Genomic DNA, 57,671 nt, shown 5'->3' on the forward strand with positions numbered 1-57,671 from the left:
CGGCGTCAGACTGAAAACCGGCCTCGACCAGGCACCAGGCGGACTCGACGTCGGCGGGCAACCACCCCCGATTTTCATGCCCGCAGGGCGTGCGCGCAGCCACATCAAAGACTGAAAAGAAGATCGCCGCCGTAGGGAAGACCGAAGATCATCGGCAGGCCGAGAATTGGGAGCGCCATGCACGCGGCCCCCGACCATACGGTGGCCCTCCCCCAGCGACCGTCCCCGGCCTGGGCGACAAGGGTCAGCAGCATCCAGACCGCCCAGGTCAGCCCATTCAGCTGGACGAGTTCGAAAAGGGTCTCGACCGGCCGGAGACCGAACTCCTCGGACACCCCTTCCCCGATCAAACCCGCCACGCCGAGTGTCCCGACCATGAGCGCGGTGAGTCGCAGGACACGGGAAGCGCCGTCCAGCACCCGGTAGAACAACACCACGAGAGCGAGCTGGCCGACCTCGACGATGACGTACGCCCACCAGGGCAGATCGGGCTCGAACGCGAAGATCAGATTGGCGGCCAGGTTGGCGTAGAGCACCACGCGCAGCCGGCGGACGTGTTTCCCCGGTTCGCCCGTCTCTCCGGCCACCCGCCCGCGCAGGATCTGCCACAGGGCCCAGCCCTGCGCCCCGCCGGCCAGGACCAGGAAGAACAGGTACCACCCCGGGGGCGGCTCCTCCAACCGCGGCTCCTCCCAGTGGAACACGAGCCGCTGGAGGAGGCCGCCGTCGCCGGTGACCAGCGTGACGACAACGGTCACGACGACCGTGGTCAGATATCCGGCCGCGACAAAGGCGGCGGGACGACCGAAACGATGGCGGCGCACGTGCACTTCCCTGGGGAGCGAGAAAAGGGGTCAAATGAGCGAAGCGCCCAACCCTAGCGAGCCACTCCCATGAAGTCGATCTTCCAATGGTCACATGACGAACGAGATGCGGCGTCGGCGATGCACGCTTCCATGACTGTTCGGCCGTCTTTTGACCAACCATCAGAGCCTGGGGTTATCTGTCACGGCGGATGAAAATAACTCATTCTAGAACTAGGGTGAAATAATCAGAAATAGAATGACGGGGAGGGTGAAGTCGATGTCGCCGGGAACGGGACCCACGTCGCCGGACTTCACCGGAATCGACCCCGATCTGATGCGGAGTTTCGTCACCGCGCTGGAACGCGGTCGCGATGTGATCGGCGAGCAGTCCGAGCGGATCCGGCAGCTGCTCGCGGCGGCCGAGGTGTCGGCAGCGGGGCTGGGGCCGATCAGGGAGATCGACGGCTGGGTCGGTGACGAGCTGCCGAAACTGCGCGAACGCCTGGAGACGATCGACCAGGACCTCCCCATGCTGGGAGAGGCGCCCCACATCCCGAAGCAGGGTTCGCTGTGGACCGGCGACCCGCTCCAGGACCCGTTCCGGTGGGGGCTGCTGCCCTACGACGAGAAGACGGGAAAGTCCCCGGCGGGCAACGCCAAGAAGGGTACCGAGCTCGCCGCGGAGTTCAGGCGTCTACATGAGCTCTCCCCCGGCCGGTCCAACGCCGCCTACGACCGGATCCTCGACAAGCTCGCCGACGGGCAGAAGGACGCCTACCTCACCGCCGGGTTCTTCCGGTCCCTCGGCCCCGAGGGCATGCTCAGCATGATCAGCCGCCTGGAGAGATACGACAAGAAGGCGGCCGACAAGCACCGCAAGGTCATGGGCGACGCTCTCGCCACGGCGGTCGGCGCGCAACCGGCCCTCCTCGGCTCCGCCTGGCAGGCTGGCAACCTCAAGAAGGCGCCGGACCACGAGCTGACGTCCCTGCTCCGGCACGGCATGTTCCCCACCGCGTGGCTCACCGAAATAGCACGGAGCAGGGTGGGCAAGCCGGTCGGCGCCGGCGACGGCACCCGCCCCCGGCGTTGGGAGACCGACCTCGCCCCGCTGCTGCCCACCCTGGCCAACAACCCCGACGTGGCCAGGGGCCTGTTCAACGCCATGTCCCGCGAAGCCCTCAGAGACCTGTTCACCGAGCTCAACCGCAAGAGGAGCCCCGAACAGCCCTGGAAGCGGGTGGGGGGCATGGACTTCGACGCCAGCACGGAGTTCGGCCGGATGCTCGCCGCCGGAGGCGGAGCCTACGAGAAGGGCCCACACAGCGCCGAGGCCGCGAAGTTCGCCTTCAACGTCATGACCATCATGGGAGACCTCAAGAACACCGACGGCACCACGGACTCCCCGGCCACCCCGATGGAGGTCGCCCCGAAAGCCAGGATCTTCATGTCGACACTGGCCGGCGCCTACGCCGCCGAGATCACCGAGGGCGCGAACATCGGCGACACGAACATGACCGAGGAGAGCGCGCTGAAGCCCTTCACCTCGGCCTTCGGCACGACGGCGGCGTTCACCCTGAGCCCGAAGGACACTTACCGCTTCCTGAAGACCTTCGCCGACTCCCCAGCGAACCTCGCCCCATTCGAAAAGGGAATGGGCGCCCTCAGCATGAAACTCATCGCCGACGCCTCGGCGACGGCCCGGAGCACCGGCGACGTCAAGCACATGGACCAGGTGTTCACCGCACTGGGCAACGTGCGCGGCTTCGAACTGGCCGCCATCGAGAAGATCCAAGGCACCCTGGACATAGCCGACAAAAAGCAAGCGGACATGATGAAATACCTGCGCGACACCACTATCGGGGTGGCGGGCCTCTTCGCCCCAGCCAAGGCGGCGTCATACTTCTGGACACTTGTGGGCTTCTCCTTCTCCACTTATGACACCGCCGGAGACATCTTCGGCGAAGAGGACGAGACACGGGTGGACTTGGCCGACAAGAAGGACGCCATCGAGACCCTCGGCCGCCAGCACACGTATGCGCAGATCCTCATGGCCAACGGCTTCACTCCGAAAGTGACACCCGCGGAGTGGCAGGAGCTCTGCCCACCCGGCGTGGCCATCGCCGACGTCAAGGGCAACCTTAAACCGTTCTCCGAATTGATCAAGCAGGGCAACAAGGGACTTGAAGCCTTCGAGAAGTGGGCAGCCGCCAACGGGATGGGGAGCAACGATGAACTCTCGCTAGGACGGCTGTCCAGTCAAATGGCAAACCAGTTCGAGAGCCTCAACAAGCGAGGGAGGGAACGAGGCCTGGCCTTCGACAGTTAGCTCAGGAGTTCGGGAGGCACTCGGTCTCGCCCCTGACCTCGTAGTTCCCGTTGCCTGGCGACTCCAAAATGATCATTGTCTTGTATTCGTCGTTGGCGAGCCGGATAGGGGCGTTGCCTCTGTCTTCGGAAATTCGATAGGAAGCCACTCCAGAAAGTGCCCCAAGCAGGAGATTGTTGAGACTGTCCGGCCCACGTTCCTCCGCCGGATCCTTACCGACGGCCGCGAAGGTTCGCTTGGCCTTGCCCTCCCCGCAGGGCATGTCGCGTCCACCCGGATCGGTGATACGGACATTCAAAGCGTGACTCTGCTTCATCAGCTCAATTATGTGCGCTTTAAGGGTCTCGCCCGCTTCGGCTGCCGTGGGACCACTGTCCCCGCACCCGGACACCGCCAGCAGTACCACGCAAACCAGGACGCCGCACCGCACAAAACGTGTCATGCATTCCTCCAGGCCTGGCCGAGGTGCCGTAGATCCAATAATGTCCAATAGTCCGCCTGATGTATCGGCATCCGAAGAGGGATATATGAATCCTCGCCCGGAGGATCTGGTGCCCAACCCGCGGCGTCAGGTGCTGGAACAGACATTGGCGGAGGTCAGGGCGCGGGTCGCCATCCTTGAGGCCGCGCTCGACCCGGCCCACGGCCAGTTCACCGGTCAGCCGGTGTGGGTGGGGCCGAAGGCCCGGACGTTCACCGAAGATCTCACCGCCCGCCGCACCCGACTGCGCCAGGCGGCCAGGGCACTCGTCGACGCGCTCGAAGAGGAGATCCGGTCCGCCCCAGCGAAGGTTCCGCCTTCCGCCGCGCGGCATTGAGTGGCCGGAGTTCAAGGCGCTTAGGGGCCGCGACGCGATGGGGACGGCGGCGGGCCGGCCGGGCTGAGCGCCGCCCGCGAGCTCGCGCCGAGGGGCGACGGCGAAGTGCTCGTCCTCGATGAGGAGAGTACGGCCGGAGGCGTCCCCGGCACAGTGACCATCCCGGTTACGGGATCAGGGACATGAGACGCCTCCTGAGCGGTCCCGCCTATGCCGCCCCGGATGGCCACTGAGCGGCGATCTCACGGAAAGACCGCGACACCACGTCAACACGTCGTCACACTGAGGTACGACAAAGTCGGCCGATTGCGGCAGCACATCTGACCCATGAACCCGATTTATGTCTAATACAGCTTAATCGCGCACTAAAACAGCATTTATGGTTCGCGAAGTGCGCTCACCGAAACCGGCGGAGCCTGGCTGACATCCAACCCCGTACGACTGGCGTCCCTTTATCGGACATGAGCCGTACATCCCCCAGGTTGATGACATATGAGGTGTCGTGACTATGGCGTCGAACGTGACGCGGTTATATCAGGCAGTGCTGCGCGACCCGGCCGCCCCCATCTCGATCCGGCTGCGCCGCACCTTCTCGGAATGGGTCGTGCGGAAGGGGTTCCCGCCCCCGGGTGCCGCGCGGGCGATGGTCGAGGCCGAGGCGGGCCAGGCACGGCTCACGATGGAACGGCGCGGCGACTGCGGCCGCTACACGCTGGACGAGCCGTACGGGGAAGGGCGCCTGCGGACCCGGGTGACCTACGCGGAGTCGGTGCCGGGCATGACCGGGTGGGTCATCGTCACCGTGGACCGGCACGAGGGGCGTGAACCGGAACGGCACCGGCGAGAGCCGTACCGGCAGGGAAGGCGCGAGCCGGAACGTCGGGAAAGGCGCGAACCGGCGGTGGTCGGCGTGCCCGGTTTCCTTCCGGCGTACCTGCGCACCGCGCGGATCAGCGACGGCGGCGTCCGCATGGAGGACGGCCCCGTGGTCCTCCACGAGGATGGCATGGACCGGTTCATCCCCGTGATGACCGAGCCCCTCCGGAGGGTGCCGATCCTCGTTCTGTCCGTGGACTCTCAGAACCCGGAGGCGGCGCGGGCCCATGCCGACTATCTGGCCGGCGCGGTCACCGGCGCGAGCCTGGTGGTGCGGCTGGCCGACCTGCGCGCCCAGAACCGGTTCAACAAGGCGATGGGCAAGGAGCTGGGGGTGTTCGGCGGCGGGATCCGCACCTACCTCGCCCCCTTCGATCCCGCCGGGGAACGCCACCCCCGCAGACACCCGCCCATGGGCGTCGCCATGATCCGGGATCAGGGCGACGCCGCCCTCGACCTGATCGCCACCGGAGCGGTCGGTGAGATCGTCCAACGCGAGCTTCCCGAGGACGTCCAGCGGACGCTTCACGTCGTCTACCGCGTACTCGCCGGACGTGCCGACCTGAGTGAGATCGCCGCGGCCGCCGCGCTCCGGCCCGCGAAGACCGACTCCGCCCGTGAGGAACTGCGACGGCGGATGATGGCCATGACCCGGCGCCCCGCGCCCGCCATGCCTGGCAGGACCGGCACGACCGGCACGACCGCCGAGGTCTCCGCCGGGACGCCGAGGCCGGGGCCGAGCTCAAGCGCAGGCGCGGACTCGGGCTCGGGAACAGGCGCAGGATCGGGATCGGGATCGGGGAAGCCGTCCGCCCCCACGGGGAACGGGAATCCGGAGAAGGCCGGGAAGGCCGAGGAGACCGTCTCCGGGGGTGGTGCCCCGGCGTCCGGCGGGGAGGAGATCGCCCAGGTGGTGGCGGACATGGTGGTCAAGGAACTGCGCGGGGAGCTGGAGACGGCGCTGGGGCTCGCCACGTCGTCGCAGGCCACCGGCGGCGACTCCGCCAGGGTGCTCCGCGAGCTCCGCACGCTCGGCGCGCACCTTTCCGGCCTGCGCGACGTCGTCGCGGAACGGCGTGGCGACGAGCCCTTCGCAGAGGACGGGAGCGACCGGCCCGCCGCCGGGATCAGGAGCCTCCGTGAGGAGCACCGGCTGCTCACCGAGGAGTACGCCGAGGCCGTCACGAGTGTCAGGAAGCTCACCGAGCGGGTCCGCTGGCTGGAGGGCAGGCTCGCCGAGGCGGGCCAGCCGGTGTACGGCGTGACCGGGGAGACTCCCGTCTTCGAGCCCGCGAGCCTGAGCGAGGTCCTGGCCGAGGCCCGCCAGAGCCTGCGCCACATCGTCGTCGGCGACACCGACGGCGCCGCCGCCCGGCTGGACCTGGACCACCCGGCCCATTCACGTACGTGGGCGGCGAAGGCATGGGACTCCCTGCGCGCCCTGGAGGACTTCGCGAGGGCGCGGTCTGGCGGGGAGTTCGCGGGAGGCTTCTACGAGTGGTGCGCCCAGGGCTCTCCCGGCCGCCTCACCATCCCCACCGGGATGCTGTCCATGCGCGAGTCGAAGAGCGTGGTCACCCGTGCCAAGTTCAGCGACCGCCGGACCTTCGCCGTCCCGCCCGAGGTGAACCCCGGCGGGCAGGTCCTGATGGAGTCCCACGTCAAGCTTCGGCCCGTAGGCTACCCCGCGCCCCGGATGTACTTCCACGACGACTCCGGCGGCGCCACCGGCAAGGTCTGGATCGGCTACCTGGGCGAGCACCTCCCCAACACCCGTACGAACTGATCGGCGATGGGCGGGACCGCCTCTCATGGGCGCCGTGTCAGGCTTCCAGGATCAGAGCGTGCCGGACCTCCCGGGCAGGAGGAGGAGCGACGAGACCCGAACCCGGCGGGACGCGGGGACAGGCCTCGCCGCTCCTCCCGATTCATGAGCCACTCCTCCCGATTCACGCGATGTGAACGATCGACCGCGACGGTCACGGCCCGGCCCGCTTCCGGTGGACGACGACTCCCCTGAATTCGATCGTTCCCGCCGCCGTCTCCGTACCGGTACGGTCCGCGGTGGGCGCGCGGACCGTACCTTGCCCCCCTCGTCAGGGAACCGGTGTCTCCATGAGGGTCCTGATCTGGGCCGGGCTGAGGGCGGCGGTATAGGCCCTGACCTCGTCGACCTTGCCGATGAAGGGGTCGACAGTCGGACCCGCGATCCCGAAGCTTGCCACGTCGTCGGACGGGGAGAAAGACGACCCCCTCCGCATTTCCAACTCCCCGTTGATGTAAAGGGCGAAGGTGCCCTTCTCGAAGGTGACCGCCAGATGGCTCCAGACCCCGACGGGCAGGGTGCGGTAGCTCGACAGCCTGGACCCGTAACTCGACGTGCCGTCGAAAGCCACGATGGAGGGACCCGGTGGGCCCCCGTCGGACGTGAACACCCTGAAGTCGGTTTTCGCGTTCGTCCACTTGAAGAGCATCGGGCGCGTCCCGGTCTCCTGGGAGGGGTTGACCCAGGCGGAGACGGTCATGCCCTCGGTCATTTTCAGTGACGTGGACGGCAGCGTGGAGATCCAGCCATCGCCATCATCGGAGAACCGCACGGACGTGCCGAACCTGCCGTCCGCCCAGGTGGTGTCGTAGGCCGTGCCGTCGTTGCCCCTCCCCGAGCCGTCCCGCACGGTCGTGCCGGTGCCCTCGTTCATGCCGTAGGCGAGGGCCAGGGTCTGCGACAGGTCGGGCTCGGGACGGGTCGTCACCACCGCCTCCTGCGACGGTGCGCTGCGCTGACCGACCCGGTCCACCATGATGATCCGGTAGTAGTACGTGTCGGCCGCCGGCACGGGGTCCAGATGCTCCCACCACGAGGGCTCGGGAACCGTGGCGACCAGGGTCGTGGCCGACGGGGTGAAGCCGGAGACCGTCGACCGGTGGACCTCCGAGGCGCTGAATCCACGGTCGTCGGAGGCGCCGTCCCACCACACGGCCGCCGACCCGCCGTGGCCGAGGGTCGAGACCGACGAGGGCGGGGTGGGCGGGTTGTCGGGCTCCATCACCTGGGCGGACACCGGCTCGGACAGCGGCCCGAGCTGGCCCGAGGTGTCGATCGCGGCCACGCGGTAGTGGTACGTGCCGCGAGATTGGAGAACATCCGCGTAGGAGGTGGAGGTCACGGTGCCCAGCAGGGTCGAGGCCGAGGGCGTGAAGTTCGCCGCCGTGGATCTGTGGACCTGATAGCCGGTGATCCCGGCGTCGTCGGTGCTCGCCTGCCAGGAGAGCCCGGCCCTGCCGTACCCGGGGACGACGGCCAGGCCCTCCAGCGCGGTCGGCGGGCTGTTCGGAGCCCCGCCGGTCACCGGTGTGGTCATGTCGGCGTTGATCTGGGCCTCGCTGAGCGCCGTGTCGTAGATCCTCACCTCGTCCACGAGACCTCCCCATTGGGAGACGGCGAACGCGGAGGCGGTCACCGTGATGGCGCCCTGAACCGGCTTGGAGGCCACCATCGCGCCGTTGACGTAGAGGCGCAGGGTCTGGCCGTCATAGGTGGTGGCGAGATGGCTCCAGGTGTACGCGGGCAGCCTGGGCCCGGAGACCTGGGTGGTGGCCGGGGTCTGAACGGACCCCCTGGAGGCCGCGAGGTTGTACGGGGTGCCCTTGCCGACGATCACGTTCGAGTTTCCCCCGGCCATGGGATTGACCCAGGCCTCCACCGTCATCGCCGAAGTGAGGCGCAGGGACGGGACGTCGTTCGCGATCACTCTGCTCGCGGTGGCGGTCAGTGCGATGGCCTTGCCGTACTTCCCGTCCGTCCATGTGGTGCGGGTGGCGGTGCCGGTGTTGCCGTGACCCGACGCGTCGGCGACGACGGTGCCGGTGCCCTCGTCCATGCCGTAGGCGAGCACCGGAACGGGCTCGTCCGCGGCGGCCGCCGGGGGAGCCGTCAACAGTGTCGCGCCGAGCAGCAGTCCCGCGCACGCGGCGAGACCACCTCCGTAATTCCTCAATGTCACTCCCCGTAAAAGAATCCCCCGATTCCCGTACGGACATTATGCGTTGCCGATCAAAGATCCGCGCGGCCTTAATCGTCGAAAGTCCGCGCCATTCGATTCCGTGAGCCTTTTCCACGCATCGTCGCAGGACATTTCCGGTCGGCGCGGCCGTCAGCGATCGGTGAGTCCCTGAAGGATCGCGCGGACCTTTCCTGCGTTGTGGTGGTACGGGCCGTACCTGCGTTCGAGGTCCGGCAGCAGCTCGCCCAGCACTCGTTTGGCCCGTCCCCTGTTGCCCGCGTCGAGTTCCACCATCCCGATCTGGCTCCGGAGTTCGAGGATCCGTTCCTCGTCCGCGCCGAACCGTTTCTCGTCGGCCAGGAGTCGCCGGAGCTGGGCCAGGGCGAGGTTCGTCTCCCCGATCGCCGCGTGACACCCCGCCTCCATCAACCGGCATCGCAGGGCGAGGTTGTTGTCCGGCCCCTCGACCTTGGCGACGTCGGCCGCCAGCCGATGGAACTCGGGCGCCGCCCGGCGGTAGTCACCGCCGAGGAAGAGGGCCTCGGCGAGCTCGATCCGCAGGTCGACCACGGCGGAGCTCGTCGAGCCGAAGGAGCCGGCGGCGGGCCCGACCACCTCCGCGAGAAGGTCCGCCGCCTGGCCGAAACGGGCCTCCGCCTTGAGAAGGTCGGCCTCCCTGCGGGCGCGCTCGATGTCGGCGCGCTCGATCTGCGCCAGTCCCCCGGCGCGCCTGATCCGCGTCGGCCGTACCGGATGGGCGGGCCGCCGGTCGTCGGCCGGCTGGGAGGGGATGCGTCCGAGGACGGTGGCGTACATGCGCACCGGGTGGGGTGTGTCCAGGTTGACGTAGCCGGGAAAGGGCGGCAGCTCGCGGCAGAAGTCGAGCAGCCGCTCGTAGACGACGTCCGCGCTCGCCGGCCGCTTCTCGGGCGCCTTGGCGAGCAGCCACAGGACGAGACGCTCCAGCCCTTCGGGCACCTCCTGCCTTCTCGCGCGCAGCGGCCGGGGGGCCACGTCGGTGTGGTTGCGCATCGAGGCCAGCGCCGTGGGCGCGGCGAACTGGTTCTTCCCGGCGAGCATCTCGTCCAGGATCACGCCGAGGGAGTACAGGTCGCTGCGCGGCCCCGCGGTCCCGGTCAAGGCCTGCTCCGGTGCCATGTACGCCGGTGTGCCGAGCACCTCGCCCGTCCTCGTGAGGTTCGTCGCGTCCGTGGAGGCGAGCGCGGCGGCGATGCCGAAGTCGAGGACCTTGACCGTGCCGTCGGGGCAGAGCATCAGGTTGTCCGGCTTGAGGTCGCGGTGGACCAGCGAGTTGGCGTGGGCCACGGTCAGGACCGAGCACACCTGGGCGGCGATCGCCACGGCCCAGGCCACGGGCACCCGCGTCTCGTCGAGCAGTGCCGAGACGGAACACCCCCTGACGAGTTGCATGACCATGTAGAGGTCGTCACCGTGCGGCCCGCAGTCGTAGATGGTCGGCACCCCCGGATGTTCCAGCCGGGCGGTGATCCGCGACTCGCGGACGAAACGTTTGGCCAGTTCCTCGTCCCGGCGGCCATCGGGAAACCTCTCGGTTTTGATGAATTTGATGGCGATCTGCCGGTCGAGGCGGTTGTCGTAGCCGAACCAGACCTCTCCCATTCCGCCGGAACGACGCGACAAAGGATCCAACTCGTAACGGCCACCGATGATCGTTCCTCTGTCCAAAACGATGCGCCCTCCAGAAATGCCCGTCTTCCCCAGGAGAAAATCTAGCGCCCTCGGAGTCCCGCCGTCGCGGACGGAAGTCCATGCAGGTCAACGCCCTTCTTTTCGGCCGGTTCCCGCCGGACGAGGTCGTGGAATGCGTCGCGCTCGGCTTTTCATGCGCTCGTGCGATACCGGCTAATTCCGGTGTTACTCACGGGCCGCCGGGAAGTGACCGGCGAGGCGGGATCGCCCTCGGACCGGTGATACGCGGCAGGTGGGCTACGACAGAATGTCGTTCATGGAAGCCCGCATCGCGACAGCCCCCTCCTGGGAGGCGAAGCCGTCCCACGGCCGCCCCGACTCCCCCGATGCCGACCTCGACCGCCTGCGGCTCGGGGTCGAGGAGGCCGTGTCCCGCGGCGGCGGTGCCAACGTCCCGCTCGCCGAGGCCAACGGCCTGGTGTGGCTCATCCCCGGCGAGCCGGAGCTGCTCGGGTCGACGCTGGAGGCCCACCCCCGGATCGAGTGGGTGCAGTTCCCCTGGGCGGGGGTGGAGAAGTTCGCGACATCCGGCGTGTTCGACCGCCCCGGGGTCTTCAGCTGCGCCAAGGGGTCGTTCGCCGGGCAGGTCGCCGAGCACGCGCTCATGCTGATGCTGGCCTGCCTGCGCAACCTCTCCCGCCAGGCGCGGACGCCCGGCTGGTGTCCGGCGGCCCCCCGGTCGCTGCACGGCCAGAGGGTCACGATCCTCGGTGGCGGCGGCATCGCCACCGAGCTCGTCCGCCTCCTGCGGCCGTTCGAGTGCCGGATCCGGGTGATCCGTCGCCGTCCCGAGAAGGTCGAGGGCAGCGACGAGACGCTGCCGCCCTCGGCTCTGCCCGCCGTGCTTCCCGAGACCGACCTCCTGGTGCTGGCCCTCGCCCTGACGCCGGAGACGAGGCACGTCGTCGGCGCCGCCGAACTGGCGCTGCTGCCGCCGCACGCCGTCGTCGTCAACGTCGCCCGCGGCGCGCACATCGAGACCGGCGCGCTCGTCGAGGCCCTCGACGCGGGAACGATCTCCGCCGCCGGCCTGGACGTGACGGACCCCGAGCCGCTCCCCGACGGGCACCCCCTGTGGGCCGACCCCCGGGTGCTCATCACCTCGCACTGCGCCGACTCCGCCGAGTACGTCGCGCGGATGTTCTGCGAGCGGGTCGAGCGCAACGTGGGCAACCTGCGCGCGGGCCGCCCGCTGGAGGGAGTGATCGACCCCGTCGCGGGATACTGACCGCCCCCCGCACCCCCGGACGGCCCGCGCCTCCGGTCCGCCGAGGGCACGGGACCGACATGTCGATGGGGTCGCGGTGACGGGACCGGGTGTCGCCGGTGGCGTTAGAGGCGCGGGTCGTACGAGGTCGTACGGGATCTTCTCGCAGAGCGTGCCCGGCAGGAAGCCCGGCGTCGTACGGGGCCGTGCGGGGTGGCGTCGCGGTGGATCGGCGGTGGATCGATGATGGGGAAACCGGTAGGTTCGCCCGCATGCCGGAAGATCCCTCGCACGTTCCGGAAGACCCGTCGCGCGTGCTGGCAGGCCGGTACCGGCTGCTGGCCCCCCTCGGGGAAGGCGGCATGGGCGTCGTCTGGCGAGCCCGGGACGAGCTGCTCCACCAGACCGTGGCGGTCAAGGAGGTCACGCTGCCCGCCCGGCTGACCGCCGAGGACCGCGAGCGGCGGCTGCGGCGAACACTCCGCGAGGCGCGTACGGCGGCCACGCTGAGGGGCCGGCCCGGCGTCGTCACCGTCTACGACGTGGTCGAGGAGGACGGCCGCCCGTGGATCGTCATGGAACTGGTGGAGGGGCCGTCCCTGGCCGAGGTGATCAGGCGTGAGGGGCCGCCGACCGAGGCCAGGGTGGCGGGGATCGGGCTGCGGGTGATCTCCGCGTTGGCCGCGGCGGAGGCGGCGGGGATCGTGCACAGGGACGTCAAGCCCGCCAACATCCTGCTCGGGAGCGACGGGGCCGTGCTGACCGACTTCGGGATCGCGGCGGCCGTCCACGACACCACCGACCTGACCGGTACCGGGCAGTTGCTGGGCACGATCCCCTACCTCGCACCCGAGCAGCTCGGCGGGGAGCGCGCCTCGGCCGCGTCCGACCTGTGGGCGACGGGCGTGACGCTGTACGAGGCGGTGGAGGGGCGCAGGCCGTTCGACCGGGAGAGCCCGGTGGCCACGATCGCGGCGATCGTCAACCGGCCGCCCGCGCCCACCCGGTACGCGGACCGGCTCCTTCCCGTGATCGAGGGCCTGCTCAGGAAGGATCCCGCCGAGCGGCTGACGGCCCTCCAGGCCACGGCACTGCTCGCGCCGGTGGCCGCCGAGGCCCCGCGGGAACACCCGCGTCCAGGGCGTGCCCCGGGGTCCACCGGCTTTCCGGGGAATCCAGGGTTCACCGGTCCCGCACACGACCCGCGCTCCACCGGCCTCGTACGCGACCCGGAGTCCACCGGCCCCGTACGCGACCCGAGCTCCGCCGCCCTACCGGGGAACCCGGACTCCACCGGCCCCGCGGGGAAGCACGTGACAGACCCGGCGCCTCTGGACGGCCGGGTCCCGACCGGCGGCGCCCGGCGGGCGCCGGTCCGGATGGCCGTGGTCGCGGGCTCGGCGCTGGTGGCGGTCGCCGTGGCCGCCGCGGTGATCTGGTGGCCGCACAACGACCTCTCCCAGCAGGGAAGCTCCCGGACGCCCGCCCCCGGCGGAAGCGCGGCAGCCTCCGCCGCCTCCGGCGGAAGCTCCACGGGCTCCGGAGGAGGCCCGACAGCCTCTTCGACGCCCGCTGGAAGTCCGACGGCCTCCGGCGACACCGGTCAGGACCCGACGGCCTCCCCCGGGCAAAACCTGTCAGCCTCCCCCGGCCGGAACCCGCCGCCCTCCCCGGGCGAGAATCCGCTGCCGCGAGGCTTCGCCCTCCACTCCGATCCTCGCGGATTCTCCATCGCCGTACCCCAAGGCTGGAAGAAGGAGGAGTCCGAGCGACAGGTGAGCTGGCAGCGCCCCAGAGACTCCATCCTTTCCCCGTCCTCCTGGTACCTGGGTACCTTCGCGAACCCGGAAAGGAAGGAGACCAGGGACCCGGCGGCCATCCTCGACCAGCTGCGCGACGCGCTCCGGGACGAGATGTTCGCGTCCGGCTCCTATCAGGAGTTCGCCCGGCGCCCGGTCTCCGTCGCCGGGGGCAAGGGCGCCGAGCTGGAGTTCGGCTTCGCGCACAAGGACGCGTCGGGCATACCCCATCGTCTCTACGCCCGATGCGTCACCCGTGACTCCGGCGGCACCGGGATGTTCTGGTTCTTCACCCCCGCCGGGCAGTGGGCGGAGGCCGGCGGGCACGTCGACACGTTCGTGGACACCTTCCGGCTCAACTGAGCGTGCCCCGCGAGGACTCGTCCGCCGTCCGTACCCCCCCGCGCGAGCCCCGCCCTCCCCACGCCACCGGCCGTCACGCCCTCGGCATCGCCGGTGGATCAGGCCCGATGCCTGGAACGCCCGCTCAAACACCCGCGCCGATCACCCGCGCGGCGGCGAGATAGGCGGCGAGCAGGCTCTCGGCGACCGCCGTCACGGTCTCGTCTCCGGGCAGGAAGTACGGGCTGTGCAGCCCCGACGCCGTGTCGGTGCCCACGAACAGCATCAGCGACGGTACGACCGACGCGAAGTGGGCGAAGTCATCGGCACCGCAGGAGCGCAGCGTGGCGGGCATGTGGTGGGCGTTGTCGACGAGGATGCAGCCGGTCTCCTCGGCGAGGCGGGCATCGTTGACGAGTACCGGCTCCCCGTGCGTGATCCGCACCTCCGCCTCGCAGCCGTAGACGCGGGCGACGCCCTCGGCGATCTCGCGGAAGCGGTGGTGCAACTGGTGGCGCCAGGACTCCGACATCGTCCGCAGGGTGCCGCGGGCGGCGGCCTGCCCCGGGATCGCGTTGGGGGCGCTGCCGGCCGACACCGTCCCGAAGGTGACCACGGTCGGCGTCATCGGGTCGGCGTCGCGGCTGACGAGCTGCTGCGCGGCCACGATGATCTGGGCGAGGGCCAGAACCGAATCGCGCGACAGGTGGGGATAGGCCGCGTGCCCGCCCTGGCCCCGAACCGTGACGGTGAACTCGTCGGAGGAGGCGTTGACCGCGCCGGGAGTGCAGGCCGTCTCACCGGCGCCGAGCACCGGCTGGACGTGTGCCGCGATCATCGCGCCGACATGGTTCCTGCGGAGCGCGCCCGATTCGACGATGTCGCGGGCACCTGAGGGGTGGGTCTCCTCGCGCGGCTGCAGCACCGCGACCATCGGCGCCGGTGCCCGTACGCGGTCGACCGCCCTGGTCAGCGCGACCAGGGCCGCGAGGTGCACGTCGTGGCCGCAGGCGTGCATGGCGCCGTTGCGCGATGCCCAGGGCACGTCCGTCTCCTCGGGGATCGGCAGGGCGTCCAGTTCCCCGCGCACCCCGACGGCCAGGCCCTCGCCGCCGACGCGAAGGAGCGCGCCGGTCCCGGCCACCCGCTCCGTCGCGCTGCCCTCGGGCAGCGCGTCCAGCACGCGCTTGAGCGTCGGCTCCTCCTTTCCCGACACGCACGGCTCGGCGTGCAGCTCCCGTCGCAGCTGGAAGGCCGCGGGCAGCTCGGCGTGGAGAGCGGCGCGGAGCCGCTCGTGGATCTCGTTCATCGCCTCTCCCCGAGCCGGTGGGCGTCGTGGTTGACGCTCACGCGTCCCCCTCGGCGAGTGCGCGGACGTGAGTGCCGATCATGGATCTCCCCCTGACTGTGCGTGGTGCCGTTCTCGTTGTGCATGGGTGACATGGGCGCCGTTCTCGTCGTACGTGGTGTCGTCCTTCTCGCCGGCCTCGGGCCGGTCACCCGGTTACCCGGTCTCTCCGAGGCCGTAGACGCGGCGGGCGTTCCGCGCGCCGATCATGGTGGCGACCCGGACCGCCTGCGGCTCGCTCCACTCGCCGTCCGCGACGAACCCCCCGAGGACGCGGGTCATCGCGCGCCGCCAGAGCAGGGCGCCCAGGTGGTGAAGCTCCGCGGGCCCCCAGGCGTCCGAGGAGAAGAGGATCTTGGCGAACGGCGCCAGTTCCAGGCTCTCGGCCACGACGGCCACGCTGCGCGCCCCGGTGTGGTTCACGGCCAGCCCGACGTCGAAGTGGACGTGCGGGTAGGCCTGGGCGAGGTAACCGGCGTTGCGGTGGTACGGGTAGCAGTGCAGGAGGATCAGTGGCAGGCCCCTGGGCTCGGCGAGCTCGATGAGGCCGCGCAGCAGCAGGGGATCGGACCGGCTCAGGTCGATGTCGGGGTCGCCGTACCCGATGTGGAACTGGAGCGGCAGCCCGCGCTCGACGCCCGCCCAGATGAGGTGGCGCAGCAGCACCGGGTCGTCGACGCGGACGGTCCCGGTCCGCTCGGATTCCCGCAGCCAGCGTCCGGCCGCCGCCACCACCTCGGCCGGAGCGGGCGGGGCGGGGTCGAAGTCGAGCCCGTACCGGTAGGCGGCGACGCTCTTCAGGCCGCGCGCCGCACGGGTACGCTCCCACAGGGCCGCCTCGAAGCGGGCGGCGAACCCGGAGGCGTCCGTTCCCTCCGCGGCGACCCCCTCGGCGACCGACTCCAGCCGGACGACCTCCTCGACGGGCCGCCCCGCGAGGGCCGCCATCGGCGCGGGACCGAGGATCTCCTCGCCCCCGTAGCCGGTCTCCAGGAGGAAGTGATCGACCCCGGCGGCGGCCAGCAGGCGCCGGTTCGCCTCCGCGGCCCCGAGCTCCGCGCGGCGGGCGAGGTAGGTCTCCGGGTCCGGGTGGGGGTCGAGACCGAGGACGGGCGCGCAGTGCCGCAGGACGGCGAAACCGAGCTGCGAGTCGAACTGGGTCATCCAGGCGGGCACCGGCCGGTCGGACTCGGTGATCAGCTCCTCGAACCGCCTCCGCGACAGGTCGCCGTCCAGGGCACCGTGAACGTGGTGGTCCACCAGCGGTATCGCCCCGATCGCACACTCCAGTGCCCCGGACCCCGTCGTCCCGGCCGCGTGCTCCGGCGACCCGGACTCCGCCGTCCCGGCCGCGTGCCTCGGGGCCCCGGACTCCGTCGTCCCGATCGCATGCTCCAGGGACCCGGCCCTCGCCGGAGAGTCCATGTGTGCCGGGATCATGGTGGAACACTCCTCGAATGTGCGTTGCTGCGATACGAGGTGCCCATGAAAGGGGGATGTCATGCCCCGATGTCCCATCCGGCTCACCCGCCGATCGGACGCTCCACCTCCCCGGGCGCCTCATCGGTCGTCGTGCCCGCGCTCTTCGTCCGGGTGGCGTACGCGAGCGTGAGGGCGACGACGGCGAGAGGGAAGGCGGTGGCGACGAGGAGGCCGGTGCGCAGACCGGAGCCGTCGTCGGGGAGCGCGGCCGACAGGTTCGCCAGGAACCCGTCGGCGGCGGAGGAGGCGTCCGCGGCGGCCCCGGCGATCCAGGGACCGACCGCGCCACCGGCGTCGCCGAAGACGGCCAGCACGCCGAACATGGCCGCGCCGCCGAGGGGGAAGCGGGCCGCGGCGAGGCTGAACGTCCCCGGCCACAGGAGGCTGACGGCCAGGCCGCACACCGCGCAGCCGATGAGGCTGACCACCGGGTTGGACGACAGGCAGACGACGAGATAGCAGACGGTCGCCAGCGCGCCGCACGAGGCCATGGCGGGCACCAGGGGGATCCTCTCCCCCCACAGGCCGTAGACGATGCGGCCGATCCCCATCAGGACCGCGAACAGGCAGGGGCCCGCCAGGTCGCCCCACACCTTGGAGACGCCCAGTCCCTCCTCCGCGAAGAGGGAGGACCACTGCGACATGGTCAGCTCGGCCGCGCCCGCGCAGAGCATCAGCACGACGGCGGCGGCGAAGGCGGGAGCCCCGAAGAGCGCCCGCAGGGAGGTGCGGTGCTCGTCGGGCACGGTCGCGGGCAGCGGCACCCTCAAGAAGGCCACCATGTTGACCAGCGGGACGAGCGCCCAGGCGACGGGCAGGACCTGCCAGGCGTCCTGGCCGATCCAGGCCAGCAGCAGCGTGCTGCCCGCCACCACCGCGACCTGACCCCAGCAGTAGAAGGAGTGCAGCAGGCTCATCGCCGCGGCCTTGCCCTCCTGCGGGCTGGGCAGCGCGTCCACGACAGGGCTGACGAGCACCTCCAGCAGGCCGCCGCCGACGGCGTAGACGACGATCGCGACGCACAGACCCAGGTACGGGGAGGGCGACACGGCCGGGGCCACCGCCAGCAGCACCAGTCCCAGCGCCGCCAGGACGTGGGCCAGCACCAGCGGGATGCGGTAACCGGTCCGGTCCACGAACTTCACGGCCACGATGTCGGTGACCAGCTGGGTGGCGAAGTTGAGCAGCACCAGGCGCCCGAGCATTTCCAGCGGCAACTGGTAGCGGGTCTGGAACACGATGAACAGCAGGGGGGCCAGGTTGTTGACGATGGCCTGGGTGACATATCCGGTGTAGCAGGCACGGCGGGTGTGGTCGTACGTCGTCATGGGATGCGTTCTCTCCCTGGGGGGCTGGCCGTCCCGCACACTACGGGGCGGGACGACACGGCGGCACACCCGCCCCCGGCGAGAAGGACCGCCAGGTCACCGGGGTGTCGGGAGATCGGAACACCGGGGTGTGGGGGCATCGGGTGCCGGAAAGCCCCCTCCCGGCGACCGCGACCGCTCCGGCCCTTCCCGTCCACACACTTTCGCGCCCGCCGAACAGCCGAACAGCCGTACGGCCCTGGCCCACGCATCTCTCGCGCCCGCCGAACAGCCAAGCGATCCCGGCTCACGCACTTCTCGGCCCATCGGACAACCAAGCGACCCCGGCTTGCGTCATCCCTCACACCCACCGGACAGCCACGCATCCCCGGGCGGCGCGCGGGACGATCGGGCGGCTCCCGGCGCGCGCCTACTTGAGCTGCAGGACCGGGGCGGCGGCGGAACGGAGGCCGACGGAGGCGGGGAGACCGAGGACGAACCAGACGATCTTGCCTCCGGAGGGGGGATGGACGACCCCCCAATCCTCGGCGAGGGAGTCGACGATCTGGAGGCCCCTGCCGCCGGTCGCCTCCATGTCACGGGCGCAGACGCGGGGAGCTCCCGCCCCGGGGTCGAAGAGCTCGCCGTGGACGAGGTTCCCGCCACCTCGGATCCGCAGCGCGCACGCGGCACCGCCGTACCTGACGGCGTTGGTGACCAGCTCGCTGACGATCAGCATGCAGTCGTCTATGAGATCGTCCGCACCCCATTGGGAGAGCTCCCGGCGGACCATCGAGCGGGCGTCGCGCACGCTCGTGGGGACGGCGGGCAGCAGGCACTCGCCCACGTACTCGTGGGCGGCGTCGAGGGACGCCGCGGATGAGTTGTGCTGGAGAGACACTGCGCCTCCTTCGGGTGGGAGCGCTCCCATGACAAATGTAGAACATTCACCCACTTCTGGGAATCGATTCCTCCTAATTGTTTCCACCGCATGTCGTGAAAGTGAGGATGATTCATTTCATTTCATGACAAACAGGGACGATGGGCGCCCACCGGGAACCCCACCGCCCCCTCTCGCGAACCCACCCTCGCCGTCGCCCCCGGCCGAGGACCCGTCGCCCCTCCCGGCCGGAGACCCATCACCCACTCCCAGCCGAGGACCCGTCGCCCGCTTCGGACACGAAGCCGCCTACGCCGTCGCCCCCAGCCGTGAACCCGCCCTCCCTCAGCCCCGGCCCCATCGCCCCTCCGGCCGCACGACCACGTCAGCGCAGCTGGGGAAGGACCTTCGCGCCGAAGGCGTCGATGTAGGCGGCCTGCTCCTGGCCCACGTGGTGCAGGTAGATCTCCTCGAAGCCCAGTTCCGCGTACTCGTTGATCCTGGCGGCGTGCCAGCCCAGGTCGGAGGAGACGTTGACGATCTCGGCGACCTTTTCCGGTGAGACGTCCGCGGAGACCACGTCGAAGAGCTCCGCGGTCTCGAGGTCCCAGCTGACCGGCGGGGAGAAGGCGTTGCTCCGCCACTGGTCGTGGGCGATGGCCATGGCCTCGTCGTCACTCTCGGCCCAGCTGAGGTGGACCTGGAGTGCCACCTTGCCCTTGCCTCCGGCATCCCGGTAGGCGCCGATGACCTCGCGCAGCCGGTCGACGGGCGCTCCCACGGTGATCAGGCCGTCGGCCCACTCCGCGCACCAGCGGGCCGTCTCGACGCTCACCGCCGCGCCGACCAGCTTCGGGGAGACGTCCGGGCGGGTCCACAGCCGGGCACGGTCGACGGTCACCAGACCGTCGTGGCTGACCTCCTCCCCCGCCAGCATCGCCCGGATGATGTCGACGCACTCCCGCAGCCGCTGCTTGCGAAGCTCCTTGCGCGGCCAGCGGTCACCGGTGATGTGCTCGTTGCTCGCCTCGCCCGTGCCGAGGGCGGCCCAGAAGCGCCCGGGGAACATCGCCCCGAGGGTGCCGATCGCCTGGGCGATGATCGCGGGGTGGTAGCGCTGGCCGGGGGCGTTGACCACGCCGAACGGCAGGTTCGTGGCCTGGAGCGCCGCCCCCAGCCAGGACCAGGCGAACCCTGACTGCCCCTGCCGCTCGCTCCACGGGGAGAAGTGGTCCGACGACATCGCCGCCCCGAACCCCGCCTGCTCGGCCCGCGTGACCGCTTTCAGTAGCTCTGCCGGGTGGATCTGCTCGTGTGAGGAATGAAAGCCGTAAGTCGTCATCGTCTCCGGCTACCCGGGAGAAGGGCGTCCATTCGGACGCGTGCGCCCGACCGGGTCGTATGCCCGACCGGACCGTGCACCCGACCGGGCCGTACGCCAGACCGAACCGTGCACCCGACCGGACCTACGGGCGACCGGGCCTACAGGCGACCGCGACCCCCGGTCCACGCGGGCCGTGGACGCGGGAGGAAACACCCCCTCAGACCCGCGGGGTCCTCCGCCCGTGCCGACGAGGAACGCGAACGAAAGCACTCCGCCCGCGCGGACGAGAAGCGCGGTGCCGCCCGGGACGCCGGACGGCACCGCGCTCGGGCCTCAGAAGGCCGAGGTGTAGGTGACCAGCGAAGGACGGTCGACGCGGGTGGTGGCGCTGTAGCAGGCGACGTTGCGGACGATCGCGACGCCGCCGTTGGTGTTCCAGAGGCTCTGCAGGTTGCAGAACTCGGGGCCGGGACCGTACGCGGTGGCCTGGACCTGGTCCTGCAGGACCCCGACCCTCGGGAAGGTCACCAGGCGCAGGCCGAGTCCCGCGGTCTGGACCGTGTTCACGCCCGCCTGGGAGTTGTAGTTCAGGGCCGGGGGCCCCGGCACGTACGGGCCGGGGTTGGCCGGGGTGTTGTCGAAGGTGTAAGCGAAGTTCTTCGGCGGGATCGCCGCGCCGGTGATGGCGCGTTCACGCTGGTAGGTCAGGGTCCACCCGGTGTTGAGCGGCACGTTCGTCGCGTTGTGGCAGCGCACCTGGACCGCCTGCGCGCCCACGCCGGGAGCCCAGGCACCGACCTTGCAGCGGGCCGGCTGGCTGGGGTTCACCGCGGTGACCTGGAGATTTCCTGCGAAACCGGACGAACCCAGGCCCGGCAGGGTGACCGTCCAGACGCCCGCGCCCCCGCCGACGGTGTTCACGCCCCCGGCCGAGTTGAACTGGGTGGCGATGGCGCCGCCGTTGTAGTGCACGTAGCCGAACGCCTCCGGCGCGGGCAGGACGCCGGTGCTCTGCTCGAAGACGATGCTGTACGGGGTGAAGACCTGAGCCCCTCCGTACCGGTAGCACTGCACCGCCACCACCAGGTCGGTGCCCGAGGGGCCCCAGTTCTGCGCCTGGCACCAGTAGGCGGTCTGGGCGATCGCCGTGACGTGGACCACGCCGCCGGTGATCGCGATCTGCGGGAACCTCACGAACGTCTGCCCGACCCCGCCGGGAGTGACGCTGACGTTGAAGCCCGGCGCCCAGCTGCCCGCCTGGTGGTTGGGGTCGGGGATGCCGGAGGTCACGTTGACCACGGCGAAACCCCACCGATTGGGAACGGAGGCCTGCGCGCCCGTGGCCACCGCGGTGATGCTCGCGGTGAGCATCACGATGACACACAGGATTTGGATCATAACTCTTCGTAACTGCCGCATGCCGTTCTCCATCGGCTCGGGGGGTTGGGCGATCGGACGCGACCACGTCACCAGCGGGTGGAAATGTCTGGAATCACAGTTCGTCCTGAGCTCTTGATAACCCGCCCGTCCCTCCTTGAGAAGACCCAACCTGACGGGTGAGATGACTTCGTCTTCCCAGATCAGGTCAGGGTTCGGACCAGATGACAGCTCTCTCGTCAAGAGATCACCCGGTCGTTTCGACGAGTACCGTATGAGGATGCGCAGCCGATCCGCCAGGATCCACGAGACGGGGTGTGAGACCGTGCCGGAACCCGAACCGAACGTTCCGCGTGTCATGTGGCAGTTGCTGGAGCCCCTGCACGCCGTCACCTACTTCGCCCCCGAGGCTCGGGCGGCGGCCGACGCGGTCGGCATGCGCGGCTTCTGGATGGGCTACTTCGCGGCCAGGGCGGCCCCGCTCGGGCCGGTCGGTCCCGGCGTCGTCACGGCGGCCTTCCACGGCTTCCCCCCGGCCAGGGTCGCCAGGGCGCTCCCCGACGCGTGGACGTTCGCGACCCCCGGCGACGTGCTGCGGGCCCGGCTCGACGGGGCGGGAGCGGCTCTGCGGAACCTGCTCACCGACAAGGTGACCGGATCCGACGACCTGCGCGCCGCGGCGGACCTCGCCTGGGAGGCCGCCGGGCTGGCCGACACCGCGGGCCGGGTGCTCGGCGCGGCCAACCAGGCGCTGCCCGCGCCCGACGAGCCGCACCTGCTGCTCTGGCAGGCCGCGACCACGCTGCGCGAGCACCGGGGCGACGGGCACGTGGCCGCCCTCGTCGCCCACGGCGTCTCCCCCGTCCAGTCCCACCTGCTCAAGGTCGCGGCGGGTGAGACGGACATGGACCAGTTGCGCCTGGCACGGCGCTGGGACGACGAGGAGTGGGAGGCCGGTGCCGCCGCCCTGCGCGAGCGCGGGTGGGTCGACGGTTCCGGCGTCCTGACGGCCGAGGGCGCGAAGGAGCGCGGGCGGATCGAGCGGCTGACCGACGAGGCCGCGGCGGCCCCCTGGCGGGCCCTGGGCGACGAGCGCACCTCCGCCCTCGCCCTGCTGCTCCACCCGCTGACCATGGCCGTCCTGGAGTCGGGCGTCATGCCGCCCTCGAACCCGATCGGCCTGCCCCGGCCCCCCGAGGCAGGCGAGAACGGCCGGGGGCTCACACTCCCGGCCGCTCCGTCGCGGATCGGCTGAGGGGATTCAGCCGGTCGACTGAGGGGGATCAGCCGAACGGCAACCGTACGAGAGACTGGTTGCCGATGCCGAGGTTGACGGCACCGTTGCCGATGGCGTTCCAGACCTCGACCCTCACCCTGCCGTTCGCCAGGTTGCCGAGCGTTCCGGAGGAGGACTGCGGGCCGGTTCCCTGCGTGTAGTGCTCCCAGCCCGTCACCGGGTCGGTGGCGAAGTAGGCGTAGGTCTCCACCCTGTCCCAGCTCCCGTTGCCGGTCAGGTCGTAGGAGACCCGGATCTGGGTGCCGTTGGCGACCGAGGTGCCCGCGTCCACGAAGAGGTCGAACGCGGTGGTTCCGCCGTTGTGGCCGGCGGTGAGACCGGTCGCCGTGAAGACCTGGGCGTTGGTCGGGACGCCGTCGTGGTTGCCGTTCGCGGCGGCCACCGTGACGCTGCCCGCCGTGCCGGCCGTGCCCGGCAGCCCTCCGCCGCTCTGCAGGTAGCGCGTCGCGGCGAAGACACCCGGAGTCGGGGTCGGAGTGGGAGTCGGCGTGGGCGTGGGGGTCGGGGTGGGCGTCGGGTCGGGGTTCGTGGTGCCGCCGCCCGCGTTGCCGCCGCTCCAGGTGAAGGCGCCCGAGGTGACCGTCTTGCCCGCGGGGACGTTGAGGACGGTGCCGTTGGAGAAGGTCACCGTGAGCGCGCTGCCGGTGATGTTGGAGGCGACGTAGGTGCGGGCTCCGTTCTTGCTGAACACCTTGGCCAGCGGGTGGTTGGCGGTGACGGAGACGTCCACCGTGCCGAGGGCGGCCAGGTTGCGGATCCAGTGGAAGGTGTGCGCCCTGCTCTCCCCCTCCTCGGGGGTGTAGGAACCGGCGGCGCGCAGGTTCGACAGGGCCGCGTCACCGTTGCCCAGGGCCTGGAACTGCCAGAGGATGTCCTGCCACACCGTGGGTGGCCCGCCGTTGTTGCGCACCAGCTCGGCGTAGTTGGTGTTCACGTAGGCGGGGTTGTCGCCCATGTAGAAGTGCCCGCCGGTGACCGGGAGCATGTTGATGCCCTGGATCATCTCCGGCTCGGCGCTGAACCAGGTGGCGTACGCGCCGCCGCTGCCCCAGACCATGCCGACCGTGCTGTGGCCGAAGGCCGAGGGGAAGTTCTGGTTGCGCACGTCGAACCAGTACTCCTGGATCGCCGCGTTCTGGGTCGTGTAGATGAAGATGCCCGCGTCACGGACGGCGGTGTTGCCGGTGGCCTGCCCCCACTGGATGAGGGCGTTGGCGAAGTTCATGCCCTCCGACGACGACTCCTGGTTGTTGCCCGAGCCGAACGAGCCGTGCCCGGCCGCCCAGTCGTGGCCCGCGTAGATGTCGAAGTCGCGCAGGTACGGGAAGCGGGTGTCGTTCCGGTCGTAGTTGTTGGCGTCGCGGATCAGCAGGTCCACCATGCCGCCGTACTGGCTCGTCTTCGCCCAGTTGGGGTCGAACTTGGCCAGCGTCGCGGCGGCGGCGATGTAGTAGCCGTAGTGGAAGTGGTGGTCGTTGAGCTCCTGGTCGGAGCCGTACGAGGCCGGGTAGCCGAGCAGGGTCCCCCAGCTCGGGTTGTAGTAGAAGACCCGGCTGGTCTTGCCCGACGAGGCGGTGAACCAGTCGTTGAGCCGGGTGCGGATGGCGTTCAGCGCGGCGGTGCGCACCGACGTCAGGTTGAGCTGGTCGGCGATCTCCGCGATGCGGGCGGCCCGGCCCAGGCCCTTGCCGGTCCAGTAGGTGTCGTCGCCCCGGATGTCCATCGGGTTGCCGAGCTCGGCGTTGAGCTGGTTGGTGACCGTGGTGAGGTCCGCGCCGGAGCTGTCGGCCACCGCGGGGATCTCGGGCAGCACGCCGGTGTACTTCATCGTCGTCTGGAACTGCGTACCGGTGACGATCTTCATCTGGCCGCGCGCCGACACGTACGTCTGCGCCAGCGGCGTCGAGCCGGTCAGGTAGTTCCACTGGTGCGGGTAGAGCGCGATGACCGTGCCGGTCTGGCTGCCCTGCCTGGCCGTGGTGGTGAAGGCGTACGTCGTGGTGAGCGAGCTCGCGGCCTGGTTGTAGGCGTACGAGACCCGGGTGCCGGTGACGTGCGCGTGGGCGTACTGGCCGTAGGTGCTCGCCAGGGCCGCGCGGTCGCCGCCCGCGGGGAGCGCCGCCACGGAGAAGAAGCCCCTGCCCGCCAGGGCGGAGCTGATCGTCGTGCCGCTCACCGACCAGGTCGCGCCGGTCGGCGCGTAGGCGACGTAGTCACGGCCGCCCGCGGTGAAGCCGATGGTGGCGCCGCTGTTGGACCACACCGTGGGGGTGCCAGCGGCGGTGATCTGCGCGTCGCCGCCGGTGACCTGGAAGTACGCGAACGGCAGGCCGTGGCCGATGGTGGCCTTCATGGTCCGGCCCGCGCCGCTCCAGTACGGGGTGACGGTCCAGTCGCTCCAGCCGTCGACCTTGACGTCCGGCGAGCTCAGGCCCGCGACGCCGACGCGGATGTTCTCGACGTACGGGTAGTGGTACTCGCCGACACCGGTCGCGGTGCCGCTGATGGCGGGAGTGGTGTTGTAGGAGAACCCGAGACCGTTGCCGAAGGTGTCGTAGGAGATCGGGTGCGCGTGGAGCGGCTCACCGTACGCGCAGTCCGTCTTCTTGTAGAGGATCGACGACCACCAGTCGTTGGTGGGCACCGCTCCGGCGGGGGCGTTGGACGTCACCCACTGGCGGGGGTTGGTGGAGATGGAACCACAGCCGGTCGGCAGCGAGCGGCCGGCCGGGAGGGTGTCGGCGTAGCTGCCGGCGCCGACCGTGGCGGCCTCGGCGGAGCGGGCGGCGCCGAGACCGAGCAGCCCGGCCACCATGGCGACGACCACACCGGCGGCGAGACGCCTCCGGCGGGTCTTGAGGCGGTGGATGAGTCGTCCTTCGCGGGGGTGCGCACTGTCCGGACCTGTGGTCCGGATCGAGAGATCCATTGGGGGGTGCCTCCGGGGAGAGGAATCGGGCTCTGAAGCGGGCCGATGCGAGAGAGCGCTCTCTGACCGAAAAGTAACGGCCTGCGTCACAGCAGTCAATGTTTCACGTTGGTAACGAATAGGTAAAGCGCAGAGATGCAGGCGAGAGGGCGTAAGTGCAGAAAATAGGGCGTTCCATCACGCGACGATGCCCCGTCGTACACACGCACGCCATGTCGGCCCCCTGGCTAACGATCAAGAAAAAGTCCTATCCTGATCTGAGAGCGCTCTCTTGGCTGATCGACGTTCACCGCCGGTCGGCCCCTTGGCAGTGCCCGCCCCCGCCCCGGCACCCCGTAGCGAAGGACCGCGAGCCGGTGCCGCCGAAGGCGTGACCCACCGCGCGAAGAGCGCGACTCCCCGCCCGAAGCGCGCGACCCCCCGCGCGAGGGGCGGGACCCGAGCGCGAGAGCCCCTCCCCCGGCACGTGCCCTCACCCACGCTCCCCGAGGGACCGCGTATGCCCGATCGCCGAGACGAGCGCAACTGGCGAGGCGGTGACAAAATAAAGGCTGGACACTCAGCGTGACGACCAATTTACTTTGCGTGACCATCCAGGCACCCCTGCCCCAGGAGATGAACATGCGAAGCAGGAAGCTCATGACCGCCGCGCTGAGCGCCGCCGCCGTCGGCGTCGCGGGCCTGACCGCGATGGCCGTCGCCGCTCCGGCCACGGCCTCCGTACCCGCCGCCCTCGACGCTCCCGCGGCCGCCGACTTCACCGGCTACCAGATCGTCAAGCTGCCGAACGCCAACGTGCCCAACTTCCAGCGCCGTGTGGTCCGCTGCCCCGCCGGGAAGAAGGCCGTCGGCGGAGGCGCCGAGGCGCAGGGCAACGCGGCCGTGCTGGTGGGCTCCTTCCCCACCGACGACGGCGGCGGCTGGATCGGGCTCGGCCGCCAGCCCGGCTACAACGACGTGGGCATCAGCGTCTACGCGATCTGCGCCAACGTCAGCTGATCACCGCCCCCGTGGTCACCGTCCCCTGTGACCACCGTCGCCGTGCCCGCGTCCCTGTGATCACCGTTCTCCGATCACCTTCCCCAGTGATCACTGTTCCTCGATCACCTTCCCCGGTGATCACCACTGTTCGATCAACGTCCCCTGATCAACGTCCCCGGTGATCACCACCACCCGATCAGCGTCCCCGCGAGAAAGCGTCGGCTCCGGCCGGGCCCGGAAGGGCCCGGCCGGAGCCGTTTCACGTGTTCGTCCAGGACCGTCCCCGTGGAGGACGAGGCGCGGACCCCTGGCCCGCACCGCGCCAAGGCCCACCTGCCCCAACGGGACCACCCGGAGCCCGAGGATCCGGTGGCGCTTACCATCGAGTCGGCGGCCATGGCCAGGATGCCCTTGGCCGGCACCTCCTGGATTCCGCGCAACGGCCTGTGAATCCTTCCCCCTCGAAGGGAGACGCCGCCGATGAACACCCCCGACCGGATCGAGACGGAGATCGCCGTGATCGGCGCCGGGCTGATGGGCTCGGCCACGGCGTGGGAGCTCGCCCGCCGCGGTCACGCCGTCGCCCTCATCGAGGCGTACGACATCGGCCACCGGCGCGGCAGCTCGCACGGCACCTCACGGATCTACCGCCGGGCCTACGCCGACCCGGAGTACGTGCGCCTCACCGGCCTGGCCGGGGAGCGCTGGCGCGAGCTGGAGAACGACACCGGGACGACGCTGCTCCGCCTCACCGGCGGCGTCGACCTCGGTGCCGGGCGCGACCCCGAGGGGATCGCCCGCCTGCTGGCGGCGGCGGGCGTGCCGCACGAGCTGCTCTCTCCCGGCGCCGCGACGGAACGGTGGCCGTTCATGCGCTTCGACAGGCCGATACTGCACCACCCGGAGGCGGGTACGGCCGACGCCGACGCGACGGTCGCCGCCGCGGTGGGCCGGGCCGCCGAGCTGGGCGCCCAGGTGATCACCGGCGTACGGTTCACCGGCGCGGAGTCCCTGCCCGACGGGCGCGTCCGGCTGCGCACCGACGGCCCGGAGGTGACCGCCGCCACCGTCGTCATCGCCGCGGGCGCCTGGCTGCCGGAACTCGCCGGACTGCTCGGCGTGCCGGTGAGCCTGCCCCCGCTGCGGGTGACCCAGCAGCAGGTCTTCCACTTCCGCTCGCGCGATCCGGAAACCCGCTGGCCCGTCTTCGTCCACAAGGACGACACACAGATCTACGGGCTTCCCTCCGGCGCCGACGGCGGTCCCCTGCCCACGGTCAAGGTCGCCCAGCACGACGCGGGCAAACCCGTCACCGCCACCACCAGGGACGGCGTCGTCGACCCGGCCTCCCGCGCCGTGGTGACCGCCTACGTCCGCAGATGGCTGCCCGGCCTCGACCCGGCCCCGGTGGCCGAGGCGAGCTGCCTCTACACCATCACCCCCGACGAGGACTTCATCCTCGACCGCGTCGGTCCCTTCGTCATCGTCTCCCCCTGCTCGGGCCAGGGCGCCAAGTTCGCCCCCCTGATCGGCCACATGGCCGCCGACCTGGCCCTCGGTCACACCGAGCCCCACCCCCGCTTCGCCCTGCGCCGCTTCGCCTGAGAACCGGCCCGCGCCCTCCCCAAATACTTTGCTCTTGCGCTAAGTGTTTCGGCGGGCAATACTTAGCCGCATGGCACAGTATTCGGCGGAGCTCGACGGCGTGTTCGTCGCCCTCGCCGACCCGACGCGGCGCGGCGTCATCCGACGCCTTGGCCGCGGCCCGACGAGCGTGGGCGATCTCGCCCGCGAGTTCCCGATGACCCTTCCCTCCTTCATGAAGCACGTGCGGACGCTCGAGGCGAACGGCCTGATCCGCACGGTCAAGCTCGGCCGGGTGCGCACCTGCGTGCTCAACCGCGACCGTCTCGCTCTCGTCGACGGCTGGCTCGTGGAGCAGCGCCGGATCTGGGAAGAGCGCACCGACCGGCTCGAACGCCTCGTCACCGATCCGCAGGAGAAACGACCATGAACCCCGATCTTGACCTGACCCTGCAGCGGATCATCCGCGCCCCCCGCGCCGCCGTGTGGAGCGCGTGGACCGACCCATCCCGCTTCGAGCAGTGGTGGGTCCCCGCGCCGACCGTGTGCCGCGTCGACCGCCTCGACGTCCAGCCCGGCGGCGCGCTCGTGACGCGGCTGAGCGACGACGGGGTGGACTTCGTCCCGCACGTCGACGCGAGCTTCCTCGTCGTCGACGAGCTCGAGCGGATCGTGTTCACGAACACGATCGACAGCGCCTGGCGCCCCGCGAATCCCGCGCCGGTGCCGATGACGGCCGAGATCACGCTGAGCGATCATCCGGACGGCACGGACTACCGGATCATCGTCCGGCACGGCGATCCGGCCGCCCGCGCCCACCACGAGGAACTCGGCTTCCTCGAAGGCTGGGGCTCGGTCACCAAACAACTCGCCGTGGTCGCGGGGAGCCAGGCCGTACGATGAAGATCGTTCTCACGGAGTTCGTCACCCTCGACGGGGTCAGCCAGGGCCCCGGCTCGCCGACCGAGGACACGAGCGACGGCTTCACCCGGGGCGGCTGGCTCGTGCCCCACCTGGACGAACTCTTCGTCCGGCGTACCTCCGACTGGCTGGACCTCGCCGACGGTCTGCTGCTCGGGCGGCGAACCTACGAGGCGTTCGCCCGGGACTGGCCGCAGATCACCGACCCGGACGACCCGTACACCGAGCGGATGAACTCACTGCCGAAGTACGTGGTCACCAACACCCTCACCGAGGGAAGTTGGCATCCGACGACCGTGCTCCGCGGTGACCCGATCCAGACCGTCGGGAAGCTCAAGGCGCGGCCAGGACGGGAACTCCAGATCCACGGGAGTGCGCGACTCGGCAACACCCTGCTGGCGGCGGGCCTCGTCGACACGCTCCGGCTCGTCGTCGCCCCGGCCGTGACCGGTTCCGGGCGGCGGCTGCTCGACCACCCGAGCGGACCCGTCGGTCTTCGACTCGTCGGCCACGAGGTGACGGCGAAGGGCCTGCTGCTGCTCCAGTACGAGACTGCCGGCGCCACCCCGGTAGCGGAATACGAGGGCGTCACGGCCTTCGTCTAGTGCGGTGACCAGGACCGGATACGTTCACCGGGTTTGGTCACGCCGCATCGCGGTGGGGGAGGCGACCAGGGTGCCGGCGCCGGCAACGCCCCGTACCTCGACCCGGTGAACGTTCGTGGCCACCGCGCTAGGTGTTCAGAAGGACCGCGCGGGCCGCCGTGAGGCGTTCCGCCTCGTCGCGGTCCGAGTCGTCGCCCGAGACCTCGTCGGCCCATTCGAGCAGGCGGCGCAGGTGGGAGTCGGTCGTGGCGGTAGCGGTGCGGTGACCGCCGACGAGGACCTCCCCGCCGGTCCCGTCGATGGTGATGAGCGTGCCTTCCGGGAGGGTGCGTCCACCGGCTCGCACGCAGGCGGCGGCGACGTCGACCGTGAGATCCGCCGCCCCCACGACGGCGGGTTTGCCCATGGCACGCGCGACGACGGCGGCGTGGCTGGCCGGCCCGCCTCGGGCGGTGACGACTCCCACGGCGGCGGCCAGGCCGTGCATGTCGAGCGGGGAGGTGTGCGGACGCACCAGGATGACCGGGCCGTCGACGGCCATCCGCGCCGCCCTGTCGGCGGTGGTCGCCACCCTGCCGACCGCGACACCCGGGCAGGCGCCCAGCCCCCGGGTGAGGAGGTCACTCGCGTCGGCCGTCGCTATCCGGGGCGTACGGGCGTGGCGGAGATGGTGCGGAGAGACCCGGAGCAGTGCCTCGCGGCGGCCGACGACGCCCTCGTCGGCCAGGTCGACCGCGACGCGGACGGCGGCGCGCCCAACGAGGTTGCCGGGCCGCACCTGCAGGATCCACAGCTCGCCCGCCTCGAAGGTGAACTCCACGTAGCACGTGTCGCGGTAGTGCTCCTCGATCCGGTTCAGGACTTCCAGGAGACCGGCCCACACCGCCGGCTCCCGCTCGGCCAGTTCGGCCAGTGGCCGGGTCGTCGACCTCCCGGAGACGACGTCCTCGCCCTGGTGGCCGAACAGGACCTCACCGAACGGAACGCTCTCACCGGTGTTGGGGTCGCGGCTGAACGCGACACCGGTGCCGCTGTGGTCGTCGCGATTCCCGAACGCCATGGCCTGCACGATGACGGCCGTGCCGAGTTCGTGGGGGATGTCGTGCAGTTCGCGGTAGGTCCTGGCGCGCGGCGTGTCCCAGGACGAGAACACGGCCCTGACGGCCGGCTCCAGCTGCTCCGCCGCGTCGTCCGGCACCGATCCGCCGGGGCGTCCGCCGATGAGGGCCTCGACGCCTCGGATCACGTCGGCGAGACGTGTCTCCTCGTCGCCGTCGCCGCGTTCGGCCACCTCGCGTGCGACGGCTTCCAGGCTTTCCGGCTCCACGCCGAAGACCGCCGAGGCGTAACCGGACAGGAACCGCAGGCGCGAGTCGAGCGCGAACCGCGGGTCGCCCGTCTCCGCCGCCAGCCCCGCCGTGGTCTCGGTGGTGAGGCCGAGGTTGAGGATCGTGTTCATCATGCCGGGCATCGACACGCTGCCGCCCGAGCGCACCGACACCACCAGTGGCCGCTCGGATCCGCCAAGGCGCCGTCGCGTGGCGGCTTCGAGGCCGGAGACGGCCGCCGTCAGCTCGGCGTCGAGACCGTCGGGAAACCGCCCGTCACGGAGAAAGGCTCGGCACGCCCCGGTGCCGATGACGAACCCGGGGGGCACGGGCACCCCGAGCCGTCGCAGCACGACAAGGCCGTACCCCTTGCCGCCAAGGACGCTCGCGGTCTCCTCGACTTCTCCCGAAATCGGGTGGATCCAGGCCATCGATGTAGCATATCGACGTGCCGAACCCACCCCATGCGACCAGTGCCGACCTGCTGGCGCTCCACACGCTTCGCTGCGTCGGGTTCGTCAGTCTCGCCCGCGTGGCCGAGGCGACGGGGCTCCCCGAGCCCGACGTCGAGTCCGAGCTGATCGATCTCGCGGTGGCCGGCCTCGTCACGTACTCTCCGGGTGACTTCGGCGGGTGGGGTCTCACCGAGGCCGGCCGCGTCGAGGACGCCAGGCGGATCTCCGCCGAGCTGGACACGGCGGGCACCCGGGCCACGGTGCTCGAGGCGTACGACGACTTTCTCGTGCTCAACCCGGAGCTGCTCGATCTCTGCACGGCCTGGCAGCTGCGATTCGTCGACGGTGTCGCGATACCGAACGACCACACCGATCCCGCCTACGACTCCCGGGTCCTGGGCCGGTTCGCCGACTTCAACCGGCGTGCCGACGTCGCCTGCGTGGACCTGTACGCGGCGATGCTCCGCTTCCAGCGGTATCAGGCCCGGCTCACCGACGCGCTCGCGCGCGCCAGGGCCGGCGAGTTGGACTACGTGTCGGACAACCTTGAGTCCTACCACACCGTGTGGTTCCAGCTTCACGAAGACCTGCTGGTCACCCTGGGCATCCCCCGGCACTGAACTGTCCTGACCCGTCCGGGGGCCTCGTCCCCGCGCCGACGGCACGCCAGGCGACGCGGCTCATCGGCTCTTTCCCCCGAGTTCTCGCGGCGGCCGGGGGCTGGCGTCACGCCTCGTCCGCCGCGTACGGTGTTCGGCGCGGCGGGCGGATACGGGTGGACGGGGGCTGGGCGGATGAGCGCGGAAGAACGGCTCGAACGGGCCAGGTTGCTCTACGATCGCGCGATCTTCGATGGCGAAGCCGGGGTGCTGGAGGTGGCCGACCGCGAGCTGGACGCGGTCGAGGCCGGTCTGGCCCTGGCGCGTGGCCGGATCATGCACGCGCGCTTCTTCGAGGACGAGACCGAGGACCCGCGCGAGCTGCCGCTGTTCGAGCGCGCGACCGAGCTCTACCGGACGCTCGGTGACCTCCGCGGCGAGGGCGAGGCGCTGTTCTGGGTCGGCGTCTTCCACCAGGTGGTCCGCGGGGACAACGAGACCGCGGTCCCGGTTCTCGAACGGTCGCACGAACTCGCGGCGCAGGCCGGTGACAAGCTCATGAGGTCGTACGCGCTTCGGCACCTGGGCACCGCGGAGCACGCCGCCGGACGGCTGGAGACGGCGCGGGAACGGTTGGAGGAGTCGGTGCGGCTCCGCCGTGAACTCGGTTTCCTGCCGGGCGTCGCCGCGAACATGGTCGGGCTGATCTACATCGCCGCCGCGGAGGGACGCCGTGACGACGCGCTCGCGCTGGCCGAGGAGGCGACTGCCCTCGCCGAGGCCGGCGGCGCGAAGAACATCACGCGCCAGATCGAGGAGGCGCGCACGCGGGTGTAGGCGACCTCACCTCTCCGCGAAAACGGGGGTGCCCCGCCCGCGGGCGGGGCACCCCCGTTTTCGCCGCGTGAGATTCGCCGCGTGAGATTCGCCGCGTGAGATTCGCCGCGTGAGATTCGCCGCGTGAGATTCGCCGCATGAGATTCGCCGCATGAGATCAGAGCCTGTCGGCGGATGTCGATCCGCCCGGAGAGGCCGCCCAGGGCGTGGAGGCCGGCAGGATCGGGGAGAGCCTGAGCGGCCCGTTGGTACGGTCACGACCGCCTCCCGGGCCGGGTTGTCAGGAGACGGCCGTGTCCGGCCTCATCGGGCCGTGCGCTTCCTCAGGGGCTCGAAAGCACCTCGTCGAGCTTGGCGGCGAACGCCTCGTGCCGGGTGCCGAAGGCCCCGTGGTCGCCGGGGAACATCACGTGCCGGCCCTCGATCTGTTCGGCGACGACGAAGGAGGCCCGGTAGGGCGGCTGCCCCTCCGAGTCCTCGCCCGCCACCATCACGACGCGCGCCGAGGAGGCCCGCAGCGCGTCGACGTCGGGGATGTATCCGACGAACGGCGGCACCTCGTAACCGATGAAGAACTCCGTGTTCTTCTCCATGCGCGCCATCGTCTCCGCCATCTCGGGGGTGGGCTCTCCCCGCTCCCCGCGGGTGGCCGCCTCCTCGTGCTCGCTGCCGGTCCTGTCGAACCCGGTGGCGAAGGCCCGCATGGCGGCCTCGGTGCCCTCCTTGGCGAAGGCCTCCTCCACGTCCCGGACGACGGCACGCCAGCGGTCGCGGTCGGGCAGCAGCTCGAACAGGGGCGGCTCGTGGGAGACCAGGACGCGCACCCGCTCGGGGTGGCGGGCGGCCAGCTCCAGGCCGATGATCGCCCCGGAGCTGTTGCCGAAGACGTACGCGGGCTCGTCGGCGGTGACGCCCACCTCCACCAGCACGCGGTGCGCGTCGTCGGCGTGCACCTCGATGCTCTGCGGCTCCGGCGGCCCGTCCAGGGGGCTGCGCGAGTTGCCGCGCCGGTCGTAGGTCACCACCGTGTAGCGGTCGGCGAGTCGCTCGGCCAGGCCCGCGTATCCCGCGGCGTCGTACATCCCGCCGCAGATCAGCAACAGGGTCGGCCCCGAGCCGCGGATCTCGTAGTGAAGGGTCGCGCCGGGCACCTTCAGGGTGTTCGTCTTCATGGGCCGCATGGTCGTTCCTCCTCGAAAATCGTCGTCCGTCTCGCTTCACTGATCACAGAGAATCGGAGCCACGGATGCGTTCTCGACATCCCCACCCGCAGGACTTCAGGGAAAGAGTGCCTCCTCCTGTGGCAGGCCACCCCGGGTTGGCGGCGCATGTCGGACCGCACCACCGCCACCGTCCTCCTCGCTTCCCCCCGAGAAGGACACCACGCGTCGCCCGGCCATCATGACGGCCGGGCCCACGACGCGCGCGTAGTGGTGCAGGTCCACACCCCTGATGATGCCAGCCCGCACCGACAGTTCCGGGCCCGAGCACGGTGTTCCCCGAGCACGGTGTTTCCCACCCATCTCCGGCCCACCGGTCACGCACACCCCACAACCGGCACGCGAACCGGGCGGACGCGGAGGGCGTGTGCTCAGCAGGTCAGGGCGGTCTCTTTCGGCTCGGTGCTCCATCGTGAAACCTCGTCCCGCTCCAGCAGGGCCCGTACCTCGCCGGCCTCGGGCATGCCCCGCCGCACGAAGATCTCAAGCGCCTCGGTCAGGCACGCCCCGGCGCGGCCCGGCTGGCCGAGCCCGGAGAAGGCCTGGCCGAGCGCGACGAGCGCCTTGCCCTGGATCCACTCGTCGCCCGCCTCCGCCATGAGGGCCAGCGAGTCCTCGGCGTAGTCGACGGCACAGTCCAGCTGTCCCATGACGAGGTAGGTCTCGGCGATCCGCAGCAGCGTCGCTCCCTCCCGGAGGCGCTGCTTGAGCCTCCGGTACGCCTTCTGCGTCTCCAGGAGCCGGGAGAGCGCCTCCTCCGGGCGTCCGGCGTCGCGCAGCACGATGGCCGACTGGTACGTGATGTCGGGATCCGCCCCGCCGCCCAGCTCGCGGATGGTGCGGTCGGCCAGTTCCACGGCCTCCACCGCCTCGCCGGTCCTGCCGACCGACGCGAGCGCGAGCGCCATGTTGCCCAGGCCGGTGGTCTCGCTGCTCCGATCGCCGAGCGCGCGCCAGACCTCGATCGCCTCGGCGTACATCGCGATCGCCTCGGTCTTCGATCCGCGGCTGGACAGGACCATGGCCAGCAGGTTGAGACTTTCCGCGTACCGCGCCAGGTCACCCTCGGCGAGGCTGAGGTCCCGCGCGGCGACGCCGTCCTCGATCGCCGCGTCGAGGAACCAGCGGCCCGCCCAGAACCCTCCGCGCACGCACCGCGCGTGCGCCTCGGCGCGGCGCTCCCCGCGGGCCACCGCCGCCTCGACGAGGGCTCCGGCCGCCCGCTCGTAGCGCTCGGGGGCCGCGTCGGTCTCCAGCACGTCGGACGCCATGTCGAGCAGCCGTATCGCGTCGGAGAGGACGCTGCCCGGTGTCTGGGCGATCTGGTGCACGCAGCTGATCACCCCTTGCTCCTCGTCCTCCGCCCAGTCCACCCCGACCTCCTCGTCCGCGAAGGCCGGTCCCGCACCGGTGGGCCGGTCCGGGCCGGACGCCGGGATGCCCGGATAGGTCAGGTGGTAGGCCGTCGTCATGCCCGCGAGGTAGTGGCCGAGCAGCCTGGCCAGCGCGGCTCGCCGCACCTTCTCGTCGTCCAGCCGCGACCGGGCGAAGATCTTGAGGAGGTCGTGGTAGCGGTAGCGGCCCGGGGAGGGCGACTCCAGCATGCTCACGTCCACCAGCGCCTCGCACACCTCCTCCGCGTCCGGCTCGTCCATGCCGAGTACGGCCGCCGCCGAGCCCAGCGAGAAGTCGGACGCGTCGGGGACGGCCAGCAGCCGGAACGCCGAGGCGTGCGCGGCGTCGAGCTGGTCGTAGCCGAGGGCGAACGTCGCCTCGACGGCCAGGTCGTCCACGCGCAGCTCCGCCAGGCGCCGTCGCTCGTCGGCCATCCGGTCGCGCATCCTGGCCACGCTCCAGGCGGGCCGCGCCGCCAGCCGCGCGGCCACGATCCTGATTGCCAGGGGCAGGTGCCCGCACGCCCCGATCAGGTCCGCCGCCGCCTCGCGCTCGGCGGCCACCCGCGCCTCCCCCACCACCCTGAGCAGCAGCGCCATCGCCTCGTCGTGGGACATCACGCTTAGGTCGACCTGGCGTACGCCGGACAGCCCGATCATCTTCGCGCGGCTCGTCACCATCACCGCGCACCCGGCGGCGCCCGGCAGCAGCGGCCGTACCTGGGCCGCGTTCGCGGCGTTGTCCAGCACGACGAGCACCCGCCGGTCCGCCAGCGTGGAGCGGTACAGGGCCGCGCGCTCGCCCAGTTCCTCGGTGTCGGCGGGGACGTCCGCCCCGAGGGAGCGCAGGAACCGGGCGAGCACGGTCTCCGGCGCGAGCGGCTGCGTCCCCGAGCCCCTGAGGTTCACGAAGAGCTGGCCGTCGGGATAGTCCGGCGCGAGCCGGTGCGCCACGTGGACGGCCAGGGTGGTCTTGCCCATGCCGCCCGCGCCCGACACGGCCGAGATCACCAGGGCCGAGGTGTTCCCCGACCTCAGGGCGTCCACCGTCTCGTCGACCTCGGATTCCCTGCCGGTGAAGTCCGCGGTGTCGGCGGGGAGCTGCCGGGGCACCTGTACGGCGACCGGGCTCACCACCTTCTTCCGGCCGAGGGCGGGGTCCGCGGTGATGATCCTCTGATAGAGCTCCGCCAGTTCGGGCGAGGGGTCGATGCCGAGACCTTCCGCGAGCAGTTTCCGGGTGTCGGTGAACACGCCTATCGCCTCGGCCTGCCTTCCCGAGCGGTACAGCGCCAGCATCAGCAGGCCGCAGAGCCGCTCCCTGGCCGGATGCTCCCCGCAGAGGGTGGTCAGCTCGGCGATGACCTCGGCGTGCCTGCCCTCCTCGACCTCCTGGGCGAGCCTGCGCTCCAGCACGGCGAGCCGCCGCTCCCCGAGCCGCACCCGCTGGCCCTGGGCGTAGCCCCCCTCCAGCCCGGCGAGCGGCTCTCCCCGCCAGAGCGCCAGAGCCTCGCCGTATCTCCCCTCGCGCGACAGCTCCTCCATCGTGACGAGGTCGCGGGTCCCCCCGATGAGGGCGTACCCGCTGCCGATCGAGGTGATCACCTCGGCGCCGAGGACGGAGCGCAGGCGGGAGATGTACGTGCGCAACGTGCCCATGGCCGCGCGGGGACGGTCTTCGCCCCAGATCGCGTCGAGCAGGTGGTCGTGGCCGACCGCCCTGCCCTCGGCCAGGAGGAGGACGGCCAGGACCAGCCGCTGCTGGGGAGAGCCGATCTCCACCTCGGCGCCGTCCCGCCAGACGCGCACCGGCCCGAGTATCGAGAAGCGCAGCCCGGGATCACTCATCGGGCAGCGCCGTCTTCCGCTCGTTCAGTCCCATGGAACCGCCGCCGTTCTCTCGCGCCGGGGCGCCGTCCGGCCGGCTCAAGGCCGTCTCGTTTCGATGTGCCATTTCGTATCGCCGTGCCGTACCGTGCCAGCTCACCACGATGAAGCATCGTATGGCAGCGCATCGACCTTCGATGAAAAAACCGGCGAACCTCCCCGTGTTCCGCATTCGGGACTTTTCACCAGTGATCGGGACGGACGGCCAGGACACCCCGCCGCGAGTCCGGCGACCGCATCGAGCACATTAAACGGACCAACCCTGCCAAACGGACCGTCGGGCATCGCTTCCACCGCCACGCAAGCGGCTTCCATGGCCGCGCAAGCACTTACGTGAAACTTGCCGTACGGGAACCAGCGCTACCCGGTCGTTACATTTCATGTATCAGCTGAAATATTGCAGCAATCTGTTCGTCATTTTAAGGTGTGGGTACCCCCCGGGCACCAGCGGCCGGCGTCTCCGGCGCCTTGGCCGCGAAGCGTCCGGCTCTTCGTAAAGTGAAGGGTCAGCCGATGAACAAGTCCGGCAGGCTAAAGGCCTGGACCGTCGCCACGATCGCGGCGCTGATGGCGGGAGGGCTGGCCTCCTTACCCGTCACCCCCGCCACGGCCGCCGTACGAGCCGACTCCCCGTTCGACTTCCCGGGGCGCGGCGCCACCGTGCCCTTCTTCGAGATAGAGGCCGAGGACACCGCCCACTCCGGCCAGGTGATCGGCCCCGACCGGATCTACGGCCGCCTCCCCTCGGAGGCCTCGGGCCGCAGGGCGGTGACGCTCGACTCCTCGGGTGAGTACGTGGAGTTCACGCTCACCCGGCCGGCCAACGCGATGTCACTGCGCTACAGCGTGCCGGACAACGCCTCGGGAACCGGGCAGAACACCACAGCCAGCCTGCGGATCAACGGCACGCACCTGAAGGACCTGACCCTCACCTCCAAGTACGGCTGGTACTACGGCGGCTACCCGTTCAACAACAACCCCGGCGACACCAACCCCCACCACTTCTACGACGAGACGCGGACCATGTTCGGGTCCACGCTCGCCGCGGGCGCCAAGGTCCGCGTCCAGTCCACCGGCGGCATCCCGGTCACCGTGGACCTGGCCGACTTCGAGGTCGTCGGCACCCCGATCGGCCGCCCGGCCGGCTCGCTGTCGGTCGACGACTTCGGCGCCGTCAAGAACAACACGAGCGTCGACAACACGGCCGCCTTCCAGGCCGCGGTCAACGCCGGCAAGGCCCAGGCCAAGGAGGTGTACATCCCCGAGGGGACCTACAACCTCTACGACCACGTGGTCGTCGACGGGGTGACCCTGCGCGGAGCGGGCCCCTGGTACAGCGTGCTCGGCGGACGCCACCCCACCCAGCGCAACAGGGCCGTCGGCGTCTACGGCAAGTACGTCCAGGGCGGCGGCTACGGCGGTGAGATCCGTGCCCACGAGGCGGGCGGCCCGAGCCGCAACGTCACGCTCAAGGACTTCGCCATCATCGGCGAGGTCATGGAGCGCGAGGACAACGACCAGGTCAACGCCATGGGCGGCGCGATGACCGACTCGGTCGTGGACAACGTGTGGATGCAGCACACCAAGGTCGGTGCCTGGATGGACGGCCCGATGAACAACTTCACCATCAAGAACAGCCGCATCCTCGACCAGACCGCCGACGGCGTGAACTTCCACACCGGCGTCACCAACTCGACGGTGACCAACACGTTCCTGCGCAACACCGGTGACGACGCCCTGGCCATGTGGCCGGAACGGCTGCCGAACGTCGGCAACAAGTTCACCTTCAACACCGTGGGCGTCACGCTGCTGGCCAACAACATCGTCACGTACGGCGGCAGGGACATCCAGATCACCGACAACGTGGTGGCCGACACGGTCAGCAACGGCGGCGGCATCCACATCGCCAACCGCTACCCCGGCGTCAACTCCGGCCAGGGCACCGCGGTCGCCGGAACCCACACCGTCGCCCGCAACACCCTGCTCCGGGCGGGCAACAACGACTTCAACTGGCACTTCGGCGTCGGAGCCATCTGGTTCAGCGGGCTCAACGAGCCGGTCAACGCCACCATCAACGTCACCGACACCGACATCCTGGACAGCTCGTACGCCGCGATCCACATGATCGAGGGCACCACGAGCACGGTCAACTTCAACAACGTCAACATCGACGGCACCGGCACGTACATGATCCAGGCGCAGTCGGGCGCGAACATGACGTTCAACAACGTCAGCGCCGACCACATCGGCGCGGGTGTCGCCATCCACAACTGCGTCGGCGCGGCCTTCACGCCCGTCTTCGGCACCGGTAACACCGGCTGGAGCCCCAGCAGCACGACCTGCACCGGCACCTGGCCCACGCCGAACTACATCTACCCCGGTGGCGGCGGCAACACCGGCGGCCTGTCCGGCTCCCCGGGCAGCCTGTCCTTCGCCGCGCGCCAGACCGGCAGCACCAGCCCGGCGCAGTCCGTCACCATCACGAACGGGGCCACCACCGCGGCCCCGATCGGCTCGGTGACCGCCACCGGCGACTACGCCCAGACCAACAACTGCGGCAGTTCCCTCGCCGCGGGCGCGACCTGCACGGTCAACGTCACCTTCACCCCCACCGCGGCGGGCACCCGCACCGGCACGCTCACCGTCGCCAGCAGCGCTCAGGGCGGCCCGGTGACCGTCGGCCTCACCGGCAGCGGCACCAACGGCGTCGCCCTGACCGCCTCCCCGGGCAGCCTGTCCTTCGGAGCCCGCCAGACCGGCAGCACCAGCCCGGCGCAGGCCGTGACGGTCACCAACACCGGCACCGCCACGGCGACGCTCGGCACGGTCGCCACCACCGGCGACTACGCCCAGACCAGGACCTGCGGCACCACCCTCGCCGCCGGCGCCTCCTGCACCGTCAACGTCACCTTCACCCCCACCGCCTCGGGCACCCGTACGGGCACCCTGACCGTCGCCAGCAACGCCACGAACAGCCCGCTGACGGTCGGCCTGACCGGCAGCGGCATCAGCTCGACCACCAACCTCGCGCTGGGCGCGACCCTGACGGCGAGCAGCTCCAACGGCGGCTTCCCGCCGAGCAACGCCAACGACGACAACGCCTCCACCTACTGGGAGTCGAACAGCAACGCCTTCCCGCAGTGGCTGCAGGCCGATCTCGGCACCTCGCAGAGCGTCGGCTCCGTCACCCTGAAGCTGCCGCCGCCGGCCGCGTGGGCGGCCAGGACGCAGACCCTGTCGATCCAGGACAGCACCAACGGCACCACCTGGACCACCCTGAAGGCCTCGGCCGGCCACACCTTCGACCCGGCCACAGGCAACAGCATCGCGATCCCGCTGACCAGCTCGAACGTGCGCTACGTCCGGATCAACCTCACCGCCAACACCGGCTGGCCCGCGGCCCAGATCTCGGAGTTCCAGATCTTCCCGGGTGGCGGCAACCCGCCGCCGACCGTGTCGCTGGCGGCCTCCCCGGTCAGCCTGACGTTCGCCGCCAGGACGGTCGGCAGCACCAGCCCGGCGCAGGCCGTGACGGTCACCAACACCGGCACCGGGTCGGCGACGCTCGGCACGGTCGCCACCACCGGTGACTACGCCCAGACCAGGACCTGCGGCACCACCCTCGCCGCCGGCGCCTCCTGCACGGTCAACGTCACCTTCACCCCGACCGCGACGGGCACCCGTACGGGCACCCTGAGCGTGGCGAGCAACGACCCGAACGGGCCGCTGACCGTGGCGCTGACCGGCACCGGCGGCTCCGCGCCCGTCACCAACCTGGCGCAGGGCAGGCCGACCACGGAGACCAGCCACGTCCAGGTGTACGGCTCGGGCAACACCGTGGACGGCAACGCCTCCACCTACTGGGAGTCGAACAGCAACGCCTTCCCGCAGTCGGTCACGGTCGACCTCGGCTCCACGCAGAGCGTCGGCCGGGTCGTCCTCAAGCTGCCCCCGCCCGCCGACTGGGCCACCCGCACCCAGACGGTCACCGTCCTGGGCAGCACCGACGGGACGAACTTCACCACCGTCGTCGGCTCGGCGACCTACACCTTCAACCCCGCCACCGGTAACACGGCCACCATCACCTTCCCGGCCACCAGCAGGCGCCACCTGCGCCTGACCTTCACCGCCAACAGCGGCTGGCCCGCCGGCCAGCTCTCCGAGTTCGAGGTCTACGCCTCCTAGCCTCGTAGTCGATCCGGGCACCGGATGGGGCGAACACTCCCCGTCCGGTGCTTTTCGGCTTGACCGATAAGTACCCCGCCGCACGCGCGGGAGCGAAGGGCCGCGCGAATCGGACCCGTGGTGTCAACCGAACACCCTTATCCCCCGTCTCCCCTTATGCCCCATCTGTCGTAAGCAGGAGGCGACGTGCGTGTTCGCTCGGTTCTCTCAGTCGCCGCCCTGGCCGCGAGCCTGGTCCTCCTCTGGCAACCCCTTCCCTCCTTCGCGGGGCAGGGCTCGGCCGTCGCGGCCGACATCGTGAAGTACGAGTGCACCACCGACGGCGTGGCCGAGAAGCAGACCATCGAGATCGACATCGAGATGACGGTGCCGGCCACCGCCACCACGGGACAGCAGTTCACGATCGGCTGGCAGGGCACCTACACCGGCACCGGGCTGACGGCGCCCGCCGCGGGACTGCCCGAGGGCACCAAGCTGTACGCGTACGCCTCCATCAGCAAACTTCCCGGGCTGACCTCCGCCACCGGGGTGGGCACCCTCGACACGGTCAGCGCGGGTCAGCCCATCCCGCTGCCGGCGGCCCAGATCGCGCTCGCGACCACCTCGAACAATCCGGGCACCGCGGCGGTGAAGCCCGCCGCCATCAACTTCGGGACCCTGCCCACCAACCCGCTGATCGAGTGCGAGTCCCTGAACAAGGACACCCTGAAGACCTATCCCCTCACCGTCGCCGCGGGCGGCCAGGGGACCGACCCCGACCCCACGGACACCGCCACGCAGCCCATCGGCGAGACCGCGCCGGACGAGGAGACCGAGACGGACGAGACTCCGCAGGACACGAACGGCGAGATCGCCGAGACACCGGCCGGAGGGGCCGACACCGGCGGTGGCGGCGAGAGCGGGCCCGACGGGCGGGCACTCGTGCTCACCGGCTCCCTGGTCACCCTCGGCGCCGTCTCCGGGCTGCTGTGGCGCCGTCGCGGCGCCAGGGTGGCCGTGGGCCCGCGAGCCTGATCCCGGGACCGCGCCCACCGGGGCGGAATGCCGAAAGGCCGTTGGTCTGTGTGATCACACAGACCAACGGCCTTTTCGAAGTGCGCCGCCAGGGACTCGAACCCCGGACCCGCTGATTAAGAGTCAGCTGCTCTAACCAACTGAGCTAGCGGCGCTTGACCTCGACAAGCCTACCGGACCCGGCGCTGTGGTCCGTACATGAGCCGATATATGGGCATCAGAAGCACCGGGCGGCGAGAATCCGCGCCGGGCCGGGCGGACGCGGGCGGGGTGAACCCTCGTGGTGACCTGGCACTACGGGCGGAAACAGAGTGGAGCGAACAGTGTTCCATACCGGCTGACTTGGGAAGATGCCGTTTAGGGCTCCTAGCTCGGGTACGTGATCGGAGCCCGGAGTATCAAGTCAAGGGAGATGTTCAACCATGCAGCCTGAGCTCTGGAACTATCGAGCCGATGTGTACGACCAGGACAGGACACTCGACATCGCCGGGTACCACGTCGAGGCCACCGACGGGAAGATCGGCTCGGTCGACGAGGCGACCTACGAGGTGGGCGAGAGCTATCTCGTCATCGACACAGGCCCGTGGATCTTCGGCAAGAAGGTCCTCCTGCCCGCGAGCACGGTGACGCAGATCGACCCGCAGGAGAAGAAGATCTACATCGCGCGCACCAAGCAGGAGATCAAGGAAGCTCCCGAATTCGACGAGTCGAACTTCAGGGACCCCGCGTATCGCGACCGTATCGGCGAGTACTACGGCCGCTTCCCCTTCGGTGGCGGACCCGGCAACTTCTGATCCAGCGCTTTCTGATCCGGAATCTTCTGATCCGGAACCCTCCGCCCCCGGGACACCGGACGAGATGACGCGAAGGGGCCCCGCCATCCGGCGGGGCCCCTTCGCATTTCCCTAGCGGTCGCGTTTCACGGCCAGGTCGGGTCGCCCGAGGAGTCGATGGGACCGGGAATGACGTCGAGACGCTGGAGGAGGATGAGAAAGGTGGAGGCGTAGGGGGAGTCCTGCACGACGGCGGCGACGCGGTCCCAGTCGACCTGCTCACGCAGGGCACGGATCTGGGGCAGCAGGGAGCCGTAGTCGCAGCTGTGCTCGGAGAGCGGCAACAGCCACGAGACGACCAGGTCGGTGGCCTCCAGGACGGGCAGGATCACCGCCGAGGCCTTCAAAGGCTCCGCACGCTTCAGCAGTTCGGGCGTGACCGGGTGGTCGCAGATCGAGAAAATCAGGTCCACCAGTTTGCCGTCGTCGAAGGCCTTGACCAGCCAGTCCTCCGGCGGCTGTCTGGACGTCTCGAATCCCAGCTTGCCCAGCGCCTCGAGCGCGAGCGGCACGTCCTCCTGGGGGAGGACGAAGTCGACGTCGTGGAGCGAGGGGGCGGCTCCCCGCGCGTAGGCCGCACAACCTCCGGCGAGCGCGAACCTGACGTCCGCCTCCTTCAGCCCGCTGCTCGCCCGCTTCAGCGTTTCCAGGATCGCGTCAGTGACCTCATGACTGTGACTTCCCATAGTCCACGCGTACCCCATAACTTCCCAGGTAGGCATGTCAAACCTTTGCTTGGGTAAAGGACGCGCATGATTCACCCTGAACACGTACAAAAGGAACATCCCGAACCCGGTGAGACACAGAAAGAGCGGGTTGACCGCGAACTCGGCGAGTTGTTACAGGGCCTGCGCGTCGCCGTCACCGGCGTGCAGGTGCTGTTCGCCTTCCTGTTCAGCCTTCCGTTCGCGGCGGGCTTCAACAAAGTGGACTCCCTGGGGCGCTGGCTCTTCTTCATCGCCCTGCTGAGCGCGGCCGTCGCGTCCGTCTGCTTCATCACCCCCGCGGCCCAGCACCGCCTGCTGTTCAGGACCGGGCTGAAGGAGAAGATGCTGCACCGCGCCAACGCGCTCGGCATAGCGGGGGCCGCCGGGCTCGCGGTCGCGATGACGAGCTCGGTCGCCCTGGTCGCGGAGACGGTTCTCAACGCCTGGCCCGCGGCGGTATTCGCCGGGGTCGTCGCCCTTTTGAGCGCCTGGCTGTGGTTCATCCAGCCGATAGTTGATCTATACAGAACCAAGGATGATGAAGATGTTAAGTCGTGAATTGTGAGGGCAGAGGCCGGTTATGGCTACCTTGCTTTGGATCATCGCAGTTGTCCTCGTCATCTCCGGGATCTACGTCATCCTGGCCCGTCGCGACCTGCTCTGGGGGATCGTCCTGATCGTCCTCGGCTTCCTCGTCGGCCCCGGGGGCGTCAGCATCTTCAATGTGTGACGCGAGCCTCGCGCTCGCGGTAGCACGAACCGGTGCGAGCCCAGCGCTCGCACACCGCCCAGGTGCGGGCCACACGACCCGCACACCGCTCCGTACGGCCTGACGTCCGTACGCCGTCTGTGCGGGCCCGAGGCCGGCACGCTTCTCGACACGGGTGTCACGCTCGCGAGAACGTAAAAACGTAAGCGCCCCGAACTCCCACAGAAGACTCGCGGGCCGGGTATTCCCCGGCCCGCTTCTTCATGTCCGAGACACGTCCGCGGCATGTTGACGCACATCCGAGGCACATCCGCGGCCTCTCCTCCGGCTTTCCGTCTTTTCCGGCTTTCCGGTTCCTTCGGCTTCGCCGACGCTGGACCCGGCGTCGGGTCCAGCGCGTCAGCGTCGTCAACGTCGTCAGTGTCAGAGGAGATACACACCGTACGCCCGGCCCAGCACCGGCAGTGCCACGTTGCGCACCCGGATGCCGCCCGGCGTGACGCCCTTCTCCGTACCGGAGTGGGCGTGGCCGTGGATGATCAGGTCTGCGCCCTCGGCGTCGACCGCCTCGGCCAGCAGGTAGCTGCCGAGGAAGGGATAGATCTCCAGCGGCTCCCCGCTGAGGGTGTCCTTGACCGGCGAGTAGTGGGACAGCACGACCGTGCGGTCGGCCTGCAGCTCCTTCAGCGCCACCCGCCAGCGGTCGGCGATCCGCTTGGTGTGCCCGACGAACGCCTTGATCTCCGGCTCGCCGAAGTCGCTGGCGCACTTGCCCGCGTACCCCCCGCCGAAGCCCTTGCCGCCGACCACCCCGAGCCGCACCCCGTCGACGTCGAGCACCGTCGCGTCGTCGTGCAGGACCTCGATCCCGGTGTCGCGCAGCAGGGCGGCGATCTCGGCGGGCTTGTCGGAGTGGTGATCGTGGTTGCCGAGCACGGCCACCACCGGGATCGACAGGTCGCGGAACTCGTCCGCCACGACCCGCGCCTCCTCCAGGGTGCCGTGCCTGGTCAGGTCTCCGGCGAGCAGCAGGACGTCGGCCTTCTTCTCGATGTCGTGAAGGTGCTCGCGATAGCTTCCTCGGCGGCTCTCGTCCAGGTGTACGTCCCCGACCGCCGCGATCCGCACGTCTCTCACAGTCTCTCCTCACCCATCGGGTCCCGTACGTCCACGATGTCGATCTCGTTGTGGACGTCCAGCCCGGGGGCCGCCTCACCGGCCACCTGCGCGATCAGCTCGCGGCGTTCGGGGCCGATGACCTGGCCGCGCAGGTAGAGCTGATCACCTCTGATGTCCACCCGGATGCCGAGTTCCGTGGTTCTCTCGTCCTCGGCGAGCGCGCGCTGCACGCGCGCCGCGACGTACTGGGGAGCCTCCATCGTCGAACTCCTTTCCGTCCAAAACTGCTCGCCTTCCCGTGAATCCCAAGGTCAAACACGTTTAAAGTCCCCGGTCAGGGCAGGGGAGAACGCCATGCCCAGGACGCAGGCACGCCTGCCTCGCATACCGGCGGGAGTCGTGCCTATGAAGATCGCGATGGTTTCCGAGCATGCCAGTCCCCTCGCCACCGTCGGCGGAGCCGACGCCGGGGGTCAGAACGTCCATGTCGCCGCCCTGTCCCTCGCGCTCGCCGCGCGCGGGCACGAGGTGACCGTTTACACCCGCAGGGAGTGCCCCTCCCAGCCCGAGGAGACCTCCCTGGCCCCCGGGGTCACCGTGGTCCACGTCCCGGCCGGACCGGCCATGACCCTGGCCAAGGACGACCTGCTCCCCTGGATCCCGGACTTCGGCCGGTGGCTCGCCAGGCGGTGGAGCGCCGTGCCACCGGACATGGTCCACAGCCACTTCTGGATGAGCGGCCTGGCCGCTCTCGCCGCCGCGAGGGACGCCGCGGTCCCCATCGTGCACACCTTCCACGCCCTCGGTACGGTCAAGCGCCGTCACCAGGGCACCGCCGACTCCAGCCCTCGCGAGCGCCTCAAGATCGAGGCGATGGTCGCCTGCCACGTGGACGCGGTCGTCGCGACCTGCGCCGACGAGGTGGCGGAACTGCGCCGGATGCGCGTGCCCCGGCACCGGACGAGGGTGGTGCCCTGCGGCGTCGACGTGAGCTCCTTCACCCCTTCCGGCCCGAGGAGGGACTTCGGGCCGGGCCCCGTCCTGCTCGCCGTCGGCCGTCCCGTCCCCCGCAAGGGCGTGGACACCACGATCCACGCCCTCGCCCGCATTCCCGGCGCCACCCTGGTCATCGCGGGTGGCGACCTGGACGACCCCGAGGTGGACCGGCTCTCGCGGGTGGCCGCGAGGTGCGGCGTGGCGGACCGCGTCAGGTTCCTCGGCAGGGTGGACAGGGAGAACATCCCCATCCTGATGCGCTCGGCGGACGTCGTGGTCAGCATGCCCTGGTACGAACCGTTCGGCATCGTGCCGCTGGAGGCCATGGCCTGCGGCGTGCCGGTGGTCGCGTCCGCGGTGGGCGGGCACCTGGACACCGTCGTCCCCGAGGTCACCGGCCTGCTGCTCCCGCCGCGCGAGCCACACGCGCTGGGCGGCGCGCTGCGCCGGCTCCTCGCCGCGCCGTCCGTGCTCGCGGCCTACGGCGCCGCGGCCGTCGCGCGGGCACGGTCCCGCTACGACTGGCACCGGATCGCCGCCCAGACCACCGCCGTGTACGCGGAGGTGCTCTCCTCCCGCGTCCCGGCGCGGCACGCGGAGAGTGTCCGCGGCGCCCTCGGTGCCCGCGTTGCCCACTCGTGCCCCGGAGCCGCCTGACGGTTCTTTCCCACCCCGGACGCGCCAAGGCCCCCGACCCCTTGAACATAAGGGGATCGGGGGCCTTCAGGCATGAGGCCGGTCGCCTGCGGCGACCTCACGGGGCTACTTGCCGGTGGCTCTGTGGATGCTCCGGGCCGCGGAACGGTCGATCGCGGCCTTGACCACGCCGAAGATGGCGCCCTGGATCGCCGACGCCACGAGGATCTCGCCCCAGCCGTACTCGTCCGACGTCGCCTGGGGGGCGTCGTCCTTGCCCGACGCGAGCTTCCAGACCTGCTTGAAGATGACCCCGGCGATCGCGCCGCCGAGCATTCCGCTCACGGCGCTCGCACCGCGGGATACGACTCTGCTCACGTCCTGTGCCCTCCGTTCGCGTTTCCTGAAAAGCACGCCTACCCGTAGGAACCGGTCCCTAACGGATCCGGAGCGGCGGGCGGTACCCGCCTGAGGTCGCGGCTCCCCGGCGGGAGAGGTCCGCGGGTCACACCACCGGAGGGTCGTTGTAGTGACGCTCCTGGTAGGTGCGACGCTGGACGACCGGGTCCTCGACCACGGTGGTGGCCGTGGCGTCCGGCACCGCCCGGCGGGCGAGGCTCAGCCGGTACACGGCGAACAGAAGCCACGCGAGACCGCCGATCATCAGGATGACACCGACGATGTTGATGTCGAATCCGGCGATGTCGAATTCGACCGCCCACGTGAGAATGGCGCCGAGCATAATGAGAACGATGCCGCCTGCGATGGTCATGGGATCTCCTCCTTCGAGCCAACGCACCACCATCTATCCCCCACACGGATCTCAAACGTCACCTGAGGGACGTAGATCCGGGCCTCGGCCTCCCACACGTCGTCACAGGCCCGTGGGCCTCGAAAAGCCGCCACAGAAAACTCGGGCCGCGTCCCCGCGAAATGGGCGGGGACGCGGCCCGAGGGCGTGGCGTCGGAGGCGGTGAACCGCCGGACGGGTCACCGGCCGGTTACTCGGCGGGCAGGACCGCGCCCTTGTACCTGTCCTCGATGAACTTCTTGACCTCGGGACCACGGAGGATCTCGGCGAGCTTCTTCACGCGGGGGTCCTCCACCTTGGCCGGGACGGTGACCAGGCCGTTGGCGTACGGGTTGCCCTCGCCCTTCTCCAGGATCAGGGAGTCGGTGGCGGGCTGCAGGCCGGCCTCCAGGGCGTAGTTGCCGTTGATGATCGCGGCGTCCACGTCCTCCAGGGAACGGGGCAGCTGGGCCGCCTCAAGGGGCTTGAACTCCAGCTCCTTGGGGTTGTTCGCGACGTCGCGCTCGGTGGCCTTGACGCCGACGCCCTCCTTGAGGGTGATCACGCCGTTGTCGGCCAGGAGCTTGAGCGAGCGTCCGAGGTTGCTCGCGTCGTTGGGCAGTGCCACCTGGGCGCCCTGGGCGAGCTCGGAGACGTTCTTGATCTTCTTGGAGTACAGGCCGAGCGGCTCGATGTGCACCGGGGCGACCCAGCTCAGCTTGATGTCCTTGCCCTTGGAGAACTCCTCCAGGTACGGGATGTGCTGGAAGTAGTTCGCGTCCAGGTTGCCCTCGTCGAGCTGGGTGTTGGGCTGGACGTAGTCGGTGAACTCGACGATCTCCAGGTTCAGCCCGGCCTTGGCGGCGAGGTTGTCCTTGACGTACTTGAGCACCTCACCGTGGGGCACGGGGTTGACCCCGACCCTGAGCGGGGCGTCGGCCTTCGGCGTGCCAACGGCGGGCTGGGCCGTGTCGGTGGACGTCCCCCCGCACGCGGCCAGGGTTCCGGCCAGGATCAATCCGGCCACTACCCCAAAGATCTTGCGCATGACTCTCCCCTTAATTCCCCTTATATCAAGTAGGAAATATATCTCACAAAAGGGAGTGACAGGACAAATCCTTACTGACCACGCAGGGCCAGCATCTGCGCGATCTGCGCCGTACGCGAGACGTCGACGCGCTTGGCCATCTCCGTGACCTGGGCGTGCAGCCCGGTCGCAACCTCCACTTTGGCCATCTGGGTGGCGTCGTCCTGCTGGGCGATCAGCATGTCGAGAAACCTCCGCTCGAACTCGGCCGGTGGGGCGGCGATCAGCGCCGCCATCTCCTCCTCGCTCACCCCGGGCATCCCGCCGTGGGCGGCGTGCTCGTCGTCCTTCGCGGTCGCGGGCTGCCCCCAGGCGTTCAGCAGGCCGGACATCGAGGCGGACTCGCGCTCCTGGGTCACGCCGATCGCCTCGGCGAGTTCCTTGACCTCGGGGCGGACCTGCCGCTCGCGCACCAGCCGTACCAGCCGTACCCCCTGGGTGTTGTGGGGCACCATCATCTGCAGGAACATCACGTCGGGGGGGTTGAAGGCGACTCCCGCGGCGGTCCCCATCGGCGGGGCGGGCGAGGGGCTGGGCAGTCCCGCACCGGCGCCGTGCGCCGAGTGGTCGGAACCGTGGCCGCCCTGTCCTGAGCCCTGTTCCGAATCCTGTCCCGAGCCGCTGTTCGCGCCGTGATCAGTGCCCTGGGCGGGGGCGGGGGACGTTGCCTGGACCGGAGCGCCGTGCGCTCCATGACCGGCCGGACCTCCACGGAGTTCCTGGATGCTGTCGGCGCCACAGCCGGAGAGCAGGAATATTCCCAGGACGACCGTCGGGACCACCGGAACCGCACGCTTCATGACGAACTCCTCGATTCTCGGGAGGTTCTCGGGAGACCACGGGCCCGGCCGGGGTGGCGGCGGCCACCCCGGCCGGATTTCACCGGGTCAGAGACGTCGCCACAGGGCCGGGACGTTCGGCGGCTCCCAGCCGGCCAGCGCGGTGTGCGCCTGCAGGCACTGGTAGGTCACGCCGCCGTAGGTCACCGTGGCGCCAACCCCGTAGGCGGTGCCCGCCTTCCAGGTGCCGCCCGGCTGGCTCGTCGGGGTCGGGGTGGGTGTCGGGGTCGGGTTCACCGTCGGAGTCACCGTCGGGGTCGGCGAGGGGCTGGGGTTGCTACCGCCGAAGTTCACGTCGGAACAGGTGTAGAAGGCCTCGGTGCTGCCCACGATGCGCTGCCAGATCGAGAAGATGAGCTGGCGGCCGCTCCGCTGCGGGAGGTTGATCGTCCAGTTGGTGAACTGGGTGGGGTTCTGGTTGTTGAAGGTCCTGATGTGCTCCAGGTCCGACCAGCGCAGCGGCTGGGTGGGGCTCCAGCTCTGCTTGGTGATGTAGAACTCGAAGTTGCTGTTCGCGTGCGGCGCGGTCGCGTGGTACGTGACCGTCAGCGGTCCCGGGGAGACCGAAGTGGCCGGCCAGTCGTTCCTGGTGAGGTTGAGGCCGCGATACTTGTCCCGTCCGGCGCCGCACAGCTGGCCGTCGGGGATGATCTGGCGGTGGTTGCCGCCGGCCTCGAGCCGGGACACCTCGTGCCAGTCGTAGAACGCCTGGGTGCCCCCGGCCGCGACGGCCGCCTTGCACGCCTCCGACTTGGGGGTCTCCGGGCCTTCCGTCTTGCAGACGTAGGCCCGGCTGGGCGGGTTCGACATGGACCCGTGGGCGACCGCCGCGGTGGACGGCAGCAGGGCGAACAGGGACCCTACGCTGATCGCGGCGGCGGTACCGGTGGCCAGCTTGTGTCGCAGATGCACGTGGACTCCTCCTGGAGCGAGAAATGGGAGGCAGGACTGTCCAACGAGCCGACGGATAGCACGTTATTAACAAGAAACCTTACTAAGAGTTCCGGCCATAAGACCAGTGATACGGCCATATCAGTCCATGACCAGCACGACCTTGCCCCGTCCGTGCCCGGTGGCGACCTCGCGGTGGGCGTCCGCGGCCCGCTCCAGCGGGTAGGTCCGGCGTACCGGGAAGACGAGTCCGCCCTCGGCGTACAGGGCGGCGAGCTCGGCCAGGCGGGACGCCAGCCGCACTCCCCTGGTCAGCTGCACCCCCAGCTCGGCGGCCCTGCCGTGCTCGACGAGCGTGACAATACGCTCCCCCTTCACCAGCTGCAGGGAGACCTCCAGCGCCTCGCCGCCCGCGCCGTCCAGGACCATGTCCACCCCGCCGGGGGCGAGGGCGCGCACCCGCTCCAGCAGGCCCTCGCCGTACGTGACGGGGATCGCGCCGAGCTCGCGCAGGTAGTCGTGGTTCTCCTCGCGGGCCGTGCCGATCACCGTGGCCGCCCCCCAGAGCCGGGCGAGCTGGACCGCCGCCGTGCCGACCGAACCCGCGGCGGCGTGGACCAGGACCGTGTCGCCCTCCCCCACCCCGAGCTGCCGCAGCGCGATGTGGGCGGTCTGGGTCCCGGCGGTGAACCCGCCCGCCACGTCCCAGGGCATGTTCGCGGGCTTGGGCGTGACGTTCTCCGCGGGCACGACCACGTACTCGGCGTAGGAGCTCAGCAGGTTGAAGCCCAGGACCTCGGCACCGACGGAGATCCCGTCCACCCCCGCGCCCACCTGGTCGACCACCCCGGCGAACTCGTTGCCCGGCACGCGGGGCAGCTCACCGCCGACCCCCTCGGGGGTCCACCCCTGCCGGACGGCCAGGTCGAACGGCTGCACGCCCGCGGCCCTGATCCGCACCCGCACCTGCCCCTCACCCGCCTCGGGCGTCGGAAGCTCCGCCACCCGCAACACCTCGGGCCCGCCGAACTCGAAAAAAGCAGCTGCCTTCACAGGATTCCCCTTCGCTCGTGTACACCGCAGCCCAGCCTGCGACCTCAACCACGATTGAGGTCAAATCACGTGCTCCGGGTCCTGGTGTGAAAGGGCCGTCGTGCGCGGTGACCGGCAACGGTGGGAGCCCGCGCCGGGTGGTTCGCGGATGAGCGCGCCTCGTCCATGACGAGAGCCGGCCGGGGAGACTGCACCCCGTCTCCCGGCCGGACCGTTTCGGCACCGAACCGAGCCGATCAGCCCGGGGAGCCCTTGGGCCAGACGGCCGCGTAGGGCGCCCCCTGCCGATACCGCTCGACCCCGGCCGCCGTGTACGGGTAGGTGTTGGACGGAAGCCGATCAAGGGGAAACCATTCGATGCGCGCGCACTTGTGCGGCTCGGCGTTGACCGGTTCCCCCTCCCACGACGTGGCCTCGAAGAAGACACCCATCCGGGCCTGCCCCCCGGGGGCGCGGAAGTGGCACAGATGCACGAACCGCAGATCCTCGACGCCCAGCGTGATGCCGACCTCCTCCAACGCCTCCCGGGCGACGGCCTCGTCAATCGTCTCGCCCTCCTCCAGGTGCCCGGAGGGGAGGTTCCACTGGCCGTCGGCGTAGCCGGTGTTCTGACGCTGCGCGAGGAGCACCTTGCCGTCGCGGACCAGGATCAGCATGGCGTCCACAACCGTTCGATACCGCGTCGTCATGGTGTTCCTCCCCTGGTGGCGGCCCGCCTTTCGGCTGGTCACACTAACGCCGGGAGCAGCTTCCTCTCGGTCGGTCGCGTGGAAATCCACCTGCTCGATGTCATGGCAGGTGACCTTCCCAGGGCAGGTCAGGCTCGCTCGGCGCGCTGTGGTTCACGCCGGACATGTCGAAGCCGTACGGGCGACCGGATGGCGCTCGGCCTTATCGCCGGGAATCGCGGGGGCGACCGCGGCCACCATTGCCTGTTGCGATGCGGCCGTGCGAGAAGTCGCCGTATTCATGACATCACCGCAGGCCAAAAGATTTACCGAGCTCCGAAGGCTCGCGTTCTCTTCGGTGTCCGATAGCGCCCGCCTGCATGGCACCATGCGCCCATGACGGTCCCCGCAGCAGTCCGCTTCCCCAGCGGCGCCACAGCGATCCGGCGCGATACCTACGACGGCAGGGTGTGGACGGCCTCACCCCACCGGGTCATCCACGACACCGGCCACGAACTCGCCCTGGCCTACTGGCCCGGCATCCAGAGTCTCGCTCCAACCACGTGGATCGACTGGTTGCGAACCGGTGACACCGCATCACGCGACGCGGCGATCACCACCCTCGCCGCACGACGATGGGAGCTGGGCCACTGGACGTGGCGGGACACCATCTGGCTCAGCCTCGTCGACCGGCACGCGTTCTTCAGCGTCAACCTGTTCTTCGGCCAAGATCACTGCCTGGACCGCTGGTACATCAACTTTCAACGCCCTTACCGGCGCACCCTCAACAGGATCGACACCTTCGATCTGTTCCTCGATCTGGTCGTGGAACCCGACCTGTCGCGGTGGACCTGGAAGGACGAGAAGGCCGGGCGCCACGTGTGTGACGCCCGGCCTCACGGTCGGATCCGGTTGACGGGGTCACCCGCCGCCGGGGTTACCGATTACCGATAGGACCCGGTTACCGGCGGGACGGCCCGGTTACCCGATCAGGTGTTTCATGATCTTCTTGATGGTGGCGGCGCGCTCGGCGGGGCTGGCCACCTGCTCCAGGCCGAAGCCGAGGAACACGGAGTCCTTCGTCGAGACGGCCGCCGTCTTGTCGGCCTGGGCCCTGGCGAAGTCACCGGCGCCCACCGGGCTGCCCGGGGGCGGTCCGGGGATCGCCCAGGCGCCGAGACCGGACTCGAAGCCCTCGGCGCTAAGCTGGCCGCCGGTGGTGGTGATCCTGGTGTCGTCCACGAACGCGCCGACGCCGCCGGTGCCGGGGTCGGTCACGTAGCTGATCGACACCTCGACCTGCTGGCCCGCGTACGCGGACAGGTCGAAGGCCACCTGCTGCCAGCCGCCGGAGTCGCCGGTGAAGGCGTTCCAGGAACCGCTGGTCCCGGTCGGCGTGCAGGGGTTGCCCGGCGTCAGGTAGCGCAGCAGCCACGGGTGCTCGTCCAGCAGGAAGCCGGCCTCGCACTCGGCCGGGACGTCGGTGGCGGTGCCGCCGTTGAGGTCGGGCAGGGTCGTCCAGTTGTCCTGGCCGACCGTGTGCGCCTCGACGATGACGTTGTCGTAGCCCTGCTCGGTGTTGTACGAGAGCTGGAACTGGAGCTTGGGCTGCTGCGCGGCGGGGACGGCCGCCAGGTCGATCGTGCGCGTCAGCCTCTTGTACGCGTCGTCGGTGTGCGGGCCCGCCACGTACCAGTCACCCTCGGCCGGGTCGAACGGGCCGGTCGCCCCGAGGTAGTCGGCCGAGGCCGAGCTCTTGAACTGCGGGAACTGCGCGGGTGGCAGCGTGTCGCTGGTCACCAGCAGGCTGCCCGCCTCGTCCAGCGGGTTGTCGGCGACCGCCGGGCCGCCGAAGGTCCCGCTCGTGCCGTTCAGCCCGGGACCGGTGCCGGTGAACCCGGTCGGCCCGACGCGCGGGTTGCGACCGTAGACGCCGAGGTAGTACTGGGCGAAGTCGTCGGCGAGGATGAGGCACTCCTCGAAGAAGCCGTCCTGGGAGGTGATGACGCAGTCGGAGTCCGGCGCGCCGTCCAGGCCGTAGTAGATGCCGCCGAGGCTGGTACCGAAGAAGCCGAAGTACGCGGCGGTCTCCCCGGTGTAGAGCAGCTTGCCTCCCTCGTTGAGGTAGTCGCGGACGGAGACGGTCAGGTCCTGCTGCTGCCGCTTGACGTCCATGTCGGGAAGGGGGCCGAACGGGGTCTCGGTCTCCACGTCCTGGGCGTCCATCGCGAGCCGGTCGTCACCGAGATACCAGGCCACCGCCTTGAAGTGGCCGAGTACCCCGAGGTGGTGCGGCACGCCCTGGGCGTCGACGTCCCACGTCTCCGAGGAGTATCCGGCGGTCTGCAGCGCCTGCCTGTACTGCGCGGCGTACTTCGGCGCGGTCACCGACGCCGGGTAGTCCGGGTTGAAGCCGGTGTAGTCCTCGTTCGCCACGACGAGCACCTTGGCGTTGGACTTCTTCTCCAGCTTGTACGTGAAGTGCTGGCTCTCCACGGTCCCGGTGCCGGGCTTGTGGCCGGTGAACCAGACCTCGACCTTGTCCCCCGGTCTGGCACCCTCCACCTTGGAGCGGTACTCGGCGAAGTACAGGTCGTTCTCGTCGCCGTACCGCTCGCCGCCGTTCCACTCGCTGAGCCCGCGCAGGCGCACGGGGCCGCCGTTGATCCGGAAACGCAGCTGCTTGGTCAGCAGGGAGCGCCGCATGGTCACGGCCACCGGCTGCGGGTCGCCGTACGAGACGGTGAAGCTGTCGGGCCGGAAGTCGGGGACCGTGCGGCCCACCGGGGAGACCGGGGTGTCGGGGGTCTTCACGGACTTGGCGAGGTCGACCGCGAGCGGGATGTTCTTGGCGAACTCCGCCTGGATCAGGGCCTCGCTGTCGGGGAAGGTGAAGCCCAGGCCGCCCGCGCAGTCGGCGAGCGTCCACTCGTCGTCCGGGACGCTCTCGACCGCCACCTCGCAGGTGGTCATCTCCGGCGTGATCGTCAGCGCGTCGTGCTTGTTGGTCATGTGACCGTCGGTCTCGCCGTTGGTCGTGTAGAGCTCGGCGCCGATGTCGGGGTCGTAGCCGGGTACGGCGGGCGTCGCGTCGTCACCGAGCAGCGCCTCGAAGATGAGGTCGTCGGGAGAGGGGGTGGCCTGCTGCCAGCCGATGCCGTACAGCAGCAGCTGGGCGGCCGAGTGGTAGTTGACGATGTAGGTGAAGCCGATCCGCTTGGCGAGGTTGTCGACGGCCTTGGTCTCGGGCTCCGACTGCGCGCTCGGACCCCGGTAGGTCTGGCTGGCCGGGTTCTCCGAGGAACCCTCGTTGTCGTAGCCCCACTTGTAGGCGAAGTTACGGTTCAGGTCGACGCCGTCGGCGCTGGTGGTCTGCCCGTCGCCGTTGTTGTCGCGGAGGTTCTTGCGCCAGAGGCGGTTGTCGCCGGTGAAGCTGTAGTCGTAGCCGTCGGGGTTGGCCACGGGGACGAACCAGATCTCGATGTTGTCGATCAGCTGGGTGATCTCGGGGTTGGTGCCGTAGCCGTTCAGATAGTGGAGCAGGAGCCTGCGGTTCATCTCCGGGGTGATCCACTCGCGGGCGTGCTGGGCGGACATGTAGAGCACGGCCTTGCGCGCCCCGTCCTTGAGCTGCCGCGCGTTCTTGGTCACCTTGATCGCGGTGAGCGGCTGCCCCTTGACCGTGGTGCCGAGGTCGACGACCTTGGCGATGTTCGGCTTGGCGTTCGCCGCGTTGACGATCTGCTCGCGGATGCCTCCGGCGCCGCTGTACGGCTTGAAGACGCCGTCCCCCTTGGCCGCCTGCCTGCTCGCCGCCGCGGACTGCTGGACCTTCAGGCCGAGGCCCGCCTTGCGGAGCTGCTCGGCCTGGGCCGCGCCGAGGACCGCCTCGACGCTGACCTTCTTGCCGTTCGCGGACTTGGTGATCCGCAGTTCCTCGCGGTCGACGCCCGACTTCAGCAGCGCGTCCAGCTGCTGCGGGGTGAGCTCGCCGACGTAGACGTGTATTCCGTCGTCACCGGCGGGTGGATCGGGCACCGCCGCCGCGGGCGTGCTCACGATCAAGCCCAGGAGCAGGACCGCGATTGCGAGAATGGCTAATCTCGCACGTTTCATTGCAACCTCCGTACATCCCCCGAAAGACAGGAATGCCCGAAATCTGCGGGAAAGCCGGACCGGAGTCAACGTCAATCCTCGCCAGCTTTTCGCTCTGGCCGCATGTGGTCAGAGCGGGCTCGGGTCTTCCGGAATCACAAGGGACGTGCAAGGTACGCGAGCGCCCCGGAGACGACCCCCCGGAGACGCGGAGAATCCCGGACCGGCGAACCGGCCCGGGATTCTCGTCACTGGGAACCACTGAGAACCACTGAGAACCGCTGGGAACCGCTGGGAACCGCTGGGAACCGCTGGGAACACTCGGCGCCCTGGTGGCCTACCTGCCGTAGACCTCCAGCTCCCACAGGGAGTAGCCGTACGG

At 70.0% G+C, this 57,671-nt stretch carries 48 protein-coding genes and 1 tRNA gene (1 of these 49 running past the window's edge); 22 read left to right on the forward strand and 27 right to left on the reverse strand.

From position 1 onward, the window contains the following. Positions 1-104: 104 nt before the first annotated feature. Positions 105-824: a hypothetical protein gene (locus tag ACSDR0_RS20145; protein ID WP_435290385.1), complete on the reverse strand. Its 720-nt coding sequence runs from the start codon at positions 822-824 to the stop codon at positions 105-107. Between the two features lie 259 nt (positions 825-1,083). On the opposite strand from ACSDR0_RS20145, the gene ACSDR0_RS20150 reads away from it, so the two are divergent. Beyond that, the gene (locus ACSDR0_RS20150) at positions 1,084-3,135 is read left to right on the forward strand and encodes a hypothetical protein (protein WP_435290386.1); all 2,052 of its coding nucleotides are present in this window, start codon (positions 1,084-1,086) and stop codon (positions 3,133-3,135) included. A 1-nt stretch (position 3,136) separates the two neighbouring features. On the opposite strand, the gene ACSDR0_RS20155 is transcribed toward ACSDR0_RS20150, so the two are convergent. Then, complete coding sequence (locus ACSDR0_RS20155) at positions 3,137-3,451, reverse strand: hypothetical protein (protein ID WP_435290387.1); 315 nt, start codon at positions 3,449-3,451, stop codon at positions 3,137-3,139. A gap of 211 nt (positions 3,452-3,662) precedes the next feature. Here ACSDR0_RS20155 and ACSDR0_RS20160 point away from each other — a divergent pair, with 211 nt between their 5' ends. From ACSDR0_RS20160 to ACSDR0_RS20170, 3 genes are all read left to right on the forward strand, one after another. Then, complete coding sequence (locus tag ACSDR0_RS20160) at positions 3,663-3,953, forward strand: hypothetical protein (RefSeq protein ID WP_435290388.1); 291 nt, start codon at positions 3,663-3,665, stop codon at positions 3,951-3,953. 63 nt (positions 3,954-4,016) lie between these two features. Then, entirely contained in the window at positions 4,017-4,139 is a 123-nt protein-coding gene (locus tag ACSDR0_RS20165; protein ID WP_435290500.1) for a hypothetical protein, read from the forward strand. A gap of 334 nt (positions 4,140-4,473) precedes the next feature. Beyond that, on the forward strand, positions 4,474-6,615 hold the full coding sequence (locus ACSDR0_RS20170) for a hypothetical protein (RefSeq protein WP_435290389.1): 2,142 nt from the start codon (positions 4,474-4,476) through the stop codon (positions 6,613-6,615). Positions 6,616-6,925: 310 nt separating this feature from the next. On the opposite strand, the gene ACSDR0_RS20175 is transcribed toward ACSDR0_RS20170, so the two are convergent. Next, positions 6,926-8,827, reverse strand: coding sequence for a LamG-like jellyroll fold domain-containing protein (locus ACSDR0_RS20175; protein WP_435290390.1), 1,902 nt, complete (start codon positions 8,825-8,827; stop codon positions 6,926-6,928). Between the two features lie 156 nt (positions 8,828-8,983). After that, positions 8,984-10,474 carry a serine/threonine-protein kinase gene (locus ACSDR0_RS20180; RefSeq protein WP_435290391.1) on the reverse strand — a complete coding sequence of 497 codons (1,491 nt, stop codon included), beginning with the start codon at positions 10,472-10,474 and terminating at the stop codon, positions 8,984-8,986. 346 nt (positions 10,475-10,820) lie between these two features. On the opposite strand from ACSDR0_RS20180, the gene ACSDR0_RS20185 reads away from it, so the two are divergent. After that, positions 10,821-11,792, forward strand: a complete 972-nt coding sequence (locus ACSDR0_RS20185; protein WP_435290392.1) for a D-isomer specific 2-hydroxyacid dehydrogenase family protein — start codon at positions 10,821-10,823, stop codon at positions 11,790-11,792. 251 nt (positions 11,793-12,043) lie between these two features. Continuing rightward, entirely contained in the window at positions 12,044-13,933 is a 1,890-nt protein-coding gene (locus ACSDR0_RS20190; protein ID WP_435290393.1) for a serine/threonine-protein kinase, read from the forward strand. 124 nt (positions 13,934-14,057) lie between these two features. Here the strand turns inward: ACSDR0_RS20190 and ACSDR0_RS20195 are convergent, their stop codons facing one another. The 6 genes from ACSDR0_RS20195 to ACSDR0_RS20220 form a co-directional block, all read right to left on the reverse strand. After that, on the reverse strand, positions 14,058-15,221 hold the full coding sequence (locus tag ACSDR0_RS20195) for a M20 metallopeptidase family protein (protein WP_435290394.1): 1,164 nt from the start codon (positions 15,219-15,221) through the stop codon (positions 14,058-14,060). A gap of 195 nt (positions 15,222-15,416) precedes the next feature. Beyond that, complete coding sequence (locus ACSDR0_RS20200) at positions 15,417-16,700, reverse strand: amidohydrolase family protein (RefSeq protein ID WP_435290395.1); 1,284 nt, start codon at positions 16,698-16,700, stop codon at positions 15,417-15,419. 83 nt (positions 16,701-16,783) lie between these two features. Then, positions 16,784-18,070, reverse strand: coding sequence for an MFS transporter (locus tag ACSDR0_RS20205; protein WP_435290396.1), 1,287 nt, complete (start codon positions 18,068-18,070; stop codon positions 16,784-16,786). Between the two features lie 409 nt (positions 18,071-18,479). Further along, the gene (locus ACSDR0_RS20210; protein WP_435290397.1) at positions 18,480-18,950 is read right to left on the reverse strand and encodes an ATP-binding protein; all 471 of its coding nucleotides are present in this window, start codon (positions 18,948-18,950) and stop codon (positions 18,480-18,482) included. A 364-nt stretch (positions 18,951-19,314) separates the two neighbouring features. Beyond that, the gene (locus tag ACSDR0_RS20215) at positions 19,315-20,271 is read right to left on the reverse strand and encodes a TIGR03885 family FMN-dependent LLM class oxidoreductase (protein WP_435290398.1); all 957 of its coding nucleotides are present in this window, start codon (positions 20,269-20,271) and stop codon (positions 19,315-19,317) included. A 315-nt stretch (positions 20,272-20,586) separates the two neighbouring features. Beyond that, positions 20,587-21,651 (reverse strand): hypothetical protein, encoded by a 1,065-nt coding sequence (locus tag ACSDR0_RS20220; RefSeq protein WP_435290399.1) that lies wholly within the window; start codon positions 21,649-21,651, stop codon positions 20,587-20,589. A gap of 259 nt (positions 21,652-21,910) precedes the next feature. Between ACSDR0_RS20220 and ACSDR0_RS20225 the strand changes: the two genes are divergently transcribed. Beyond that, positions 21,911-22,885 carry an SCO6745 family protein gene (locus ACSDR0_RS20225; protein ID WP_435290400.1) on the forward strand — a complete coding sequence of 325 codons (975 nt, stop codon included), beginning with the start codon at positions 21,911-21,913 and terminating at the stop codon, positions 22,883-22,885. A gap of 28 nt (positions 22,886-22,913) precedes the next feature. On the opposite strand, the gene ACSDR0_RS20230 is transcribed toward ACSDR0_RS20225, so the two are convergent. Beyond that, positions 22,914-25,856 carry a glycosyl hydrolase gene (locus ACSDR0_RS20230; RefSeq protein WP_435290401.1) on the reverse strand — a complete coding sequence of 981 codons (2,943 nt, stop codon included), beginning with the start codon at positions 25,854-25,856 and terminating at the stop codon, positions 22,914-22,916. Between the two features lie 621 nt (positions 25,857-26,477). On the opposite strand from ACSDR0_RS20230, the gene ACSDR0_RS20235 reads away from it, so the two are divergent. The 6 genes from ACSDR0_RS20235 to ACSDR0_RS20260 all read left to right on the forward strand — a co-directional run bounded on the left by ACSDR0_RS20235 (position 26,478) and on the right by ACSDR0_RS20260 (position 29,947). Next, positions 26,478-26,855 carry a hypothetical protein gene (locus tag ACSDR0_RS20235; protein WP_435290402.1) on the forward strand — a complete coding sequence of 126 codons (378 nt, stop codon included), beginning with the start codon at positions 26,478-26,480 and terminating at the stop codon, positions 26,853-26,855. 267 nt (positions 26,856-27,122) lie between these two features. Then, on the forward strand, positions 27,123-27,287 hold the full coding sequence (locus ACSDR0_RS20240) for a hypothetical protein (protein WP_435290403.1): 165 nt from the start codon (positions 27,123-27,125) through the stop codon (positions 27,285-27,287). Between the two features lie 30 nt (positions 27,288-27,317). After that, the gene (locus tag ACSDR0_RS20245) at positions 27,318-28,442 is read left to right on the forward strand and encodes an FAD-dependent oxidoreductase (RefSeq protein ID WP_435290404.1); all 1,125 of its coding nucleotides are present in this window, start codon (positions 27,318-27,320) and stop codon (positions 28,440-28,442) included. Between the two features lie 70 nt (positions 28,443-28,512). Next, positions 28,513-28,851 (forward strand): ArsR/SmtB family transcription factor, encoded by a 339-nt coding sequence (locus tag ACSDR0_RS20250; RefSeq protein WP_435290405.1) that lies wholly within the window; start codon positions 28,513-28,515, stop codon positions 28,849-28,851. Then, entirely contained in the window at positions 28,848-29,324 is a 477-nt protein-coding gene (locus tag ACSDR0_RS20255; RefSeq protein WP_435290406.1) for an SRPBCC domain-containing protein, read from the forward strand. The genes ACSDR0_RS20250 and ACSDR0_RS20255 overlap by 4 nt, the downstream gene beginning before the upstream one ends. After that, a complete protein-coding gene (locus tag ACSDR0_RS20260; RefSeq protein WP_435290407.1) occupies positions 29,321-29,947 on the forward strand; it encodes a dihydrofolate reductase family protein in 627 nt (208 codons plus the stop codon). Before ACSDR0_RS20255 ends, ACSDR0_RS20260 begins: the two co-directional genes overlap by 4 nt. Before the next feature lie 127 nt (positions 29,948-30,074). Here ACSDR0_RS20260 and ACSDR0_RS20265 read toward each other — a convergent pair whose 3' ends face one another. Further along, complete coding sequence (locus tag ACSDR0_RS20265) at positions 30,075-31,706, reverse strand: pyruvate, phosphate dikinase (protein ID WP_435290408.1); 1,632 nt, start codon at positions 31,704-31,706, stop codon at positions 30,075-30,077. A 17-nt stretch (positions 31,707-31,723) separates the two neighbouring features. Here ACSDR0_RS20265 and ACSDR0_RS20270 point away from each other — a divergent pair, with 17 nt between their 5' ends. Next, on the forward strand, positions 31,724-32,350 hold the full coding sequence (locus tag ACSDR0_RS20270; RefSeq protein WP_435290409.1) for a transcriptional regulator: 627 nt from the start codon (positions 31,724-31,726) through the stop codon (positions 32,348-32,350). Between the two features lie 174 nt (positions 32,351-32,524). Next, complete coding sequence (locus ACSDR0_RS20275) at positions 32,525-33,166, forward strand: tetratricopeptide repeat protein (protein WP_435290410.1); 642 nt, start codon at positions 32,525-32,527, stop codon at positions 33,164-33,166. A 323-nt stretch (positions 33,167-33,489) separates the two neighbouring features. On the opposite strand, the gene ACSDR0_RS20280 is transcribed toward ACSDR0_RS20275, so the two are convergent. After that, positions 33,490-34,338: an alpha/beta fold hydrolase gene (locus ACSDR0_RS20280; RefSeq protein ID WP_435290411.1), complete on the reverse strand. Its 849-nt coding sequence runs from the start codon at positions 34,336-34,338 to the stop codon at positions 33,490-33,492. A 419-nt stretch (positions 34,339-34,757) separates the two neighbouring features. Then, entirely contained in the window at positions 34,758-37,628 is a 2,871-nt protein-coding gene (locus ACSDR0_RS20285) for a BTAD domain-containing putative transcriptional regulator (protein WP_435290412.1), read from the reverse strand. Between the two features lie 552 nt (positions 37,629-38,180). On the opposite strand from ACSDR0_RS20285, the gene ACSDR0_RS20290 reads away from it, so the two are divergent. After that, a complete protein-coding gene (locus tag ACSDR0_RS20290) occupies positions 38,181-41,852 on the forward strand; it encodes a choice-of-anchor D domain-containing protein (protein WP_435290413.1) in 3,672 nt (1,223 codons plus the stop codon). A gap of 186 nt (positions 41,853-42,038) precedes the next feature. Continuing rightward, positions 42,039-42,866 carry a hypothetical protein gene (locus tag ACSDR0_RS20295; protein ID WP_435290414.1) on the forward strand — a complete coding sequence of 276 codons (828 nt, stop codon included), beginning with the start codon at positions 42,039-42,041 and terminating at the stop codon, positions 42,864-42,866. Between the two features lie 81 nt (positions 42,867-42,947). Here the strand turns inward: ACSDR0_RS20295 and ACSDR0_RS20300 are convergent. After that, positions 42,948-43,021, reverse strand: a tRNA-Lys gene (locus ACSDR0_RS20300). A 267-nt stretch (positions 43,022-43,288) separates the two neighbouring features. Between ACSDR0_RS20300 and ACSDR0_RS20305 the strand changes: the two genes are divergently transcribed. Continuing rightward, a complete protein-coding gene (locus ACSDR0_RS20305; protein WP_435290415.1) occupies positions 43,289-43,660 on the forward strand; it encodes a PRC-barrel domain containing protein in 372 nt (123 codons plus the stop codon). A gap of 125 nt (positions 43,661-43,785) precedes the next feature. On the opposite strand, the gene ACSDR0_RS20310 is transcribed toward ACSDR0_RS20305, so the two are convergent. Continuing rightward, positions 43,786-44,385, reverse strand: coding sequence for a nucleotidyltransferase family protein (locus tag ACSDR0_RS20310; RefSeq protein WP_435290416.1), 600 nt, complete (start codon positions 44,383-44,385; stop codon positions 43,786-43,788). A gap of 66 nt (positions 44,386-44,451) precedes the next feature. On the opposite strand from ACSDR0_RS20310, the gene ACSDR0_RS20315 reads away from it, so the two are divergent. Together ACSDR0_RS20315 and ACSDR0_RS20320 are read left to right on the forward strand one after the other, a co-directional pair. Continuing rightward, a complete protein-coding gene (locus tag ACSDR0_RS20315; protein ID WP_435290417.1) occupies positions 44,452-44,964 on the forward strand; it encodes a DUF6328 family protein in 513 nt (170 codons plus the stop codon). A gap of 22 nt (positions 44,965-44,986) precedes the next feature. Beyond that, a complete protein-coding gene (locus tag ACSDR0_RS20320) occupies positions 44,987-45,136 on the forward strand; it encodes a GPGG-motif small membrane protein (protein ID WP_184719841.1) in 150 nt (49 codons plus the stop codon). A gap of 402 nt (positions 45,137-45,538) precedes the next feature. Here ACSDR0_RS20320 and ACSDR0_RS20325 read toward each other — a convergent pair whose 3' ends face one another. Continuing rightward, positions 45,539-46,252, reverse strand: a complete 714-nt coding sequence (locus tag ACSDR0_RS20325) for a metallophosphoesterase family protein (protein ID WP_435290418.1) — start codon at positions 46,250-46,252, stop codon at positions 45,539-45,541. Then, a complete protein-coding gene (locus ACSDR0_RS20330; protein WP_435290419.1) occupies positions 46,249-46,494 on the reverse strand; it encodes a BON domain-containing protein in 246 nt (81 codons plus the stop codon). The genes ACSDR0_RS20325 and ACSDR0_RS20330 overlap by 4 nt, the downstream gene beginning before the upstream one ends. A 145-nt stretch (positions 46,495-46,639) precedes the next feature. Between ACSDR0_RS20330 and ACSDR0_RS20335 the strand changes: the two genes are divergently transcribed. Next, the gene (locus ACSDR0_RS20335) at positions 46,640-47,887 is read left to right on the forward strand and encodes a glycosyltransferase (RefSeq protein ID WP_435290420.1); all 1,248 of its coding nucleotides are present in this window, start codon (positions 46,640-46,642) and stop codon (positions 47,885-47,887) included. 105 nt (positions 47,888-47,992) lie between these two features. Here the strand turns inward: ACSDR0_RS20335 and ACSDR0_RS20340 are convergent, their stop codons facing one another. The 7 genes from ACSDR0_RS20340 to ACSDR0_RS20370 all read right to left on the reverse strand — a co-directional run bounded on the left by ACSDR0_RS20340 (position 47,993) and on the right by ACSDR0_RS20370 (position 53,215). Further along, on the reverse strand, positions 47,993-48,244 hold the full coding sequence (locus ACSDR0_RS20340) for a DUF4235 domain-containing protein (RefSeq protein ID WP_435290421.1): 252 nt from the start codon (positions 48,242-48,244) through the stop codon (positions 47,993-47,995). A 127-nt stretch (positions 48,245-48,371) separates the two neighbouring features. Then, positions 48,372-48,638, reverse strand: a complete 267-nt coding sequence (locus tag ACSDR0_RS20345) for a DUF6458 family protein (RefSeq protein ID WP_435290422.1) — start codon at positions 48,636-48,638, stop codon at positions 48,372-48,374. A gap of 229 nt (positions 48,639-48,867) precedes the next feature. Continuing rightward, a complete protein-coding gene (locus ACSDR0_RS20350; protein ID WP_435290423.1) occupies positions 48,868-49,704 on the reverse strand; it encodes a MetQ/NlpA family ABC transporter substrate-binding protein in 837 nt (278 codons plus the stop codon). Between the two features lie 71 nt (positions 49,705-49,775). Next, positions 49,776-50,543, reverse strand: coding sequence for a DUF305 domain-containing protein (locus tag ACSDR0_RS20355; RefSeq protein WP_435290424.1), 768 nt, complete (start codon positions 50,541-50,543; stop codon positions 49,776-49,778). A gap of 87 nt (positions 50,544-50,630) precedes the next feature. Continuing rightward, positions 50,631-51,494, reverse strand: a complete 864-nt coding sequence (locus tag ACSDR0_RS20360; RefSeq protein WP_435290425.1) for a lytic polysaccharide monooxygenase auxiliary activity family 9 protein — start codon at positions 51,492-51,494, stop codon at positions 50,631-50,633. Between the two features lie 120 nt (positions 51,495-51,614). Next, a complete protein-coding gene (locus tag ACSDR0_RS20365; RefSeq protein WP_435290426.1) occupies positions 51,615-52,526 on the reverse strand; it encodes an NADP-dependent oxidoreductase in 912 nt (303 codons plus the stop codon). Between the two features lie 236 nt (positions 52,527-52,762). Beyond that, positions 52,763-53,215 (reverse strand): NUDIX hydrolase, encoded by a 453-nt coding sequence (locus ACSDR0_RS20370; protein WP_435290427.1) that lies wholly within the window; start codon positions 53,213-53,215, stop codon positions 52,763-52,765. Positions 53,216-53,590: 375 nt separating this feature from the next. Here ACSDR0_RS20370 and ACSDR0_RS20375 point away from each other — a divergent pair, with 375 nt between their 5' ends. Continuing rightward, complete coding sequence (locus ACSDR0_RS20375; protein ID WP_435290428.1) at positions 53,591-54,148, forward strand: DUF402 domain-containing protein; 558 nt, start codon at positions 53,591-53,593, stop codon at positions 54,146-54,148. A gap of 27 nt (positions 54,149-54,175) precedes the next feature. Here the strand turns inward: ACSDR0_RS20375 and ACSDR0_RS20380 are convergent, their stop codons facing one another. Both ACSDR0_RS20380 and ACSDR0_RS20385 read right to left on the reverse strand, forming a co-directional pair. Beyond that, the gene (locus ACSDR0_RS20380; protein ID WP_435290429.1) at positions 54,176-57,310 is read right to left on the reverse strand and encodes a M14 family zinc carboxypeptidase; all 3,135 of its coding nucleotides are present in this window, start codon (positions 57,308-57,310) and stop codon (positions 54,176-54,178) included. 316 nt (positions 57,311-57,626) lie between these two features. Continuing rightward, on the reverse strand, positions 57,627-57,671 hold the 3' end of the coding sequence (locus ACSDR0_RS20385) for a ThuA domain-containing protein (RefSeq protein WP_435290430.1). 1,143 nt of this gene lie beyond the right edge of the window; only the last 45 of its 1,188 coding nucleotides appear in the window; its start codon lies beyond the right edge, outside the window; its stop codon occupies positions 57,627-57,629.

Source organism: Streptosporangium sp. G11 (genome assembly GCF_051192615.1).
Taxonomy (GTDB): Bacteria; Actinomycetota; Actinomycetes; order Streptosporangiales; family Streptosporangiaceae; genus Streptosporangium.

Bases quoted from the DNA above. Each gene is read 5' to 3' on its own strand.
- ACSDR0_RS20150 (WP_435290386.1), top strand. From the start codon at position 1,084: ATGTCGCCGGGAACGGGACCCACGTCGCCGGACTTCACCGGAATCGAC.
- ACSDR0_RS20155 (WP_435290387.1), bottom strand. From the start codon at position 3,451: ATGAAGCAGAGTCACGCTTTGAATGTCCGTATCACCGATCCGGGTGGA.
- ACSDR0_RS20160 (WP_435290388.1), top strand. From the start codon at position 3,663: ATGAATCCTCGCCCGGAGGATCTGGTGCCCAACCCGCGGCGTCAGGTG.
- ACSDR0_RS20180 (WP_435290391.1), bottom strand. From the start codon at position 10,474: ATGGGAGAGGTCTGGTTCGGCTACGACAACCGCCTCGACCGGCAGATC.
- ACSDR0_RS20185 (WP_435290392.1), top strand. From the start codon at position 10,821: ATGGAAGCCCGCATCGCGACAGCCCCCTCCTGGGAGGCGAAGCCGTCC.
- ACSDR0_RS20190 (WP_435290393.1), top strand. From the start codon at position 12,044: ATGCCGGAAGATCCCTCGCACGTTCCGGAAGACCCGTCGCGCGTGCTG.
- ACSDR0_RS20195 (WP_435290394.1), bottom strand. From the start codon at position 15,221: ATGAACGAGATCCACGAGCGGCTCCGCGCCGCTCTCCACGCCGAGCTG.
- ACSDR0_RS20200 (WP_435290395.1), bottom strand. From the start codon at position 16,700: ATGATCCCGGCACACATGGACTCTCCGGCGAGGGCCGGGTCCCTGGAG.
- ACSDR0_RS20205 (WP_435290396.1), bottom strand. From the start codon at position 18,070: ATGACGACGTACGACCACACCCGCCGTGCCTGCTACACCGGATATGTC.
- ACSDR0_RS20215 (WP_435290398.1), bottom strand. From the start codon at position 20,271: ATGACGACTTACGGCTTTCATTCCTCACACGAGCAGATCCACCCGGCA.
- ACSDR0_RS20220 (WP_435290399.1), bottom strand. From the start codon at position 21,651: ATGATCCAAATCCTGTGTGTCATCGTGATGCTCACCGCGAGCATCACC.
- ACSDR0_RS20225 (WP_435290400.1), top strand. From the start codon at position 21,911: ATGCGCAGCCGATCCGCCAGGATCCACGAGACGGGGTGTGAGACCGTG.
- ACSDR0_RS20230 (WP_435290401.1), bottom strand. From the start codon at position 25,856: ATGGATCTCTCGATCCGGACCACAGGTCCGGACAGTGCGCACCCCCGC.
- ACSDR0_RS20235 (WP_435290402.1), top strand. From the start codon at position 26,478: ATGCGAAGCAGGAAGCTCATGACCGCCGCGCTGAGCGCCGCCGCCGTC.
- ACSDR0_RS20245 (WP_435290404.1), top strand. From the start codon at position 27,318: ATGAACACCCCCGACCGGATCGAGACGGAGATCGCCGTGATCGGCGCC.
- ACSDR0_RS20250 (WP_435290405.1), top strand. From the start codon at position 28,513: ATGGCACAGTATTCGGCGGAGCTCGACGGCGTGTTCGTCGCCCTCGCC.
- ACSDR0_RS20255 (WP_435290406.1), top strand. From the start codon at position 28,848: ATGAACCCCGATCTTGACCTGACCCTGCAGCGGATCATCCGCGCCCCC.
- ACSDR0_RS20260 (WP_435290407.1), top strand. From the start codon at position 29,321: ATGAAGATCGTTCTCACGGAGTTCGTCACCCTCGACGGGGTCAGCCAG.
- ACSDR0_RS20265 (WP_435290408.1), bottom strand. From the start codon at position 31,706: ATGGCCTGGATCCACCCGATTTCGGGAGAAGTCGAGGAGACCGCGAGC.
- ACSDR0_RS20275 (WP_435290410.1), top strand. From the start codon at position 32,525: ATGAGCGCGGAAGAACGGCTCGAACGGGCCAGGTTGCTCTACGATCGC.
- ACSDR0_RS20280 (WP_435290411.1), bottom strand. From the start codon at position 34,338: ATGAAGACGAACACCCTGAAGGTGCCCGGCGCGACCCTTCACTACGAG.
- ACSDR0_RS20285 (WP_435290412.1), bottom strand. From the start codon at position 37,628: ATGAGTGATCCCGGGCTGCGCTTCTCGATACTCGGGCCGGTGCGCGTC.
- ACSDR0_RS20290 (WP_435290413.1), top strand. From the start codon at position 38,181: ATGAACAAGTCCGGCAGGCTAAAGGCCTGGACCGTCGCCACGATCGCG.
- ACSDR0_RS20305 (WP_435290415.1), top strand. From the start codon at position 43,289: ATGCAGCCTGAGCTCTGGAACTATCGAGCCGATGTGTACGACCAGGAC.
- ACSDR0_RS20310 (WP_435290416.1), bottom strand. From the start codon at position 44,385: ATGGGAAGTCACAGTCATGAGGTCACTGACGCGATCCTGGAAACGCTG.
- ACSDR0_RS20315 (WP_435290417.1), top strand. From the start codon at position 44,452: ATGATTCACCCTGAACACGTACAAAAGGAACATCCCGAACCCGGTGAG.
- ACSDR0_RS20320 (WP_184719841.1), top strand. From the start codon at position 44,987: ATGGCTACCTTGCTTTGGATCATCGCAGTTGTCCTCGTCATCTCCGGG.
- ACSDR0_RS20330 (WP_435290419.1), bottom strand. From the start codon at position 46,494: ATGGAGGCTCCCCAGTACGTCGCGGCGCGCGTGCAGCGCGCGCTCGCC.
- ACSDR0_RS20335 (WP_435290420.1), top strand. From the start codon at position 46,640: ATGAAGATCGCGATGGTTTCCGAGCATGCCAGTCCCCTCGCCACCGTC.
- ACSDR0_RS20345 (WP_435290422.1), bottom strand. From the start codon at position 48,638: ATGACCATCGCAGGCGGCATCGTTCTCATTATGCTCGGCGCCATTCTC.
- ACSDR0_RS20350 (WP_435290423.1), bottom strand. From the start codon at position 49,704: ATGCGCAAGATCTTTGGGGTAGTGGCCGGATTGATCCTGGCCGGAACC.
- ACSDR0_RS20355 (WP_435290424.1), bottom strand. From the start codon at position 50,543: ATGAAGCGTGCGGTTCCGGTGGTCCCGACGGTCGTCCTGGGAATATTC.
- ACSDR0_RS20370 (WP_435290427.1), bottom strand. From the start codon at position 53,215: ATGACGACGCGGTATCGAACGGTTGTGGACGCCATGCTGATCCTGGTC.
- ACSDR0_RS20375 (WP_435290428.1), top strand. From the start codon at position 53,591: ATGACGGTCCCCGCAGCAGTCCGCTTCCCCAGCGGCGCCACAGCGATC.
- ACSDR0_RS20380 (WP_435290429.1), bottom strand. From the start codon at position 57,310: ATGAAACGTGCGAGATTAGCCATTCTCGCAATCGCGGTCCTGCTCCTG.